Here is a 47,024-nt window from a genome sequence, read left to right on the forward strand (position 1 = left end):
CCCCACCACGCTGGAGCTGGGGGGTAAATCGCCCTGCATCGTTGCCAGTGATGCGGATCTGGAGCAGGCAGCGCTGCGCATTGCGCACGGCAAGCTGCTCAATGCGGGGCAGACCTGTATTGCTCCGGACTATCTGCTGCTGCCCAAGGGGCAGGAGCAGGCCTTTGGCGATGCCTATGCCAAGGCCGTGGCGCAGCTGTTCCCGTCTTTCATGGGCAACCCGGATTACGCCGCCATCATCAACCACAAGCACTACGCACGGCTGCGGGTGCTGGTGCAGCAGGCGGAAGCGCAGGGTGCCTATGTGCAGTGGCTCGATGATGGGCAGGGTGCACAGTTGGCCAGTGCTGCCACAGCGCCCAGCTGGGGTAAGGAAGCCGCACAGCGCCAGATGCCGCCTGCACTGGTGTGGAATGTGCACTCGGGCATGGACATCATGCGTGAAGAGATCTTTGGGCCGCTGCTGCCTGTGATCAGTTACGAGCATCTCGATGACGTGATTCATGCCATCAACGCCGGAGAGCGGCCGCTGGCGCTGTACTGGTTTGGCAATGACGAGAAGCTGCGAGACAGCGTGCTGCGCCGCACAGTCTCAGGCGGTGTGACGGTGAATGACACCCTCATGCATGTAGCACATGACAACCTGCCTTTTGGTGGTGTTGGTGCCAGCGGATGGGGGGCATATCACGGTGAGCATGGCTTTTTACGCTTTTCTCACCAAAAGTCGGTCTTTTTACAAGCAAAATGGAGCCCTGCATCCTGGCTCTATCCCCCTTACGGGGCGAAGTTTGAGCGCATCATGGCGCTCCTGCGACGCTTTTCCTAGACATGGAAACCGTCGATGGCTTCACTGCTGGCAATCAGCGGTGTGCGCCCCCTTTTGCTGAAAAAAGGGCTCTAGCACATCCTTTTTCTACGGGCAAGAGCCCGTAGACAGCCGTACTTTCCTAAATGGCTACAGCGACTAGGCATAAGCGAAATTCACGTTTTCACTGACAATTGCCGACTTTCGTTTCCAACACCTAGTTTTCGTTTCGGTTTTTCCATGTCTAACTACCAGGTTCGTCCTGCAACGCTTCGCGATGCGAAGGCGATTGCGCAAATCCACACTGCTTCTGCCTTGGAAGCCTACCGTGGCATCGTGCCTGACGACCAATTGAAAGCCATGTCTTCTGTCGAGAAGCGCCAAGCTTACTGGCGTGAGGCGATTGAATATTGTGAACCTCAAGTACAGGTCGCCATGGACGGTGACAAGATCGTCGGCTTCGTTGGCTTTGACCGTTCCCGCGACGAAAAATCCCGCCAGACCACCGGTGAGATCTGGGCTATCTACGCTGCCCCTTCGCACTGGAACAAGGGCGTGGGTGTGACGCTGTGGGATGCTGCCCGTGAGGGGCTGCTGGAAGAAGGCTGCACCAACGTGACCGTCTGGGTGCCTCTGCGCAATGAGCGCGCTCTGCGCTTCCATGAGCTGGCAGGCTTCAAACGTGAAATGTCAACGGCGAAGACCACGCCTGTGGGTAGTATCAAGATCGAGGAAATTCGCTTAAAGCGTTCCTTGAGCTAAACCGCTGCCTGCAACGGCCCACGCAAGTGGGCCGCTTTTTTTTGTGCGCAGCACAGGCATGAAGCACATGCAGAAAACCTGCTGCGCAGATGCCGCGATACTCGGCATTTACACCCACCGACTCTGAGAGGAATTTCTGCATGCTGCAATGGCAACACCAGGGCATCGATTACCAGGCTGCATGGCGCAGTGAAAACGGCCAGCAGGCCCCCAGGCGTGTGGAGGTGGTGGACGATACGGTGCCTGCCGACGCGGCCTATCGCATGGCATGTGAAGGCACAGGGCTGCTGTGGGTGGGAGACTTCCACAACGCGCGCCATCTGATGGAAGCGCTCAAGCGCCGTCTGGACAAGCCCGCGCGCAGCCACTCTGCCAAGGCACGCAAAGCCAAGGCGGCGGCCGCTGCACCAGTGACACCGGCACAGGCGTTTCACCTGCACCGCCAGGTCCAGGGCCAGCGTGCCCGTGTGCTCAGCAGTATTTTGATTGTCCTGCAGCCTGATTACGCCATCGCCCTGCGCCGTGCGCCGGACTGGCGCCAGGCCTGCGTGGAGGCCTGGGGTGAGCCTGCGGCGGATGCTGGTCTGCAGGTGGTGTCGCTGCGCGAGCTGCTGGGCGTGGTGGGTGCACATGAGTGGCGCAAGAAGGGCGTAGCCATGCCTGTGCTGGGCAAGGAAGCGCGCATTTATCCGCACTATGGGGTGTTTTCGCCCGTGCGTGGTGAGTATGTGCAGATGGTCAAAGATGCGCCTTTGCCTCAAGCAGGCAAGACGCTGGCCTTTGACATTGGCGTGGGCACTGGCGTGCTGTCTGCCGTGCTGGTCAAGCGCGGTGTGCAGCAAGTGATTGCCACCGACATGTCGCCACGTGCACTGGCCTGTGCGAAAGACAATCTGCAGCGCCTGGGCCTGCAGGAGCAGGTGCAGCTGCAGCAGACCGATCTGTTTCCAGAGGGGCAGGCCGGGCTGATTGTCTGCAACCCACCCTGGGTGCCTGCGCGTGCCGTGACCACGCTGGAGCAGGCGGTTTATGACGACAACAGTGCCATGCTGCGCGGTTTTCTGAATGGCTTGCGCGCGCATCTGCTGCCCGGAGGTGAAGGCTGGCTGATTCTGTCGGACCTGGCCGAGCACCTGGGACTGCGCAGCCGTGCAGAACTGGAAGCCTGGATTGCGGATGCAGGCCTGTATGTGGTCTATCGCATGGACACCAAACCTGTGCATGGCAAGGCGCAGGATGCGAGCGACCCCTTGCACGCTGCGCGTGCGGCGGAAGTGACTTCGCTGTGGCGACTGGCGGCAGCGCAATAGCACGGTAGCGCCGTCATTCAGGCATTGTCCAGGCTGCGCTCGGGCAGCATGTCTGCCAGTTGCCTGCGCAGCGCTTCGGCGCGCTCTACACCGGCATACAGCTGCACCGCACGCAGCAAATGTTCACGAGCCTGCAGCATGCTGTCGACATCGCGCGCCTCACGCAGCATGTGCCGCAGCTGCTCTGCCGTGTCATGCAGCCGATTGGCAAACATGCGCTCGCACAGATCAAACAGGTGCATGCGCACGCCTGCCAGGCTCATGGGGGCGGGGCTGGTTCTGGAAGGGGCAGAGGATGCGCCATCCATCGTCTGCAGATACCCATTGGCGAGCAGCTGCTCCACAAGAAGCCTGGCCTGGCCGTGATACATCTGCTCCAGCACCTGGCGTGGTGTTCCTTCGGCAAGCAGCAGCAGGGAGCGCTCGCGCAGGCTGAGCTGGCGCTGACCGGGCGTCAGTTCCAGCAGGGCTTTGGAAGTGCGTTGCAAGAACATGCACTGATTGCACCCCATTGCTGTGACAGGAAGATGAACACACCCGGCAGGAAAGCTGCGTGCTTGCGACAATACGCGGCTGCCTGCGAGGTAGATGGGCACTTTTTTGATAGCTGCCAGCGCTTGCTGCATCTGCCCTGGAACCATTTTTTCTTATAAATGTGCACTGCTGATAGCGGTGCAGACACCATCCCATGCGACTGTTTCTGGCCCCGATGGAGGGCTTGCTTGATTTTGTGCTGCGTGACGTGCTCACCCGTGTGGGGGGCGCGGACCGCTGCGTTTCGGAGTTCATTCGTGTCAGCGGCTCCATCCTGCCAGACCGCGTGTTTCTGAGCTTCATGCCCGAGCTGCTCAATGGCAGCAAGACTTTGGCCGGTGTGCCCGTGCGAGCACAGCTGCTGGGGTCTGATCCTGACTACATGGCCGTCAATGCCGCCAATCTGGCACGCCTGAATCCTGAAGGCATTGATCTGAATTTTGGTTGTCCGGCCAAGACGGTGAACCGCCACGGCGGTGGCGCCTCCATGCTGCAAGACCCTGAGTCGATCGCCAGGCTGGTGGCGGCGGTGCGCAAGGCTGTGCCTGCGCACATGCCCGTGTCGGCCAAGATGCGCATGGGTTTTAATGACAAAAGTCTGATGCGTGAATGTGCGCTGGCCATGGTGGAAAACGGGGCCTGTGAACTGGTGGTGCATGCACGCACCAAGGTCGAGGGCTACCGCCCACCCGCGTACTGGGAGCTGATTCCGGAAATCAGGGCCGTGGTGAACGTGCCCGTGATTGCCAATGGCGAAATATGGACGGTGCAGGATGCGCTGCGCTGTCGGGAGCAGTCGGGCTGCAGTGATCTGATGCTGGGTCGTGGCAGTGTGGCAGACCCCGGGCTGGCGCTGGCCGTGCGTGCGGCTGTGGCGGACGGAGTTCCCCACTCAGAGGCCGTGCCTGCCGAATTGCCCCCCGCAGTGAGCTGGGCCCAGCTGCTGCCGCACCTGCAGCGCTTCTGGTTGATGGTGTGCCGTGACCTGACACCCAACCAGCGTGGAGGGCGCCTGAAGCAATGGCTGAACCTGATGCGCCGTCGTTACCCCGAAGCGGAAAACGCCTTTCAGAGCGTGCGTGTGCTGACCAAGCAGCATCTGGTGGCAGAGTGGCTGGAACAGGAGTGCGAGCGCTATGGTGTGGAGTTCGTGCTTCAGAAACAGGAGCTTGCAGCGTACGAAAATCGGGCACCTGAAGCTGCTTTGATTCTGGATTCGGCGCTGGCTGGGCGCTACTAGCTCTCTCAATTGGAGCGCTAGAGCAGGTGGTCAGGGGCCAGCGGCCCGATGATGCGAATCATCATGCGCAGCGGCAGGCTGGCATCAGGCTCACGGGTCTGATCGCCCCAGTCGCTGTCTTCTGGCGCACGCCAGACCAGGCCTTCGGGTGTGTCTTCCAGCAGCCAGGCTGCTTCGCGCAGGCTGGCTTCGATGTTTTCCGTTGCCTCACCAGCCAGCTGGCGCGAGGCAACGAGCAGTGCAATTTCCGTGTTCTGCAGCTGTGAGCGCTGGTCCAGATTCATGGAGCCAATGACGGTGAGCTTGTGGTCCAGCACCAGCATCTTGGAGTGCAGCATGGCTCGCGAATGGCCTTGCGAGCCGGTGATTTTGCGTGTGGCCGTGCGCAGGTTGTCGACGCCGATCTTGCCGCCTTGCACGCTGCGCAGTTCATACAGTTGCACGCCCATCTGCAGCAGATCGCGCCGGTGGCGCGCGTAGCCTGCATGGGCCAGCGGCGCGTCGTTGGAAGCCAGTGAATTGGTCAGAATGCGCAGTCGCACGCCCCGCTCCAGCGCGCGCGCAAAGGCAGCTTTCATGTCTTTGCCCGGCACAAAGTAGGGCGAGACGATCAGCACATCGTGCTGCGCCTGGTCAATCAGAGCCAGCAGGCCGTTGATGACATTGTCCTGCTGCACCACAGGCTGCAGCACATTGCGCAGCGCCTGGCGGTTGGGGGAGCTGCTGTGCGTGCTCAGACTGTCTGGCAGGTGGGGAATCAACGCCTGCGTTGCTGTATCTGTGGTCTGTGCTTCGGCAGTGTCTTCAGGCGGTGCGGGAATCTTGCTGGGTGCATCGGCCAGCACCAGCGCAGGCGCCCAGATCCAGTCTACGGCTTGCAGATTCAGTGGCGGCAGGCTGGCAATACGGCGCTCGGCGGCGCTGGTGGCGCTGGTGCCAGGCGTGCTAGCTTCCTGCAGGCTCTGGAGGTGCAGCAGCTCTTTTTCTGTAATCAGGGCACTGACCGGGTAGGCGCGCGCATCATTCCAGTAGCGGTCAAAGCTGGCAGACAGCTGGCGCACGACCAAGCCTGCAGCCATGATGTCCAGATCAATGAAGTTGTCGCTGTCCAGCGCATCAAAGTAGGCATCACCCAGATTGCGTCCGCCCGCAATGCCAATGCTGTTGTCTGCAATAAACAGCTTGTTGTGCATGCGCTGCTGGGCACGCTGAAAGTCAGTAAGCGTGGTCAGCGTGCGGATGACGGTGGAGCCACGCGGCCCCGTCAGCGGGTTGAACATGCGCATCTCAATGCCGGGCACAAAGGCCATGCGCATGATCTGTGCGTTCTTGCCTGCGCTGTGAAAGTCATCCAGCAGTATGCGCACCCGTACCCCGCGCTGGGCCGCCTGCACAATGGCGTGCAGCAGGCGTGCCGTGCTGGGGTCGGCATGGATGGCGTAGTACTGCAGGTCCAGCGTCTGCGTGGCCGCTTCCACCAGGGCCAGGCGGCTGGCAAATGCAGCATCGGCCCCGCCCAGCAGCACAAAGCCGGAGCCGTAGGGCGTGTCTGCTGCTGTGCGCTGTGCCTGCACCATCTGGCCTAAAGGTGTGCTCTGCGGCTGGGGTAGCGCATGGCTGGCTGTGCGCGCAGGCATGGAGGGCAGACTGCCACAGGCGGACAGCAGCAACGCCAGCATGCACAGCAGGGCGCGCACGGCAGTACGCAGTCCAGCAGGGTAGGGGGTGGGTGCTGTGGATGGCATGGCAGAGGCAGGCAACAGATGGGCTGGGCGAAGTCGTCCTAAAACTGATCGCGCCCGGCAACCCGGGCCACGATGCGGACATCATCGCCAATGCGCTGCACATCATGCCATTGCAGCGGCAAGGCCTGCGTCAGCGCATCCAGCGGCCCGAAGTTGGCCATGCCCATGCCGCCTGTGCCGAGCAGTTTAGGGGCCATATACAGCAGCAGTTCATCGACCAGGCCTTCGCGGATCAGGGAGCCGTTGAGCTTAAAGCCTGCTTCTACATGCAGCTCATTCGTGCCGCGCGCTGCCAGATCGCGCAGCATGGCGGCCAGATCCACTTTGTCTGCAGCATTGGGCATTACAACAACTGTAGCGCCTAGCGCTTGCAAAGCCTGGGTTTTCGGTGCATTTTTGCTTGAAGTGTAGATAGTACAAGCGCCAGGTGCTTTTAAAACATGAGCATCCAGCGGCATGTCCAGCTTGCTGTCCACCACCACAATCCTGGGCTGGCGTGGTGTCTGCACCTCACGCACATTCAGGCGGGGGTTGTCTTCCAGCACGGTGCCAATCCCCGTCAGAATCGCGCAGGCCCGGGCACGCCAGGCATGACCATCCGCACGGGCTGCGGGCCCGGTGATCCACTGGCTCTGGCCATTGTGCAAAGCAGTCACCCCGTCCAGCGAGGTAGCGGCCTTCATGCGCACCCAGGGCGTGCCGCGCACCATGCGGCTGAAGAAGCCAATGTTCAGCTCGCGACAGGCTTGTCCCGCTGCATCATCCATTTCCACCTGTACACCTGCCGCGCGCAGCTTGGCAAAGCCCTGGCCTGCCACCTGCGGGTTGGGGTCTGTAATGGCGCACACCACTTTGGCAATACCCGCTTCGATCAGCGCATGGCAGCAAGGGCCGGTGCGCCCGGTGTGGGAGCAGGGCTCCAGCGTCACATAGGCCGTTGCCCCCCGGGTGTCATTGCCTTGTGCTGCAGCGTCGCGCAGCGCCATGACCTCGGCATGCGGACCGCCGGCCTGCTGGGTAAAGCCCTGGCCGATGACCTGCCCTTGCGCAGACACCAGTACGCAGCCCACGCGCGGATTGGGGTTGGATAGAAAAAGCGCTTGACGGGCCAGGTCAAGCGCTTGTTGCATATAGATGGAGCTTTGCGTTACTTCAGTCATGGCGGCTGGATGGTAACGCAGGCGGCTCTATTTGGGACAGCTTAGCGGTTCCAGCAGTCAGCGGCGGTCATGGTGCTGCCTGAGGGCTGGTCTTTTATGTCTCGTTGTCCCGTGTGAGTAAGAGTTAGCGTGCCACATTTGTCCTTGGTTTGAGGGCTGTTTGGCTTGGGCGTTGCCGTCAGCGTAAATGCGGCATTGGTGTTGTCGTTGGCAAAACTAATGACGTAGCGCTTGCTGCTGTCGTCCGCCCAGGTGAGCGAAGCTGGCAGGGTGGTGGGATAAAGCCCGGTTGCTGTTGCTGCACGCTCCAGCCATTGCTGTGCTTGCAGCAGCCCCATACGGGCATCTGTACGATGGCCGCGCATGACATATTCGGTATAGCTGGGATAAGCAATAGCGCCAAGGATGCCGATGACTGCGACAACAATCATGAGTTCTATCAGCGTAAAGCCTCTGGATGAGTGGTGTAGTTTGCTTTTCATCGTAGAACCATCTTATTGCAGCTGACGCCAGCTGGGACGCATGGATTGTTCAGGCATGCGTGCCAATTCAAGCGTCCCACCATTGGTAGTCTCACCATTGCCAATATCGGTAACTTTATTTTTTCCGGTGACTTGAATATGTCCTCCCTTTGCTACTTGTGCGCGAGATACATAGTTGTCTAAAGCTAAATCGTAAGATCCATCGCCATTTTGATCGAGAAGCTGAACGCTTGGGCGCTCTCCATCCATGATATTAATAAGGGTCAAATATTGACGCTCTTCATCAACAGCAGTCTGCTCGCAGCTCTCGGCATCACTTTTCGTGCGTGATCCTTTGGCAGGAACTTGTGAATAAATTGCCAAAATATTGCTGCCATCGTAGGGGGTGATGTTTTTGAGCAAACGTTCACCTGTTTGAGGAAGGTCCATATACCATCCTTTTTGAGTCGACCAATCAACTTTTGTTGTGTCAGCCATTTTCCAGAAAACAAAGTCTTTGCTTGAGCTTTCGCCTTTATATTCGGTTGAATTGATTTGTTTTTTTGCAAGTTTGCTGACGCCAATTCCTGCTGGTTCTGGAGCTGGAATGGATAAGGCGCTATTACCATTATGGCTGACTACATAATTTGTTTTGGTGCTTGCATCATGTTTGATGACATATCTTGTGTTGTCGAGCACTGAGTATATAGTCTGTACATCCGTATTCTCTGGGTCTACGGTGGTGATATTTTCCCCTGTTCCAAATGCGATCATCATGCCTCCCACCATCTTTGTGGTAGCTGAGGATCCACTCCCTACGATATAACTGCGATCGTTGGCCTTTACGCTGGGTGCTGCAGTAATCGGTTGACGGATTGTGCGAGTATCAGGAGATCCAGGAGTACCTCCTAAAGCGGTATAAAGAGGTTTTCCGTCAAAGGCAACCCCCCATTTGCTTGCATCTTTTTCACCTATTTCGAATTTCCAGATATTTCCTTTGAGGTCACCTGCATATACGAAATCAGGTTTGCCATCGCCATTAATGTCTACCAGTCGTGGTGCTGAAAGTCCATTTTCTGTGACGTTATGGCATGGATTTTCATGATTTTTCGCCTTTTCCTCTGCGGTACATGCGGTGAGAGTGGTATCAGTGGCAGGGATACGCAGAAGTTCCTTATTGCCGTCAAGATATTGAATTAATAAGACTGGGCGTTCATTTTTGCTATTGTATCCATTGCCCATAATTGCGGCCCATCTGCCATTATTCAAAAGGCTGATTTGTGTGGCTCGCAACGGGTTGGTGTCATCTAGAGTGGGTGTGGAAAAAATATGACCAATATCCGCTTTGTCAATATCCAGGCATGCTTTCCCTTGGCAGTTTATAGACTCGTTTGCATGCATGGATTTATCCATGACAACAATATCTTTAGAATTATTTTCCTTAAAGGAACTGGGATCTGTAACATCTAAAACGAAATACCCTTTCCCGCCTGCACCAAGTGTACCAAGCAGCATGGTACGCCAGTTGGGTGTCTCAGATGTTCCGATATTGATATCCCCCGTCATGGGGGAGCCATCAACGAAATATCGATGGTTATCGTCAAAGCTTGGCCATGTTAATCTGGCTAGATTGGGGTAAACAGCCCTTGGGACGTACGCAATTTTTTCCGTGCCATCATTTGCTGCGAAGCCGTGAAGCATGCCATCATTGCCTCCTACATAAATCATTGGAGGTCTTTGATCTACCGTATTTTCTCGCACAAATTTGGTGTATCCAGGCAGCGAGTAGTTGCTGACCGGTGTTCCCACATACCAGACATTGGAGTTAATGATGTCGCCCTGTCGGCTGGTTCGATTGCGGAAGCCGATAGTGCTGTTCTTGGATGCTTCCTTTGAACGATCACCTCGGATATAAAGTAGCCTATCGCTTCCTTGGCTATCTGTAGATCCGTTAGATTTTTTATTAAGGTCTGCTTGTTGTAAGGTTCCTATATCGCCCCATTGGAATGCACTGCCTTTTTGTGTGTCATCATTCCAAGTCAATATATTTCGGCTTTCATGCGATACAAGCTCATCTAGAAAATCTGCTGTAGTTTTTCCACCCCAAGCATCTTCATATGTATTGTCCTTTGTTAATTTTGAGCTCTTGATATAGCCTTTCCACATTTCTTTGGGATCGTAGAAAGTGCTGTAGGTGTTGACATCTTTGTCATAATTGGAGAAACCATTGGCTGCTAATGAACCTACGCTGGATTCATTTTCTGCATTGATGGCACCAATAATATCAACAAAAGCTTTTTCAAGATCTTCTGCCTTTTCCACCGCATAAAAGCGACCTCGGCCATTTAGGGCTGAGTGCCATAAATCTAGTGGATTTAAAATTGATTCTGTATATTTGTTTAACCACGGCCATGAAATATTTCCATTAATGAAGTCTGGCAAACTACCATTGTAGCCTGCATCATAACTAAATGGAACAATATGTGTATCTGGTGGTCTTTTAATGTTGGGTTCACCGGACCATGTGGTTGCAGCCTTGCTGAAACCAATCGTGTAAGTTGATAAATGCGGCCAATTTGCTGGGTCGTAACGAGGATTCCAGTATTTTTCTAAAATGGCATCTTTGCCAAAGTTTTCTTTTGGAGGTGCTTTTCGATATTCGCTGGTCAGAGAAATTTGTTTTGTTTTGTCATTTTTGTCATATAAGTCTGGCTGAAGATTGGTTGCCCAGCTCTTAAATGCCCAGTCAGCAACCATGTCGCTATGGTTGTCTGCATATGGTTTGACCTTGTTGTAGATTGTGCCATCTGGTAACTCAAAAGAGGCACCGCCATCTGCATTTCCTGGCTTTTGATTCTGTGCTGGATTGGTTTGCCAGCCACCATCAGACATTAAAATATGATAACTTCTGCGACATCCTAAAAATGGCTCCGCTTGTTCTCCTGGTCTATATGCCCAAGGACTGTATTTTTTATCGTTAAAATGTGCCGCACTTTTGCTCATGTAATGGTGAGCTTGTGCCATAACTTTATGCGTTGGTGTTCCACCATTAGCAGATAATTTATCAATAAAGTCTAAAAAATTTTCTCTATGTGCTTCATCTAAGTATCGCATCGAATTTTTTTTAAAATCGGTACGATCTACAGTATTGGCCCCATCAGATTTCCCATTATTATGCATTGCTTGCCATGCAAAACGAATTGATCTGCCCTCACCATGGTTGGGTAGTAAAGTTTTATTGTTAAATACCTTTTTTACAGTATATTTCAGCACACTAATACGTCTTGCGTTTGATTTCCATGTTCCATCGGGGTTTGGTTCTGTATATCCTGGGCCGGTTTTAAAGCTGCCGGGCCGAGGATTCCCATTTGTTGCCAATGCTATGGCATAATCCATGCTTCCGGAGTCATCAATAGTGATAATGACGTTGGGTGCAACATAGGGGTTTAATTTACCTGGTGGAGATTGGGCAAGATCAAGTGCTAATGCGCCGGTAGAGGTGAGCGCAGCGACGGCGGCTAAAGCGATGGAATGCTTGTGGAAAAGAGAGTGGGTGCTGTGCATAACAAGCTCCTTATACTAAATTATTGAATTCAGTAATAAAATAATGCAAGTAAATAGATCTAATCTTTAAGTCGATTTCGTGCGTAGGTCTGTTGCAGAACTACCTGTGTATTGGGTTTTATGCCATGTGCGACAGCTGTAATACGATAAACGATATTGATATCAAGCTGCAATGGAAGGTATTGGGTCGAAGACATTCCAGTTTCTGTGGCAATTAAATTGGATGAGCTTGCAGTCTGTGAGTCGTAACGCATGATCTCGATCCAGTACCAGCCTCCTCGTAAAGGGTCATCTCCACGATATGCCAATATGGGGTTGCTGGTGGCGCCGATAGTAGCTCCTGTGTATTGGCCATAACGTGCTCCAATCGGCGGCTTTGAAGCATCACTAGGAACACCGGCGTTTTCCATTTGCGCTAACGTAATGCCCTTGCTTTCATCTGTATTGTTCCAAAAATCCTGTTTTCCAACACGTTTTGCACAGACGGCATGACGGCATTGAGGGCCACTGCTAATGCTTTCCAAATTTGCGAGTAGGAGCGTAACATCTTGTTCCTCGCTGGGCATACCATATGGTGCAATTCCTTTTCTACATAAGTAAGGATTGCTGCCGTCGGAGGTGCAAATCGATCCATTGGAATTTTCACGACGAATATCTAGTTCTGCATCCTGCAATAATGCTTGTGCTGCTTCAAAGGCGCGTTGATAGTCAGCATCATTGCCTACTATCATTTCTCCAAATATAGATGTACGCGAAGCCCAAAGTGCCAGAAGCATCGATAACATCACCAATACAATCACCACATACAATGTGGCCCCATGTTGCTTGGGGAGGGTGGGTTGACTTGAGTGGTGTTTAAGCATATTTATGAAAAATGGCTTTATAGGGTACCAATTAATCCTTGGCTACGCAGTTGAAATACATTTCGAAAAACTTTATGCATCCTGCGTGCGCGATTGCCTGTCAATGTACTCATATCTACGTTTTGTCCCTGGCAGTTCGTGTAATTGCTGTCTTTGGGAAGGTTGATTATTTCATTGCCATATAAGACTATGCAAACTTCGACGGCATACACATTGTGCCAATTGCTTACACCGACATTATTTGCATTGGCATATTGAAGCTGTGGCGAACCGGCTGCTGCAGATGATTGAATCAGATAGAGTACTTCAAATTCAGCAACATTGTTTGCAATGGGTTGAGGGACGTTGTTGTTAACGCCAGCGCATACAAGATTGCTGTCTCTCAAGGTGAAACGATTTCTGATGACTGTATCTGTGCCATTTTCACCGAGGCAATCACGTTGTAAAGACTCTTTGTTATTGGAGCTGTAAATCAGCTCTCTGTAGTTGCTATAGGCGGTGGTTAATTTGAATTGATTGTCTTTAGGCTTTTCTATTCCACTGATAGTATCTGTTTTGGGGTTGAAGTCGGCGGTGGCTATTTCAAAAGCCACGGGATCATTGATGTCAGCATCGTCCTCATTTCCTTGTGTAGAAAGGCTGAGTTTGAGGGAGCCGGCTTGCCTTAATTGCTTTCCCATTACGCGAAAAATGTGCGAGGCTTGCTGTTGTAGTTGGCCGCTGTCATCAACGCTGCCAGTAATGCTGCGTGAGGCAACAATGGCGCCCAAAGCGACGGCAATGATTAATAAACTAATCGCTATGCCAACGAGAAGTTCAATAAGGGATAAGCCTCTTTGATTCTGTGGCGCAGGGTAGTTTTTTGATGTCTGATAAGTCATGAGCCTGGGCAAAAAACTTTAGTGGTATTGGATGCGTAATATGGAGCACATCTTGCAAGAAGAGGTATGTACTGCAAATGGCAGGTGTGATTATCTGGGCAGCTGACTGTGTTGCCACTACCAGTGGCGGCATTCAGTGGTTCAAGGTATTCTTGGCTATTATTGTTTTCATTCATTCGCCATGCGATCATTACGCCAAGTTGTCTTTTATTGTCTGCTACGCTGGCCTCGTCATCAGAGATAAAAGTTCTGGCATCTCCAAGTGGTAGGGAGTTTTTAACACTATTTCTCCATTGGAGTAAATCATATTTTGCGAGATTTTCATTGCTACATTTTTCGGTTTTGCAGTTTTGTGAGAATTCTTGGTTATTACCCCAGTTTGTAGTTATATATTTTTCTATATTTAATAATGCATTGGGGTTTGCTGCAATTCTTTCGCTTAAGTCGTCAATGAGTCTGATGGCTTGGGTTCGATACAAGCTATTTTGGGTGTTGTTCAGTGTACGCATTTGTATTCCTAAAATCCCAAGAACTCCTAATGCGATGACAATTATGGCAATAAGTGACTCTAGCAGAGTGATGCCTTGCTGATATAAGTTGCGAATTTTCATTTTTTGCAATCACTATAGTCTTTAATGATTCGAATTCTTCCCCCAGAACTCATGCAGAGAGTTTGTGCGTAGGAAGACTGAGTTCCTGTGCGCTCTGGGAGAAATTTAAATCCTTTGGCATTCAAACCGCTGGCCTTGCCATAGCGGTCAAATTTGATATTGACTCCGCCTGAGTTGTGGATTACGTTGACTGAGCCTGTCAGTCGCAACTCATGCAATATGCGGTCTTGGGTTTTATTCCATGACCCATTGCCATTCACGTCCTCATAGATAAACCACCCACACCCCCACTCTTGATTGGTGCCGGCGTTTTGACAGTCACCAGGTTCGTTACCGAACTTGCGCATGCCAATGCCGCCGCCACGTCTGATGGCTTCGGAGCGTGCGAGCATCAGTGAAGACTCCATCGCACGTACGGCTTGCGTGACCTGCCAGCGCTCATGGAGTTCGCGGAACTGGGGGAGGGCGATGGCCGCCAAGATGGAGAGAATGGCCAGGGCAGTGAGTGCTTCAACCAAAGTCAAGCCGCCCTGCTGGTGTGTGTAAGCAGTTGTCATGACTAAGAAAAGTTGCATGTCCAAGCCTCTTCTATAGCAAATGTGGTTACCGTTTTGTTCCGGAAATGGACTGGCGGTGGCGATCAGCAGCTTGAGGAGCCTTTGGTCTGTTGCAAACGGCCACCGGGGTAGATGCACAGCGTGCTGCCCTGGCTGATGTTCTTGCCTTTGGGCATGACCTGCAGGCTAAAGTTGGTGGATGTGTTGTTCAGTCTCAGAGCACCCCAGCGGTCCACTGCAATAAATCCTGCATTTTCGGAAGCTGTAGCTGTGGTGCTTCGCAGTGCTTCTACGATTTGCAGTGGCGCGGTGTTGGCGTCAGCGGTTCCGTCGGCATTGCTGTCCAGACTGACAGTCCAGCCACATTGCCATGCGTTGCTGGCCTGGCCGCCACAATCTTGCGTAGTGCTTCGAATGATGGAGATGCCTCCTCCGCGGCGAATGGCTTCCGAGCGTGCAAAAGCCAGGGTCGACTCAAAGGCTGAGATGGCCTGGCTGGTACGCCAGCGCTCAAACAGTGATGTAAAGCTGGGTGCTGCAATAGCGGCGAGCACAGCCAGTACGGCGAGGGTGGTCATGAGCTCAACCAAAGTCAGGCCTGTCTGGCGCAGGCGGTTCGTTTTCTTGATGGTTGGTAGGCAATGAGGCATGTAGGAGAAGTTAGCAAAGAGCAGTAGGTCTTTGTTGGTATGTCTGACCAGCGTGACCGTTGTAGGGGATGAGTGGCAAGCATGGCATGGTCATCTGGTGCGGGTATTGACCTTGCTCTAGGGCGTGTTCACATCAACATTGGGTTCGCTGCCCCTGATGATGGAGATCACAAATGGGGTTGAAGGCTTGGGGCGGTCTGCGTTGTTGCGGCGGCTTGCAAGGCGCTCGGCATTGCTGCGCCACCGCGCCTAGCATCCCATCCCCAAGCCTTCAACGCGAATTCCCAAGCTTTACGTGAACACGCCCTAGCCATCTGCAGACAGGGATGCGCCACAGTTTTCTGGTCAATAGGCGCATCAGGTACAATAGTCAGGTTTTGCATGGTGCAAGACGCACGCTGCGAGCCCTTCCAGCCCGTGGCGCAAGTAACCAAGGCTGGCTTGAAGAAGCCGGCTGCTAATGAAGGAAATCAAAATGATCGCTGCCGATAAGAAGGCTGAAGTTGTCAAGGCCAATGCTCGTTCCGAAAACGACACTGGTAGCCCAGAAGTGCAAGTGGCTCTGCTGACTGCTCGCATCAACGAACTGACTCCCCACTTCAAGCAACACGCCAAGGACCACCACGGTCGTCGTGGCCTGCTGCGTATGGTGAGCCGTCGTCGCAAGCTGCTGGACTACCTGAAGGCTAAGGACGCAGAGCGTTACACAGCGCTGATCGCCAAGCTGGGCCTGCGTAAGTAAGCACAGTGCAAGATCGGAACGCCTGAGTTAGATTGCCTAGCTCAGGCGTTTTTTACTTTGGAACAGGCAAACAGAGCGAAGCTGTGTCATTCCAATAACGTGTTGGCTCTTGTTTTGATAGCTGCTAGCGCGCTTCTGGAATGGCATCGTGTTCTGTTTTGCCTCCAAATCAAGGCTGGATGAGCGTATCCAGCTATATAAACAGGAGTAAACACATGACGATGTTCAACAAGGTCACCAAGACTTTCAAGTGGGGTCAGCACACGGTCACCATGGAAACGGGCGAAATTGCACGCCAGGCTTCCGGTGCTGTGCTGGTGAATATGGACGACACCGTGGTACTGGCTACCGTGGTGGGCTCCAAGCAGGCCAAGGCTGGTCAGGATTTCTTCCCTCTGACCGTGGACTATATCGAGAAGACCTACGCAGCCGGCAAGATCCCCGGCAGCTTCTTCAAGCGTGAAGCCAAGCCCTCGGAGCTGGAAACGCTGACTTCGCGTCTGATCGACCGTCCTATCCGTCCTCTGTTCCCCGAAGGTTTCTACAACGATGTGCACGTGGTGATCCACACCATCTCGTTGAACCCTGAAGTGGATGCCGACATCGCCGCCATGATTGCCACTTCCGCAGCGCTGGCTGTGTCTGGCATTCCTTTCAATGGTCCTATTGGTGCTGCCCGCGTGGGTTACATCAATGGCGAATACGTGCTGAACCCCGGTCAGACGCAGCGCAAGGATTCGCTGATGGATCTGGTGGTGGCAGGTACTGAAACCGCTGTGCTGATGGTGGAATCCGAAGCGCAGCAACTGCCTGAAGAAGTGATGCTGGGTGCTGTGGTCTATGGCCACGAGCAAGGCAAGATTGCAATTGACGCCATCCATGATCTGGTGCGTGAAGGCGGCAAGCCCGCTTGGGATTGGACGCCTCCAGCCAAGGATGAGGCGCTGATCGCCAAGGTGACCGAGCTGGGTGAAGAGCTGCTGCGCGCAGCCTATCAGCAGCGTAACAAGCAAGTGCGTACGCAAGCCTGCCGCGAGGCCTATGCCAAGGTCAAGGATGCGCTGACCGCGCAAGGCGTGGAGTTCGACGCTGTCAAGGTCGAAGGCATGCTGTTTGACATCGAAGCACGCATCGTGCGCTCGCAGATTCTGGCAGGTGAGCCCCGTATCGACGGCCGTGACACACGTACTGTGCGCCCCATCGAAATCCGTACTTCCGTGCTGCCTCGCACCCACGGTTCGGCCCTGTTTACACGCGGCGAAACCCAGGCGCTGGTTGTGACCACGCTGGGTACAGAGCGTGATGCACAGAAGATCGACGCGTTGGCGGGTGAGTTTGATGATTCCTTCATCTTCCACTACAACATGCCTCCTTTTGCAACCGGTGAAGTCGGTCGCATGGGTTCGACCAAGCGCCGCGAAATCGGTCACGGTCGTCTGGCCAAGCGCGCACTGGTGGCTTGTCTGCCTTCCAAGGACGAATTCCCTTACACCGTTCGCGTGGTGTCGGAAATCACGGAATCCAACGGTTCTTCGTCCATGGCTTCGGTGTGCGGCGGCTGCCTGTCGCTGATGGATGCTGGTGTACCCATGAAGGCGCACGTGGCGGGTATCGCCATGGGCCTGATCAAGGAAGACAACCGCTTTGCCGTGCTGACCGACATTCTGGGTGACGAGGATCACCTGGGCGACATGGACTTCAAGGTGGCCGGTACGACCAACGGTATTACCGCCCTGCAGATGGACATCAAGATCCAGGGTATCACCAAGGAAATCATGCAAGTGGCACTGGCTCAGGCCAAGGAAGCGCGCATGCACATCCTGGGCAAGATGCAGGAAGCCATGGGTGAAGCCAAGGCGGAAATCTCTTCCTTCGCGCCCAAGCTGTTCACCATGAAGATCAACCCCGAGAAGATCCGTGATGTGATCGGCAAGGGTGGTGCCACTATCCGTGCGCTGACCGAAGAAACCGGTACCCAGATCAACATCGAGGAAGACGGCACCATCACCATCGCTGCAACCGACGGCGACAAGGCGGAGGCTGCCAAGAAGCGCATCGAAGAGATCACGGCTGAAGTGGAAATCGGCAAGATCTATGAAGGCCCTATCGTCAAGATTCTGGACTTCGGCGCACTGGTGAACCTGCTGCCCGGCAAGGATGGTCTGCTGCACATCAGCCAGATCGCCCACGAGCGCGTAGAGAAGGTGACCGACTACCTGAAGGAGGGTCAGGTTGTGAAGGTCAAGGTGCTGGAAACTGACGACAAGGGTCGCGTGAAGCTGTCCATGAAGGCGCTGCTGGAGCGTCCTGCACCTGCAGAGCGTGCCGAGCGTCAGCCTCGTGGTGAACACCGCGCAGCACCTGAGGCTGGCGAGCAGCCTCAGCAGTAATAAAGCGTAAGCTTTGTGGCGGCACCACTGAATAGTGGTGCTGCTATCGAGATGTGAGCTTTTATCGCTTGCGACACAAGGGTTTAAGCCATATTTGGCTTAAATCCTTTTTGCGTAACTAGATAAGCCTGCTGCATCACGGTATGAGATCCATCTGTCTTGATGATGTTGTGACCCCATGAAGAAAAAACTGATTGTTGGCAACTGGAAGATGAATGGCAGCCTGCAAGCCAATGCAGAGTTGCTGTCTGCGCTGGTGCAGGGTATGCCTGCTGCGCTGACCTGCGGTGTCGGAGTAGCTGTTCCTTCACTGTATCTGTCGCAGGTGCAGGCGCTGGTGCAGGGTTCGTCCATTGCGCTGGCTGCACAGGATGTGTCGCAGCATGAAAAGGGTGCATACACCGGTGAAGTGTCTGCAGACATGCTCAAAGAGTTTGGTGTGCGTTACACCTTGGTCGGGCACTCCGAGCGACGTCAGTACCATGGTGAAACAGACGCTGTGGTGGCGGCCAAGGCGCAGGCTGCATTGGCCAAGGGCATCACTCCCATTGTTTGTGTGGGTGAGACTCTGGAAGAGCGCGAAGCTGGCAAGACTGAAGAAGTCGTCAAGCGCCAGCTGGCAGCTGTGATTCAGCAGCTGGGCCATTGCATCAGCGAAGTCGTTGTGGCCTATGAGCCTGTGTGGGCCATTGGTACCGGCAAGACGGCAACGCCTGAGCAGGCACAGGCTGTGCATGCAGTACTGCGTGCTCAGCTGGCGGCTGCAACAGAGCATGCGGCGCGCGTGCCGTTGCTCTATGGCGGCAGCATGAATGCGGCGAATGCTGCACAGCTGCTGGCGCAGCCTGATATCGATGGCGGTCTGGTGGGTGGCGCTTCGCTGAAGGCGGCAGACTTTTTGCAGATCATTGCGGCGGCCAACTGATGGCTGTTGCCTGAGTTTTAACGAAGGAGTAGGAATGAGCGCGTTTGCGACATTGATTTTGGCGGTGCAGATCCTGTCGGCACTGGCCATGATTGGTCTGATCTTGATGCAGCACGGTAAAGGTGCGGACATGGGCGCTGCGTTTGGCAGTGGCGCTTCGGGCAGCCTGTTTGGCGCCAGTGGCAGTGCCAACTTTTTGTCCCGCAGTACAGCGGTTTTGGCAACGGTATTTCTGGTGTCGACACTGGCGCTGGCATATCTGGGTAATCAGCGTCCAGCCAGCACGGGTAGTGTGCTCGAAAGCGTGCCAGTGACTGTGCCTGCAGCACCTGCTGCTGAGCCAGCGGTGGTGGATGACTCTGTGCCTGCAGCGCCTGTCAAGGGTGCGGATGCGATTCCCTCGAAATAATTGAATCAAACGCCTGAAAATTACTTTTGTACGGTGATTTTCAGGCTAGAATTCAGGGATTGCTCGGAGAGCTATAGCCCAGTTAGAGGGGGCGCCTCATGCGATCTGAGCATTTTGAGACTTCAAGCCGTCGTGGTGGAATTGGTAGACACGCTATCTTGAGGGGGTAGTGGCGAAAGCTGTGCGAGTTCGAGTCTCGCCGACGGCACCATCATAAATACAGCCTGCCCATGATCAGGCAGTGGTCGGGGCAAGGTCAACAAGCGGAAGACGCGACCTCACATGAACCTCGAGCAATATCTCCCGGTCCTGCTTTTCATCTTGGTGGGCATCGCTGTGGGAGTAGTTCCCCTCGTACTTGGCTATATCTTGGGTCCCAATCGCCCAGACGCTGCCAAGAATTCCCCTTACGAATGTGGCTTTGAAGCTTTCGAAGACGCTCGAATGAAGTTCGACGTTCGCTTCTATCTGATCGCCATTCTCTTCATCCTGTTTGACTTGGAAATCGCTTTCCTGCTGCCTTGGGCCGTTGCGCTGCAAGACGTAGGCATGACCGGTTTCGTCGCTGTTCTCATCTTTCTGACCGTCCTTGTCGTTGGCTTTGTCTACGAATGGAAAAAGGGCGCTCTGAACTGGGAATAAGTACACGCACTCCTCAAAAAAGGACACACGATGATTGAAGGCGTGATGAAGGAAGGCTTCGTCACTACGAGCTATGACGCCGTAGTGAACTGGGCCAAGACCGGCTCTATCTGGCCAATGACATTCGGTTTGGCGTGCTGCGCTGTGGAGATGATGCACGCTGCTGCTGCTCGCTATGACTTGGCGCGTTTCGGAGCGGAAGTGTTTCGTCCCTCGCCCCGTCAGTCAGACCTGATGATTGTGGCGGGTACGCTGTGCAACAAGATGGCGCCCGCTTTGCGCAAGGTGTATGACCAGATGTCAGAGCCTCGCTGGGTGCTCTCGATGGGCTCGTGCGCCAATGGTGGTGGCTACTACCACTACAGCTACTCGGTCGTGCGCGGCTGCGACCGTATTGTTCCAGTGGATGTTTATGTGCCGGGCTGCCCGCCCACAGCCGAAGCGCTGATCTACGGCATCATCCAGCTGCAGCAAAAAATTCGCCGCACGAACACCATCGCCCGCGTTTAAGGAGCCGAGAGGATGTCCGCTTTTGCTATTCAGCCCGAAGCACTTCGGGATCTGGTGGCTGCTGCATTGGGCGACCAAGTCCGCAGCGTTACCATTAAGCTCGGGGAAGTAACTGTCGAAGTTGCTTCCTCAAATTACCTTGAAGTCATGCGCAAGCTGCGCGACACACCAGGCTGTCAGTTTGAACAACTGATTGATCTGTGTGGTGTGGACTATTCGACTTACAAAGACATGGGAACCGAGGGTTCTCGCTTTGCAGTTGTGGTACACCTGCTGTCCGTCAGCTTGAATCAGCGTATCCGCGTGCGCACTTACTGCGCTGATGATGACTTCCCCATGGTTCCATCCGTGATGAACTTGTGGAGCAGCGCCAACTGGTTTGAGCGAGAAGCGTTTGACCTGTTTGGCATCGTGTTCGAAGGGCATACGGACCTGCGCCGCATCCTGACCGATTACGGCTTTATCGGTCATCCTTTCCGCAAGGACTTCCCGCTGTCTGGTCACGTCGAAATGGCGTACGACACCGAACAGCGTCGCGTGGTCTATCAACCTGTCACGATTGAGCCGCGCGAAAACACGCCACGCATCATCCGTGAAGAGAACTACGGAGGCCTGCACTGACAGGCACTTGAGCCTGCTGGTTGACGATCATGGCTGAAATCAAAAATTACTCTATCAACTTTGGTCCTCAGCACCCGGCAGCGCACGGTGTGCTGCGTCTGGTGCTGGAACTGGACGGTGAAGTGGTGCAGCGCGCTGACCCCCACGTGGGACTGCTGCACCGTGCTACAGAAAAGCTTGCTGAGCACAAGACCTATATCCAATCGCTGCCCTATATGGACCGCCTGGACTATGTGTCCATGATGTGCAATGAGCACGCTTACTGTCTGGCGATCGAAAAGCTGCTGGGCATTGAGGTGCCCAAGCGTGCGCAGTACATCCGTGTGATGTACAGCGAAATCACACGCCTGCTCAATCACCTGATGTGGCTGGGCTCCAACGGCATGGACTGTGGCGCATCGACCGTGCTGATGTACACCTTCCGTGAGCGTGAAGACCTGTTTGACATGTACGAAGCCGTTTCTGGCGCGCGCATGCACGCAGCTTACTTCCGTCCCGGTGGCGTCTATCGTGATCTGCCTGACACCATGCCCCAGTTCAAGGCCAGCAAGGTGCGCAATGCCAAGGGTATTGAAAAGCTCAATGCCAACCGTCAGGGCTCGCTGCTGGACTTCATCGAAGACTTCACCAACCGCTTCCCCAAGTGTGTGGACGAGTATGAACATCTGCTGACGGACAACCGTATCTGGAAGCAGCGTATGGTGGGTATTGGCGTGGTGACGCCTGAGCGTGCACTGAACATGGGTTTTACCGGCCCCATGCTGCGTGGCTCTGGCATCGCGTGGGACTTGCGCAAGAAGCAGCCCTATGAAGTCTACGACGAGCTGGATTTCGACATCCCCGTAGGCAAGACGGGCGACTGCTATGACCGCTACCTGGTGCGTGTGGCTGAAATGCGCCAGTCCAATGAACTCATCAAGCAGTGCGTGAAATGGTTGCGTGCCAACCCCGGCCCCGTCATCACGGAAAACCACAAGGTGGCGCCACCTTCCCGCGAGGACATGAAGTCCAACATGGAGTCGCTGATCCACCACTTCAAGCTGTTTACCGAAGGCTTCCGTGTACCGGAAGGCGAGGCTTATGCAGCGGTGGAGCACCCCAAGGGCGAGTTTGGTATCTACATGGTGAGTGATGGCGCCAACAAGCCATATCGCCTGAAGATTCGTGCACCAGGTTTTGCGCACTTGGCAATGATGGACGAAGTGGTCAGCGGCCACATGTTGTCCGACGTGGTGGCAGTGATCGGCACCATGGATATCGTGTTCGGAGAGATTGACCGATGATTACTGAAGCGACCAAAGCGCGTTTTGCGCGCGAAGTGGCCAAGTACCCGGAAGACCAGAAGCAATCTGCAGTGATGGCATGTCTGTCCATCGTGCAGCAGGAGCTGGGCTGGGTAAGTCCTGAGAGCGAGGCAGTCATCGCTGAAGTGCTGGGCATGCCTGAGATTGCTGTCCACGAAGTCACGACGTTCTACAACATGTACAACCAGAAGCCCGTGGGCAAGTACAAGTTGAACGTCTGCACCAACCTGCCTTGCAAGCTGCGCAATGGCTACGACGCACTGCACCATCTGGAAGCAAAGCTGGGCATCAAGATGGGGGAAACCACGCCTGATGGACTGTTTACACTGCAGCAGTCTGAGTGCCTGGGTGCTTGTGCGGATGCCCCAGTGATGCTGGTGAACGATCGCTGCATGTGCAGCTTCATGAGCAACGAAAAGCTGGACGCGCTCGTCGATGGCCTCAAGGCTGCGGAGGGTAAGGCATGAGCACGATTTTGAACAATCCTGCTGCCAATGCTGTGTTGGCTAAGTTCGTTGCTTCGGGCAACGAGACCTGCTTTCACGGTCGCCACATCAACCCTCAGATCTACGAAGGTCTGGATGGCAGCAACTGGTCCATTAAGGACTACGAAGCGCGTGGTGGTTATCAGGCGCTGAAGAAGCTGCTGGGCAAGGACGGCGGCAATGGCATGACGCAGGATGAAGTCATTGCCACCGTGAAGGAATCTGGCCTGCGTGGCCGTGGTGGTGCGGGCTTCCCCACTGGCCTGAAGTGGAGCTTCATGCCACGTCAGTTCCCCGGTCAGAAGTATCTGGTTTGCAACTCTGACGAGGGTGAACCAGGCACTTGCAAGGACCGTGAGATCCTGATGCACAACCCCCACATCGTGATCGAAGGCATGATCATTGCCGCGTACGCGATGGGTATCTCCGTGGGCTATAACTACATCCACGGCGAAATCTTCCAGGCCTACGAACGCTTTGAAGCTGCGCTGGAAGAGGCGCGTGCCGCAGGTTATCTGGGCAACAACATTCTGGGCTCTGACTTCAGCTTCCAGCTGCATGCCCACCATGGTTTTGGCGCCTACATCTGCGGTGAAGAAACCGCATTGCTGGAATCGCTGGAAGGCAAGAAGGGACAGCCCCGCTTCAAGCCGCCATTCCCCGCCAGCTTTGGTCTGTATGGCAAGCCCACGACCATCAACAACACCGAGACTTTCGCGGCAGTGCCATGGATCATCCGCAACGGTGGTCAGGCCTATCTGGAGTGCGGCAAGCCCAACAACGGCGGCACCAAGATTTTCTCTGTCAGCGGTGATGTGAACCTGCCCGGTAACTATGAAGTGCCACTGGGTACGCCTTTCAGCAAGCTGCTGGAGCTGGCTGGTGGTGTACGCACGGGTCGCAAGCTCAAGGCTGTGATTCCTGGTGGTTCGTCTTCCCCAGTGCTGCCTGCCGACATCATCATGGAATGCACGATGGACTATGACTCCATCTCCAAGGCAGGTTCCATGCTGGGTTCTGGCGCTGTGATTGTGATGGACGACTCGCGTGACATGGTGGAAAGCCTGCTGCGCCTGTCCTACTTCTATTCGCACGAGTCCTGTGGCCAGTGCACGCCATGCCGTGAAGGTACAGGCTGGTTGTGGCGTGTGGTCAAGCGCATCCACGAAGGTGAGGGCCGTCCGGAAGATATCGAGTTGCTGGACTCCGTGTCCGTCAACATCATGGGGCGCACCATTTGTGCGCTGGGCGATGCAGCGGCCATGCCGGTGCGCGCCATGATCAAGCATTTCCGCCACGAATTTGAAGCCAAGATTGCCGCGGCTGCCAAGTCTGGCTCCACTGCTGCCTGATCGCGAGAGGCGAGAGACATATGGTTGAAATTGAACTAGACGGCAAGAAGGTGGAGGTCGCTCCCGGCAGCATGGTCATGCATGCTGCTGAGAAGGCTGGCACCTACATTCCGCACTTTTGCTACCACAAGAAGCTGTCCATTGCTGCCAACTGCCGCATGTGCCTGGTTGATGTGGAAAAGGCGCCCAAGCCTTTGCCTGCATGCGCCACGCCTGTGACGCAAGGCATGATCGTTCGTACCAAGAGCGAGAAAGCCATCAAGGCGCAGCAATCGGTGATGGAGTTCCTGCTGATTAACCACCCCCTGGATTGCCCCATCTGCGATCAGGGCGGTGAGTGCCAGCTGCAAGACCTGGCCGTCGGTTACGGCGGTACAGGTTCGCGCTACGAAGAAGAAAAGCGTGTGGTGCCCCACAAGGACGTCGGTCCGCTGATCTCCATGGAAGAGATGAGCCGCTGCATCCATTGCACCCGCTGCGTGCGCTTCGGCCAGGAAATCGCTGGCGTCATGGAGCTGGGCATGGTAAACCGTGGTGAGCACTCTGAGATCACTACTGTGGCTGGCGATACCGTGGATTCGGAACTGTCCGGCAACATGATTGACCTGTGCCCCGTGGGTGCACTGACCAGCAAGCCTTTCCGTTACAGCGCCCGTACCTGGGAGCTGTCGCGTCGCAAGTCGGTATCACCCCATGACTCCACAGGTGCCAACCTGATCGTGCAGGTGAAGAACCACAAGGTGATGCGTGTCGTTCCTTTCGAGAACGAAGCTGTCAATGAATGCTGGATTGCCGACCGTGACCGTTTCTCTTATGAAGCGCTCAACGGCGAAGACCGTCTGACACAGCCCATGATCAAGCAGGGTGGCGCGTGGAAGGCTGTGGATTGGCAGACAGCGCTCGAATATGTAGCCAATGGTCTGAAACAGATCAAGGACCAGCACGGTGCTCAAAGCATTGGTGCGCTGGTCAGCCCGCACAGCACGCTGGAGGAGTTGTTCCTGACCGGCCAGCTGCTGCGTGGTATTGGCAGTGACAACATCGACTGGCGTCTGCGCCATGCTCAGTTCAATGCAGCCGAAGGCGTGCGCTGGCTAGGCACTTCGATCGCTGCACTGTCGGATCTGCAAGCGGCGCTGGTGGTAGGCTCTAACCTGCGCAAGGACCATCCGCTGTTCGCACAGCGCATTCGCCAGGCCACCAAGAAGGGTTGCCAGGTGTTTGCACTAAATGCCAAGGTCTATGACTGGGCCATGCCTGTGACAGCCTCGGTGGTTGCTGCACAGGACTGGGCGCAGGCACTGGCCGATGTGGCTGCTGCTGTGGCACAGGCCAAGGGCGTGCAGGCACCCGTGGCGGGTCAGGCCAATGTTGAAGCTGATGCGATTGCACAGGCGCTGATCGCTGGTGAGCGCAAGGCGATCTTGCTGGGCAATGCAGCAGCTCACCACGCCCATGCCGCTGAGCTGCTGGCACTGGCTAACTGGATTGGCGAGCAGACAGGCGCTACCGTGGGTTATCTGACGGAAGCTGCCAACACGGTGGGTGCACAGTGGGTCAAGGCGCAGCCTCAGGCCAATGGCTTGCATGCGGCGCAGATGATCGCAGGGGGTCTGAAGGCCACCATCTTGCTGAACAATGAACCAGCGCTGGATAGCGCTGCGGGTCAGCAGGCACTGCAGGGGCTGAACAAGTCCGAAATGGTGGTGACGCTCAGCCCATTCAAGACCAATCTGGACATCAGCGACGTGCTGCTGCCCATTGCTCCTTTCACGGAAACCTCTGGCAGCTTTGTGAATGCCGAAGGTCGCGTGCAGAGCTTTCACGCTGTGGTTAAGCCTCTGGGCGAAACCCGTCCTGCATGGAAGGTGCTACGTGTGCTGGCCAACCTGCTGGGTGTCCAGGGTGTGGACTATGAATCGTCGCAGGACGTGCTGCGTACCGCCATCGGTGCAGACACTACACAAGTGCCCGCACAGGTTCTGAGCAATGCCACAAAAACCGCCGTTCAGGTGCCAGCAGGCCCAGTGGCTGAGCCCGTGGTTGCAAGCATCTATCAACTGGACAGCATTGTCCGTCGTGCGCCATCGCTGCAACTGACAGCGGATGCACGCCAGGCACAAGTGGGAGGTGCCGCATGATTGACGAACTCAAGATTGCAGGCGCCGGCCTGGTGGATGCCACCTGGTGGACTGACGCAGCCTGGCCAGTTATCTGGATTTTGCTCGGCATTGTGGCGGTCGTTGTTCCGCTGATGCTGGCCATTGCCTATCTGACACTGTGGGAGCGCAAGTTCCTGGGCTGGATGCAGGTGCGTCCCGGCCCTAACCGTGTGGGTCCCTGGGGTCTGCTGCAGCCTATCGCTGACGGCTTGAAGCTGCTGACCAAAGAACTGATCATGCCCACCGTGGCCTCCAAGGGCCTGTTCTATGTAGGCCCTGTGATGTCCATCATGCCTGCGCTGGCTGCCTGGGCAGTGATTCCCTTTGGCCCAGACGTCGCGCTGGCCAATGTGAATGCAGGCCTGCTGCTGGTGATGGCCATTACCTCCATCGAGGTGTATGGTGTGATCATTGCGGGCTGGGCATCGAACTCCAAGTACGCCTTTCTGGGTGCGCTGCGTGCTTCGGCACAGATGGTGAGCTATGAAATCGCCATGGGCTTCTGTTTCCTGATCGTGATCATGGTGACAGGCAGCATGAACCTGTCGCAGATCGTGATGAGCCAAGGGCAGGGTACTTTTGCCGACATGGGCCTGAGCTTCCTGTCCTGGAACTGGCTGCCCCTGCTGCCAATCTTCTTCGTCTACATGATTTCCGGTGTGGCTGAAACCAACCGTCACCCCTTTGACGTGGTGGAAGGCGAGTCTGAAATTGTGGCTGGTCACATGGTCGAGTACTCGGGCATGGGCTTTGCGATCTTCTTCCTGGCGGAATATGCCTGCATGTGGCTGGTCTCCATCCTGACGGTGATCATGTTCCTGGGCGGCTGGCTGCCTCCTGTAGAAGCGTTGTCCTTCATCCCCGGCTGGATCTGGCTGGCGCTGAAGACGGCAATTGTGGTGAGTCTGTTTATCTGGATCCGCGCCACATTCCCTCGCTTCCGTTATGACCAGATCATGCGTCTGGGCTGGAAGATCTTTATCCCTGTCACGCTGGTGTGGCTGGTCATCGTGGGTGCATGGCTGCACTCGCCTTGGAATATTTGGAATTAAGCGGGGACACCAATGGCTGCTGTTGCTGCTACACCTTTCTCCATCAAGGATTTCTTCAAGAGCTTCATGCTCTGGGAACTGTTCAAGGGCATGGCTCTGACGGGCCGCAAGGCTTTGTCACCCCGTGTGACCATCCAGTTCCCTGAAGAGAAGACACCTCTGTCGCCACGCTTCCGTGGCCTGCACGCACTGCGTCGTTATGAAAACGGTGAAGAGCGCTGCATTGCCTGCAAGCTGTGCGAAGCCGTGTGCCCTGCCATGGCGATCACGATTGAGTCTGCGGTGCGTGACGACGGTTCGCGTCGCACCACGCGTTACGACATCGACCTGACCAAGTGCATCTTTTGCGGTTTCTGCGAAGAGAGCTGCCCGGTCGACTCGATCGTGGAAACGCAGATCTTTGAATACCACGGCGAAAAACGTGGCGACCTGTACTTCACCAAGGACATGTTGCTGGCTGTGGGTGACCGTTATGAAGCCGACATCGCTGCTGCCAAGGCAGCCGATGCCAAGTACCGCTAAAGCGGCTCCTGATCCAGAAAGATTCGAATCATGGACGCCAAAACTGGTTTCTTCTATCTCTTCTCGGCGGTGATGCTGTTTGCTGCCTTCCGAGTCATCACGGCGCGCAATCCTGTGCATGCCGTGCTGAATCTGATTCTTGCGTTCTCGCAGGCGGCAGGCATCTGGTTGTTGCTCAAGGCTGAATTCCTGGGCATTGCCCTGGTAGTGGTCTATCTGGGCGCGGTGATGGTGCTGTTTATGTTCGTGGTGATGATGCTGGACATCCGCATCGACCGCGTGCGTCAGGGCTTCTGGAAGCATTTCCCTGTGGCCGCCTTCATCGGCGCACTGGTTGCGCTGGAAATGGCACTGGTGCTGATGGCTGGCTTTGGCACCGTGGACGAGGCCAAGCCTGTTGCAGCACTGCTCAACAGCCAGGGTGATGTTCTGCCTTACTCCAACACACAGGCTCTGGGTCGTCTGCTGTACACCGAGTACCTGTACCCCGTCGAAATCGCAGCAGTCCTGCTGCTGGTTGCGATGATCACAGCCATTGCGCTGACGCTGCGCAAGCGCAACGACATCAATAAAGCCATCAACGCAGCCGTTCAGGTACGTGTGCGTGCAGAGGATCGTCTGACCATCGTGAAGATGGAAGCGACCAAGCCCGCGCCAGTTGCTGAGTCTGCGCCAGAGGCCGTGGAGGAGAAAAAATGACGCTCACACTCGGGCATTTTCTGACGCTGGGAGCGATGTTGTTCGCCATCTCGGTGATCGGGATCTTTCTGAACCGGAAGAACCTGATCGTCCTGCTGATGTGTATCGAACTCATGCTGCTGGCAGTCAACACCAACTTTGTGGCCTTCTCGCACTATCTGGGCGATATGCATGGCCAAGTGTTTGTGTTCTTCATCCTGACGGTTGCGGCTGCGGAATCGGCGATTGGCCTGGCCATCCTGGTGCTGCTGTTCCGTAACAAGTCCAGTATCAATGCGGAAGATCTCGACACCCTCAAGGGTTGAGTGGCCGGTATTAGCAAGGTTTTGAAGAATGAGTCAAACACTTTCTGCATCCATGCTCTTGGCAGTACCGCTGGCCCCGCTGGCGGGCTCTGTACTGGCAGGCATATTCGGTACCGCCTTTGGCGGTAACAAGTTCGGTCGTGGCGTCAGCCACTCGCTCACCATTTTGGGTGTGCTGCTTTCCTTCATCCTCTCGGCTCTGGTGTTCAAGGCTGTGGTGTTTGAAGGTGCCAGCTTCAACGCCACCATCTATGAGTGGATGACCGTGGGCGATCTGAAGATGGAAGTCGGTTTCATGATCGACTCCCTCACAGCCATGATGATGTGCGTGGTGACCTTTGTGTCGCTGATGGTGCACATCTACACCATGGGCTACATGGCTGAGGACGACGGCTACAACCGTTTCTTCTCCTACATCTCGCTCTTCACCTTCTCCATGCTGATGCTGGTGATGAGCAACAACCTGCTGCAGCTGTTCTTCGGCTGGGAAGCAGTGGGTCTGGTGTCCTACCTGCTGATCGGCTTCTACTACAAGAAGCCTACGGCGATTTTTGCCAACATGAAGGCCTTCCTGGTCAACCGTGTGGGTGACTTTGGCTTCATTCTGGGTATTGGCCTGATCGCGGCATACACCGGCAGCCTGAACTACAACGAGATCTTCGCCAAGCTGCCTGAGTTCTCGCTGCTGGCCATGCCTGGTACCGAGTGGTCGCTGGTGACCGTGACGGCGATCTGCCTGTTCATCGGTGCCATGGGCAAGTCGGCGCAGTTCCCGCTGCATGCCTGGCTGCCAGACTCCATGGAAGGTCCTACCCCCATCTCGGCGCTGATTCACGCTGCGACCATGGTGACGGCTGGTATCTTCATGGTCTCGCGCATGTCGCCGCTGTATGAGCTGTCGGATGTGGCACTGAACTTCATCCTGGTGATCGGTGCCATCACAGCCCTGTTCATGGGTATCCTGGGCATCATCCAGAACGACATCAAGCGCGTGATTGCGTACTCCACGCTGTCTCAGCTGGGCTACATGACTGTGGCGCTGGGCGCTTCTGCTTACTCCGTGGCTGTGTTCCACCTGATGACCCACGCCTTCTTCAAGGCACTGCTGTTCCTCGGGGCTGGTTCCGTGATCATGGGCATGCACCATAACCAGGACATCCGCTGGATGGGTGGCGTGCGCAAGTACATGCCTATCACCTGGATCACCTTCCTGCTGGGTAATCTGGCACTGATCGGTACACCGTTCTTCTCTGGCTTCTACTCCAAGGACGCCATCATTGAAGCGGTGCATGCCTCCAACCTGCCTGCCTCCGGCTTTGCAACTTTTGCCGTGCTGACTGGCGTGTTCATCACCGCGTTCTACTCCTTCCGTCTGTACTGGCTGGTATTCCACGGCAAGGAGCGCTATGACCAGAACCCCGATGCGCACCCCGACGACCATCACGCGCACGATGACCACGGCCATGGCCACGATGCCAAGCCCCATGAGTCTCCATGGGTGGTGACAGGTCCTCTGCTGCTGCTGGCGATCCCTTCGGTGGTGATCGGTGCAATGGCGCTGATGCCCATGCTGTTCGGTGACTTCTTCAAGGGCGTGATCTACGTCGATGCGGCCAAGCACCCTGCAATGGCCTACCTGGCAGAAAACATCCACGGCTGGCTGGCCATGGCTCTGCACGGCTTCCAGACAGCTCCTTTCTGGCTGGCTCTGGCTGGTGTGGCTGTGTCCTATGTGTGCTACATGGTCAAGCCTGAGATTCCTGCCGCCGTCATGGCCGTGAGCAAGAAGATTGGTCTGTACCAGGTGCTGGAAGGCAAGTACGGTGTGGACTGGGTCTACGAAAACGTGTTTGCACGCGGTGCGCGCTGCTTCGGTACGGTGTTCTGGAAGGTTGGCGACCAGGCACTGATTGACGGCGCTGTCGTGAATGGTTCGTGGAAGCTGGTGGGCAAGATCGCTTCGGTGATCCGCTGGCTCCAGTCTGGTTACATCTACCACTACGCGTTGGTCATGATTCTGGGCATCTTTGCGCTCATGACCTACTTCGTGTGGCTCAACAAGTAAGGAAGAACAAAAATGGGTTTGTTGAGTCTTGCCATTTGGACGCCAATTGTCTTTGGTGTTCTGTTGCTGGCCTTCGGCAAAGATTCCTGCGCACGTGCTGTGCGCTGGGTCGCGCTGATCGGCTCCATCCTGGGCTTGCTGGTCACGATCCCGCTGTACACGGGCTTTGATACCTCTTCGGCGAACATGCAGTTCGTCGAAAAGATGCTGTGGATTGAACGCTTCAATATCCACTACCACCTGGGTCTCGATGGTCTGTCGTTCTGGTTCGTGCCTCTGACTGCCTTTATCACCGTCATCGTGGTGCTGACCTCCTGGGAAAGCATCACAGAGCGTGTGAACCAGTACATGGGCGCCTTCCTGATCCTGTCGGGTCTGATGATTGGCGTGTTCGCAGCACTGGACGGCCTGCTGTTCTACGTGTTCTTCGAAGCCACGCTGATCCCCATGTACCTCATCATTGGTATCTGGGGGGGCCCCAACCGTATCTACGCCGCGTTCAAGTTCTTCCTGTACACCTTGATGGGCTCGCTGCTCACACTGGTGGCCGTGATCTACCTGTACAACGTGTCGGGCGGCAGCTTTGACATCCAGACCTGGCACAAGCTGCCTCTGGGTATGCTGCCTCAGACGCTGGTGTTCTTTGCCTTCTTCGCTGCCTTTGCGGTGAAGGTGCCCATGTTCCCCGTACACACCTGGCTGCCAGACGTGCACGTGGAAGCGCCTACAGGTGGTTCTGCCGTGCTGGCAGCCATCATGCTGAAGCTCGGTGCCTACGGTTTCCTGCGTTTCTCGCTGCCCATCGCTCCTGACGCATCGCGTGAATGGGCGGGCCTGATCATTGCGCTGTCCCTGATTGCCGTGATCTACGTGGGTATGGTGGCGCTGGTGCAAAAGGACATGAAGAAGCTGGTGGCTTATTCGTCCGTGGCACACATGGGCTTTGTGACACTGGGCTTTTTCATCTTCAACGAGATTGGCGTGGCCGGTGGCATCGTGCAGATGATTGCCCACGGCTTTGTGTCGGCTGCCATGTTCCTGTGTATCGGCGTGCTGTACGACCGTGTGCACTCGCGTGAAATCGCTTCCTACGGCGGTGTGGTCAACACCATGCCCAAGTTCGCTGCCTTTGCGCTGCTGTTTGCCATGGCCAACTGCGGTCTGCCAGCTACGGCCGGCTTCGTTGGTGAGTGGATGGTGATTCTGGGTGCTGTGCAGTATGACTTCTGGGTTGGTCTGATGGCAGCGACTGCGCTGATCTTCGGCGCTGCCTACACCCTGTGGATGTACAAGCGTGTGTACCTGGGTCCTGTGACCAACGACAACGTCAAGAATCTGCAGGACATCGGCTGCCGCGAGTTCCTGATCCTCGCGATCCTGGCTGTGGCCGTGCTGTACATGGGCTTGTATCCAAAGCCTTTCACTGATGTCATGGACCCCTCGGTGGCTGAGCTGCTCAAGCATGTCGCCCAATCCAAGCTTCCTTGACCAGACTGAACTGAGAGATTGAGATGATTGACAACATCAGCTGGCTTTCGATCTACCCCGAGATCGTGCTCTTCATCATGGGGTGCGTGATCACCTTGGTGGATCTGGGCGTAAAAAGCGCTCGCCGCACTGGCACCTACGCGCTGACCATGTTGACGCTGCTCGTAGTCGCCATCATGCAGGCCAACTACGCTTTGAGCGGCAACACCTTCTACGGCTGGGGCAACATGGTGGTCTCTGACGCCATGGGCAACTGGCTCAAGTGCTTTGCTACCGTCGCCATGATGGTGACCCTGGTCTACGCCCGTCCTTATTCCGCAGACCGCGGCATGCTGCGTGGCGGTGAACTGTTCAGCCTGTCGATTTTTGCGCTGCTGGGCATGTTCATCATGATCAGCGCCAACAACCTGCTGCTGATCTACCTGGGTCTGGAACTACTGACCCTGTCCAGCTACGCACTGGTGGCGCTGCGCCGTGATCACACTCTGGCTACCGAAGCGGCCATGAAGTACTTCGTGCTGGGTTCTCTGGCATCGGGCTTCCTGCTGTATGGCCTGTCCATGGTCTACGGTGCGACGGGTTCGCTGGACATCGGCGAAGTGTTCAAGGCCATCAGCTCCGGTGAACTCAAGCACCAGGTGCTGGTATTCGGTCTGGTCTTTGTGGTGGCAGGTCTGGCCTTCAAGCTGGGCGTGGCCCCCTTCCACATGTGGGTGCCTGATGTGTACCAGGGTGCGCCTACAGCCATCACTGCGCTGATTGGTGGCGCTCCCAAGCTGGCTGCATTTGCCATCGTGATCCGCCTGCTGGTGGATGGCATGCTGCCGCTGGCTGTGGACTGGCAGCAGATGCTGACCGTGCTGGCCATTGCTTCGCTGGTGGTGGGTAACGTGGCAGCGATTGCCCAGACCAACCTCAAGCGTATGCTGGCTTACTCCACGATCGCACAGATGGGCTTTGTGCTGCTGGGTCTGCTGTCGGGTGTGATCGGTACGGAAATCGATCCTACCCGTGCAGCCAATGCCTACAGCTCCTCCATGTTCTACGTGGTGACCTATGTGCTGACCACGCTGGCGACCTTCGGCGTGATCATGCTGCTGTCGCGCGAAGGCTTTGAGAGCGAAGAGATTGCCGACCTGGCTGGTCTGAACCAGCGCAGCCCCCTGTACGCAGGCATCATGGCGGTGTGCCTGTTCTCCATGGCCGGTATTCCTCCGCTGGTGGGCTTCTATGCCAAGCTGTCCGTGCTGCAGGCACTGGTGGCTTCGGGTGAGAGCTTCTACATCGGTCTGGCCGTGTTCGCCGTGATCATGTCGCTGATTGGTGCCTTCTACTACCTGCGCGTGATCAAGGTCATGTACTTTGACAAGCCGCTGACTGCTGTGGCCGTGTCCGCTCCTCTGGATGTGCGTGCCGTGCTGACGGTGAACGGTGCACTGGTTTTGATCCTGGGCATTGTTCCTGGTGGTTTGATGTCGCTGTGCGCGGATGCGATTGTCCGAGCGCTGGCATCCTGACCCATAATGTGAAGCGTGACTCAAACTGCTTCCATCTGGCTCGTAATTCTGGCGGCCCTCGTGGCCGCCAATTTGCCTTTTCTGAATGAGCGCTGGCTGATTGCCGGGCCTGTGGCCAAGCCTGTCAAGCCCCTGTGGGGGCGCCTGCTGGAGCTGGTGCTGCTGTATTTCCTGGTAGGTGCACTGGCTTTGCTGCTGGAGCGCCGTGCCGGGCAGATCTACCCGCAGGGCTGGGAGTTCTATGCCATCACAGCCACGCTGTTCCTGACACTGGCCTTTCCTGGCTTTGTCTGGCGCTACCTCACCAAGCGTCGCAGCCGCTAAACTTGCGGCTTCTGTACGCCAAGGCAGAGCACTGACTCTGCCTTTTTCTTTGTTGGTTTCAAGCTTACGGATCTGCTGCTGCCATGAAGGTGTTTGACCTCCATTGCCCCCTGGACCATGTATTTGAAGGCTGGTTTGCTTCGGAAGAGGATTTCCGCAGTCAGCTCGATCGCGGCCTGGTGGAATGCCCCATGTGTGGCAGCAAGGAATTGCGCAAGGGCCTGAGTGCCCCGCGCCTGAACCTTGGGGCGCAGCCTGCCGCAGCTGCGCCAGCTCCTGTGCCCGATGAGGCAGACCGTCGCAAGCTGCATGCCCTGCAGGCAGCATGGCTGGAAGTCTCGCGCAAAATTGCAACCAAGACCGAGGACGTGGGCGAGCGCTTTGCGGAAGAAGCTTTGCGCATGCACAAGGGCGAGGAGCCCGAGCGTCCCATCCGTGGCCAGGCCACGCCTCAGCAGGCCATGGAACTGCTGGAGGAGGGCGTGCCTGTCATGCCGCTGGCTCTGCCCAAGAGCAGCAAGGAAACGCTGCAGTAGCCCTGGAAACCTCTGCGTTGCATGCCGTTGATGCTGCCGTTGATCGGCTGTTGCAGGACATCCCAAAGCTGCAAATTCTAAAAAAGTGAGCTGCTTGCGCAGATGCTGTAAGGGATTGCGGGCAAATGTTTTCGCAAATCCTTATGAATCAAGCGCTGGCAGCTATTTTTTTAGCAAAAACCTGTAGAGCCAAGCGATTGCGGCTTCACATCCAGCCCGAGATACACCGTAAAAAAAGCCGTCCAAATTGGCTTTGGTTGACTCTTTGAATCTTGTGAATGTGTGCAATCACTCTTTGTTTTTGCATTGATATTTAAGGGAGTTGAAGGCTTTTTTTGTCGCTAGGGTAACTGCCTAAGTTGAAAAGCTTAGGCACAACTCCTAGTGCGTAGTCGGAAAGCTCGCCCATACGATGCGCTGCAACATTTGACACGGTGCATGCCAGCCACAGGGCCAGAAGCCCCGGCCTGCAGCACTGCCAACACGGAGCAGCCTGGCCGCCATGAGCGACGTCATTCTTCAAACCACCCATCTCACCAAAGCGTTCAAAGGCTTTACCGCCGTGAGCGATGTGAATCTTTCGGTGCAGCGCGGCAGCATCCATGCGCTGATTGGCCCCAACGGTGCGGGCAAGACCACGTGCTTCAACCTGCTGACCAAGTTTCTGGAGCCGACTTCGGGCGAGATCCGCTTCAACGGCATCGACATCACCCGCGAAGCACCTGCACAGATTGCGCGTCGCGGTGTGATTCGCTCGTTCCAGATCTCGGCCGTGTTTCCGCACCTGACCTTGCTGGAGAACGTGCGCATTGGTCTGCAGCGCCAGCTGGGTACGGCTTTTCACTTCTGGAAGAGCGAAAAAACGCTGAGCCAGCTCAATGACCGCGCCATGCAGCTGCTGGACGAAGTAGGCCTGGCAGACATGGCGGATGAAGTCACCGTCAACCTGCCTTACGGCCGCAAGCGTGCGCTGGAGATTGCCACCACGCTGGCCATGGAGCCTGAGCTCATGCTGCTGGACGAACCCACGCAGGGCATGGGCCACGAAGACGTAGACCGCGTCACCCAGCTCATCAAGAAAGTCTCGGCGGGTCGCACCATCCTCATGGTGGAGCACAACATGAAGGTGATCTCCACGATCGCCGACCGCATCACCGTGCTGCAGCGCGGCGCCGTGCTGGCTGAGGGCAACTACAGCGAAGTCTCCCGCAACCCCCAGGTGATGGAAGCCTATATGGGCAGCACCGAAGGACAACTGCAAGGAGCGCACTGAACCATGGCCGCGACAGCACACAACAACACCACACCTGCCCTCGAAATCCGCAACCTCGAAGCCTGGTATGGCGAATCCCATGTTCTGCATGGCGTGGACATGGTGGTCTACCCCGGCGAAGTCGTCACCCTGCTGGGGCGCAATGGGGCAGGGCGCACGTCCACCATGCGCGCCGTCATGGGGTTGACCGGCGCGCGCAAGGGCTCGGTCAAGATTAATGGGCATGAAACCATTGGCCTGCCCACGCACAAGATTGCGCACTACGGCGTGGGTTACTGCCCTGAAGAGCGGGGCATTTTTGCCAGCCTCTCGTGCGAAGAAAACCTGCTGCTGCCCCCACAGCTCAAGACCGGCCATGAAGGCATGAGCGTGGAGGAAATCTACGACATGTTCCCCAACCTCGCCGAGCGCCGCCACAGCCAGGGCACGCGCCTGTCCGGTGGTGAGCAGCAGATGCTGGCCGTGGCGCGCATTCTGCGCACGGGGGCACGGCTGCTGCTGCTCGATGAAATTTCCGAAGGCCTGGCTCCCGTGATCGTGCAGGCACTGGCACGCATGATCACCACGCTGCGGGCCAAGGGCTACACCATCGTCATGGTGGAGCAGAACTTCCGCTTTGCCGCACCGCTGGCCGATCGCTTCTACGTCATGGAGCATGGCCGCATCGTCGAGACCTTTGATGCGCCGCAGCTGCAAGCCAAGATGCCCGTGCTCAATGAATTGCTGGGTGTCTGACCCCATCTGCATTGCACCAACACAGAAACATACCTATATCAACAAGGAGACAAACATGCACGCACTGCGTACCCCTTTGACTGCGCTCGCCCTCTCTCTGGCCATGGCTGGCATGGCCCACGCGCAAGCACCAGACAAGGTCAAGATCGGCTTTATCACCGACATGTCCAGCAACTATGCAGACGTAGACGGCAAGAACGGTGCAGTTGCCATTCAGATGGCGATTGACGACTTCGGCGGCAAGGTGCTGGGCAAGCCCATCGAGCTGCTGACGCTGGATCACCAGCACAAGCCCGACATTGCCGCCACCAAGGCGCGCGAGTGGATTGACACACAAGACCTGAGCATGCTGCTGGGCGGCACCAACTCTGGCGTGGCCCTGGCGCTGGCCAAGGTGGCGCAGGAGAAAAAGCGCGTCTACATCAACAATGGCGCAGGCACTTCGGCCCTGACCAATGAGCAGTGCTCGCCCTACACCATTCACTACGCCTATGACACGGTGGCGCTGGCCAAGGGCACAGGCGGTGCCGTGGTCGATAACGGCGGCAAGGAATGGTTCTTCCTGACAGCGGACTACGCCTTTGGCCATTCGCTGGAGAACGACACGGCTAACGTGGTCAAGGCCAAGGGCGGTAACGTCAAGGGCAGCGTGCGCCATCCGCTGAACGCTTCGGACTTCTCCAGCTTCCTGCTGCAGGCACAGAACTCCAAGGCCCAGATTCTGGGACTGGCCAACGCCGGTGGTGACACCATCAACACCATCAAGGCAGCCAAGGAGTTCGGCATCAACAAGAACATGAAGCTTGCTGGCCTGCTGGTGTTCCTGACCGATGTGCACTCGCTGGGCCTGCGCAATACCGAAGGCCTGCTGCTGACCACCAGCTGGGACTGGAACCTGAACGACGAAACCCGCGCCTTTGGCAAGAAGTTCCAGGACAAGACCAAGCGCATGCCTACTGACGTGCAGGCCGCCAACTACTCGGCCACCATGAACTATCTGAAGGCTGTAGAAAAGGCCGGCACACTGGATGCGGACAAGGTGATGGAAGTGCTCAAGAGCGAGCCGCTCAAGGACTTCTATGCCGAAGGCATGATCCGCCCTGATGGCCGCTACGCACACGACATGTACCTGATGCAGGTGAAGTCGCCGGCCGAATCCAAAGGCCCATGGGACTACTACAAGGTCGTGACCAAGCTCACTCCTGATCAGGTCTGGACCACCAAGGAAGAAAGCAAGTGCGCTCTGTGGAAGTAAGCGCTGTGCGCGCCACTGCAGATCACCGATTTGCCGCGTGGTGCCAGCTACTTTGATGTGAGCCCCCGCTGCACGCCGTACCTGGCGTGCAGCGTTCCCGCCCATGCACAGACTTGTACGGCAGCAGGCCACCAGCGTGCTGCCGCGCTGTGCGGAAGGCCTTTTGTTTACCCAACCGCGTCTTTCTCATGGAAATCTTCGGTGTCTCATTGCCGGGCCTGCTGAGCCAGCTGCTGCTGGGGCTGGTCAATGGCTCGTTTTATGCGATCTTGAGCCTTGGGCTGGCCGTGATCTTTGGTCTGCTGAACGTCATCAACTTTGCGCACGGCGCACTGTTCATGATGGGGGCCATGGTCACCTGGATGGCCATGAACTACTTCGGCATCAACTACTGGGTGATGCTGATTCTGGCTCCCATCATCGTGGGGCTGTTTGGTGTGCTGATCGAGCGCTTTCTGCTGCGCTGGATCTACAAGCTCGACCACCTGTACGGCCTGCTGCTGACGCTGGGCCTGTCGCTGCTGATCGAAGGCGTGTTCCGCTCGGTCTACGGTGTCTCGGGCCTGGGCTATGACACGCCCGAGCTGCTCGAAGGGGCCTCCGACCTTGGCTTCATGATGCTGCCCAACTACCGCGTCTGGGTGGTGGTGGCATCCGTGGTCGTCTGTATGGCCACCTGGTATGTGATTGAGAAAACCCGCCTTGGTGCCTACCTGCGCGCTGGTACGGAAAACCCGCGTCTGGTGGAAGCCTTTGGCATCAACGTGCCCCTCATGGTCACGCTGACCTATGCCTTTGGCGTGGGACTGGCGGCCTTTGCCGGTGTGCTGGCTGCACCCGTCTACCAGGTCACGCCGCTGATGGGGCAGAACCTCATCATCGTGGTGTTCGCCGTGGTGGTGATCGGGGGCATGGGCTCCATCATGGGCTCCATCCTCACCGGGCTGGGCCTGGGTGTGGTGGAAGGCCTGACCAAGGTGTTCTACCCCGAAGCATCGTCCACCGTGGTGTTCGTCATCATGGTCATTGTTTTGCTGATTCGCCCCGCAGGCCTGTTTGGCAAAGAGAAATAAAGAGGGGCACACACCATGACTACCAAGAAACTTGCATTCCTTGGCTACGGCGTGCTGCTGCTGGCCCTGATTCTGGCTCCCTTCTTCGGCGCGTATCCCGTGTTTGTGATGAAGCTCATGTGCTTCGCGCTGTTTGCCTCGGCCTTTAACCTGCTGCTGGGCTACACGGGACTGCTGTCCTTCGGTCACGCTGCCTTTCTGGGTGGCGCAGCCTATATGGCAGGTCACACCATCAAGGTCTGGGGTGTGACGCCTGAGATTGGCATCATCCTCGGTACGCTGGGTGGTGCTGCCATTGGTCTGGTGGCTGGCTGGCTGGCCATTCGCCGTCAGGGCATCTACTTTTCCATGATCACGCTGGCGCTGGCGCAGATGCTGTTCTTCGTCTGCCTGCAGATGCCGTTTACCGGCGGTGAAGACGGCCTGCAGGGCGTGCCACGCGGCAAGCTGTTTGGCCTGATTGACCTGAGCAATGACCTGACCATGTACTACGTGGCGCTGGTCATCGTGGTGCTGGGCTTCTTGCTCATTGTGCGCACCGTGCATTCGCCCTTCGGGCAGGTGCTCAAGGCCATCAAGGAAAACGAGCCCCGTGCTATTTCACTGGGCTATGACGTGAACCGCTTCAAGCTGCTGGTGTTTGTACTCTCGGCTGGATTGACCGGTCTGGCTGGTGCGCTCAAGACCGTGGTGCTGGGCTTTGCCACGCTGTCGGATGTGCACTGGACCACCTCGGGCCATGTGATTCTGATGACGCTGATCGGCGGCCTGGGCACGCTGTCTGGCCCCATCGTGGGTTCGGCTATTGTGGTGGCGCTGGAAAACAAGATTGGCGACTTTGGCACCTGGCTGTCCAAGGCCACCGGGGTGGAATGGTTCAGCACTCTGGGCGAGTCCGTGACCATTGTCACTGGCTTGATCTTTGTGATCTGCGTGCTGGCCTTCCGCCGTGGCGTCATGGGCGAAATCATCGCCTGGCTGGCACGCCGCAGGGGCAGCGGCAAGCTGCTCTGAGTGGGCGCTGCACCAGCAAAAAACCGCCGGGGACTCCGGCGGTTTTTTTATGCTGCGCAGGCTTTAGCGCACGGTGTCGAACTGCTCGACAGGCACATCGTTAGGGTTGGCAATCATCTTCTTCAGCGTGTCACCCATGGGCAGGTTCAGATTCATGTGCTTGGGTGGAATCGGCTGGGTGTAGTACTTGTTGTAGAGCTTTTCCAGCTCGCCATTGGCCATCATCTGGCGGATCACATCGTCCACCGCCTGCTTGATGGCGGGGTCGTCCTTGCTGAACTGAATGGCAATGGGCTCAGCACCGATCACTTCACCCACGATCTTGAAACCCTCGGGGTGCTTGCTCTGTGCAATCACGCCAGCGAGCATGTTGTCGTCCAGCACAAAGGCATCCACACGGCCTGACTCCAGCAGCAGGAAGGCTTCGTACTGGTCCTTGGCCATGACGGTCTGGATCTTGATGTCATGCTCCGCAGCAAAGCGGCGCAGAATTTGCACAGCCGTGGTGCCGGTCAGTGCCACGGCTTTCTTGCCATCGAGCTGCTTGAAGCTGGTGATAGGCTGGTCCTTGGCCACAGCCATGCGCACTTCGCTCACATAGGTGGTCAGGCCAAAAGCGACCTGGTCCTGGCGCTTGAGGCTGTTGGTCATGCTGGCGCAGTTGAAGTCGGCCGTGCCGTTCTGGATCAGGGGCATGGTGTTCTGGGGTGTCAGCACCATGTATTTGAGCTGCGCCTTGGGCGCAATGGTCTGCACCACTTTTTCGCACAGTTCGGTGTGGTAGCCCACAAACTTTTCGTTGGCACCCAGCGCGTAGGACATGGGGGTGGCGCTCTCACGCACACCAATCACCACCGTGCCACCCTCCTGCCAGCGCTTGAGGGTGGGGGAATCCACCGCAGGCGCAGCTGCGCAGGCAATGTTCGAGAAAAAAGCTGCAGTCAATGCAGCAGAGGCCAGGGACAACTTCACAACAGACTTCATGGGGCACTTTGCAATTCAGGGTGCAGCAACCACGGTGGTGCTGCGATTGCAGGCATTGTCCCACTGGCTTAAGACAAGTTAGTGTTATGCAAATTATTGTCTAAGGCTTGGCCGCCAACGCCTTTGGCGATGGCGGAGTCAGCCGCACTGGCCAGTTGCAAGGCAGCCTGCAATTGCTGGTGCTCGCTGCTGTCCCACTGCACGGGCATCTGGTTCTTGGCCTGCAGATAGTGGTGGGTATAGACGGCCAGATACTGCTCCAGCACCTGTCCTGCACGCTGGTCCTGGGGCTGGGCACACAGCTCCAGGCACAGTGCGGCCACCTCGCTGGTGCAGAAGTGGTCGTCACGCTTGGAGCGGCGCAGCTGGTAGCGCGAGATCTGCTCGGGCTGCAGACCCAGTACCGGAAAGCTGTCCAGATACGGGCTCTTGCGGAACATCTTGCGCGCCTCGGCCCAGGTGGCATCCAGCAGGATGAACAACGGCCGCTTACCGCTGTGTGCCTGCCCGGCTGGCAGCGTGTGAATGGCGCGCTCGGGAGGCTCTACGTATTCGCTGGGAAAGACCACATAGGGCTGCCACTGCGGGTCCTGCAGCAGTGCGGTCAGGGCTGGGTCTACCTCGGTACGGCTCCAGCCAAAGGCAAAAGTGTCCTGCACCACATCGGCAATCAGCCAGCCCGTGTTGCTGGGCTTGAGTGGCTCGGCATCGTGCATCAGCAGGCAGATGCCTGCCTGCGTTGGCAGGTGTGGGCGCAGTGCACACATGCAGTGGGTGGGGCGCAGGCGGCAGCCCTCGCAGCGTTCCCCTTTGGGGCCACCACGGGCCAGAAACGGGCGCGTGCTGCGCAGCAGACGCTGGGCGCGCAGACGCGCGACGGCATGGGGGAAGGCGGGGGGCGTAGAGGCAGCAGACATGATGTAAGGCGACGATTGTCGTTGCCACGCAGCGTCAATACCCGCCGCCGGGGCATTCCAGCTCGAACACCGGCACCGGGCACTGGCGGCTCAGCCACAGGCCGCCGCCCAGCGCGCTGAAGTGCTGGCTCAGGCCCTGGCGGTACAGTGCCGCACGGTGGCGGAACAGGCGCGGGTCGGTCAGATCTTCGTCAATGATGTCGCGCTCATAGTCCTCGCGCGTCACGGCTTCCAGATACAGCGCACCGCGCGAGAGCTGGCCCAGATTACGCAGGGCTTTTTTCAGGTCGGCAGGGCTTAGATAGGGCAGTACACCCTGGCAGATCACCAGGTCAAACGGCGCACTGCTCTGGTAGTCCACCACCGAGCCTTGCGTCCAGCCAAAGCGCTCGCACAGATATTCGCTGAACTCCACGCCCTGGTAGCTGCAGCCGGGAAACTGCTGCTGCACCACATCCTTCCACAGACCGATGCCGCAGCCCACATCCAGCACCCTCGTTACGGGAACGCGCAGGTATTTCAGATAACTGCAGACAAATGTGCCCAGCCGCTCAATGTGTTCCTGGTCCACCACGCTGGTTTTCTTGTCGAAATAAAAGCGCTGGTAGTACGCCTCGTCAAACCATTGGTCGCTTGCTGATTGCACAGACTCTCCTTGATGCTGGGCATGGTTCATGCCGGGGAAAAGGCCAAGTATCGGCCACAGTGCTTTTCGGCGTCAGCCAGTGCGTTATCTAAAACCATAGCTTCCAGCGCTTGCTGGATGGGCGTTAGAGCCTGTTTTGCTTATTAATTAATCATGATAAGGCGCAATAATCGACCACACGTGAGGCCTATTGCCGCTATTTGCGCAATATTTTTGCGTGAAATGGGGCGCGACTGTTTCGCAGATCACAAGCACTAGGCTGCGCTTTTGCGAAGTTTTATTGAGTGTGTTTGTTTTCTGCGCATGAAACTGCAGTGCTATACGAATTGACAGCCCTGTGCAAACAAAAAAATTGCGTCTGCTTGGGTGTGTGTTTGGCTGTGAATGCTGCTGTGTGCTTCCTAGAATCTCCCACCATTGCTACCAGCGGCGCACCACAGAAGGGCAGGGAGGAGAGCGTGTACATCTCGGCCAGACGCTGACTGGAAAGCCCCTTTTGTCTGTTTTGTCGAGAAAGCCTTGATCCCCATGATCTCCCGCCGTCACTTTCTGGCTGCTTCGGCAGCCTCGCTTGCTGTATCTCCCATGGCTGCCTGGAGCAACCAGCCCATACGTCTGGTGGTGGGTTTTACCGCCGGCGGCTCCGCAGACTTTGTGGCACGCCAGCTGGCCCTGTATCTGGCTGAAGAACTGAACACCCCTGTGGTCGTGGACAACCGCCCCGGTGCAGGCGGCCGCATTGCCGTGGATGTGGTCAAAAACGCCAAACCCGATGGCAATACCCTGCTGGTGTCACCCGGCGCCATTCTGACCATCTACCCCCATGTCTATCGCCAGCTCAGCTACAACCCGCAGACTGATCTGATGCCCATTTCCTCGCTGTGCGCGCTGCAGTACAGCGCCAACATCGGCCCCATGGTGCCTGACAGCGTCACCAGCCTGGAGCAGCTGGTGCAGTGGTTCAAGGCCAATCCAGACAAAGCCTCGTTTGGCTCTGCCGGTGCAGGCACGGCCATGCACTTTCTGGGCGAAATGTTTGCCGCGCAAATGGGCCTCAACTATGTGCATGTGCCCTACAAGGGTGGTGCCATGGCGCTGCAGGACGTCATGGCCGGGCAGATTGCCTCCAGCTTCAACGTCATCAGCGAACCCATTGCACAGCTGAGCAGTGGCAAGGTGCGCATGCTGGGCGTGAGCAGCGCCGAGCGCCTGAGCCAGCTGCCCCAGGTTCCTACCTTTGCCGAGCAAGGCCTGCCTGCGTTGACTTCGCAGGAATGGATGGGCCTGCTGGCCCCCAAGGGCACCAGTCCTGAACTGGTGGCACGCCTGCACGCCGCAGCAGCCAAGAGCCTGTCTGGGGCCAAGGTGCAGGCCGCGCTGGCTGAGATGGCCTTCAGCATGACGCCCATGAGCCAGGCCGACTTTGCCCGCATGATGGAGCAGGACATTGCCAAGTGGGCACCTGTGGTGGAGCGCACCGGCTTCAAGGCTGATGCCTGAGCGTATGGAGGCTCTGCAGGCGTTTTATATAAGCGCTTGCATATTTGATAGCAATCTTTTATAATCAGCAGGTTGTTTGCGCAAACAATGCTGATCTCACGCCAGTACGTCGAGCACTTCGACGAGAAAAATACAAGTGACAGCTGCAGAGACGTTCTGCCGTAACACGGTGATCGCGTAAGAGTCGCCGTCCAATTCAAAAAAAGCCCACTGACAAGAACTGTCAGTGGGCTTTTTGCTTGGTGGCAGCTGCTTCAGGTCTTGAAGCGGCGCGCGTACATGTGCACCAGCGCGATCAGGAAACTGATCACCACAATCAGCATCACCAGCAGCACGGGCAGCGCCGTCAGCATACCCAGACTGTCGGATTCAGGCAGCGCTGTCACTGGCGTGGTGCAGACCACATCGGCCGCCGCCATGCCGGTGTAGTGCATGGCGCAGATCGCGCCGCCCATCAGCGCCGCAGCCAGCCAGCGTGCGGCGTTGGAAGACGTGGCAAACGCCAGCCACAGGCCTGCCGTGGCCGCCACAAAGGCAATCAGGCAGGACAGGGCTACCAGCGGCCAGTCCCACAGGAAAAAGCCATCAAACTCCATGCTGTACATGCCCAGGTAGTGCATGGCGCTCACACCCACACCCAGAATGGCTCCGGCACACACCAGCCGTGGCAGGCTGTACGGGTTGGCCGCCACAATGCCCAGACCGCAGATGGAAGCCAGCACCGCCGCCACCAGCGACAGCAGCGTGGTATCGAGCGAGTAATGCACGGCCACCGGCAGCTGCAGCGCCAGCGTGCCAATAAAGTGCATGCACCACACCCCCAGCCCACCAAAAGCCAGCCCCGCTACACACAGCGTGCCGTAATACATCTGCGAGCTGGGCAGCATGGATGTGCGTGGGCGCTTGCCCGTGAGCTTGTCCAGACTGTGGTTGATATGCGCCTTGCGATAGGCCAGCAGCTTGTAGACGCAGGTCAGGGCGCTGTAGGCCCCCATAAATGCACAGACAAAAGACAAGGCAACGTACAGGGGGTTATAGCTTGTCGTGATGACTTCATTCATGCATGTGTCTCCGTGTCATGGGGCGGGCTGATGACACCATCGTTGTTGTGAGTGTGGTTAAAACTCAAAACATTTTGCAATAAAAGCCACGTTCTGTAATTCGTAAATACTTACAAAAATAACGAAGGGATAGATGGAAGCATTTATTTATCCCTGTTTTACTTAATCCGCTGAATCATTATCTATTTCAAATAAATAATCAAAAATCTGGTGCCTTTGTAGGCGAAAAGCTTGTGATGTATCTGGTCGCCTGCAGCTGCTGCCGTTCATCCATATTCTGTATAGGTGATTAATATTTTTTCATAGCTGCAAGCGCTTTCTGTATAAGGCCTGGATGCGGTTTTTATGGTTATTTTTGGAAGCGGTGTGAGGTTATGACAAAGCGTCAGGGGGAAATTGGGGATTTTCTGCTTCTTGTGGTGGCGGTTTGCTTTGCTTGAAGGAGGGAGTCGGGTCTCGGCCCGACAGCCGCCTTACTTTCTTTTGCTTCGCCAAAAGAAAGTAAGCCAAGAAAAGGCGACCCTGCTACCTGCGTCCCTGCCTTTCGCTCCGGGCAGCCTGCGGTGCTCGCCTGTGGGGTGCGCCGCAGAACTCGCTACGCGCTTGGTAAGCGCTTCGCTCAGACAGCTGCGGCGAGTCAGATGGACGAAGCATGTGCGGCATGGGCCGCACATGCCACCCCACAGGCTGCGCGCCTCGGCGCAGGTAGAAGGGAGTTGGGGGTGCATCAGTCGCAGGATTTCTGAATGGAATATGCCTCCAGCGCCCATACAGCAAGCGCTGGAAGCTATGAATTTGCTACTCACTCCCTCTCCCGCTTGCGGGAGAGGGCTGGGGTGAGGGGGTAGTGAACTCCTTCCCCCGTTGGGGGAAGGCAGGGATGGGGGCCTTTGTTGTTGCCTGTTGGGGCGGTGTGCTTGTGGTGAGGAAGGAAGTCGGGTCTCGGCCCGACAGCCGACTTACTTTCTTTTGCTTCGCCAAAAGAAAGTAAGCCAAGAAAAGGCGACCCTGCTACCTGCGTCCCTGCCTTTCGCTCCGGGCAGCCTGCGGTGCTCGCCTGTGGGGTGCGCCGCAGAACTCGCTACGCGCTTGGTAAGCGCTTCGCTCAGACAGCTGCGGCGAGTCAGATGGACGAAGCATGTGCGGCATGGGCCGCACATGCCACCCCACAGGCTGCGCGCCTCGGCGCAGGTAGAAGGGAGTTGGGGGTGCATCAGTCGCAGGATTTCTGAATGGAATATGGCTCCAGTGCCCATACAGCAAGCGCTGGCAGCTATGAATTTGCTACTTACTCCCTCTCCCGCTTGCGGGAGAGGGCAGGGGTGAGGGGGTATTGAACTCCTTTCCCCGCTGGGGGAAGGCAGGGATGGGGG

General features: G+C 56.5%; 44 protein-coding genes and 1 tRNA gene (1 of these 45 cut by a window edge). 31 read left to right on the forward strand and 14 right to left on the reverse strand.

Features of this window, described 5'->3' with window-relative positions; all coding sequences use genetic code 11:
* The 3 genes from F7P80_RS08630 to F7P80_RS08640 form a co-directional block, all read left to right on the forward strand.
* Positions 1-826 carry the 3' portion of a coniferyl aldehyde dehydrogenase gene (locus tag F7P80_RS08630; protein ID WP_054066784.1) on the forward strand. 623 nt of this gene lie to the left of the window's left edge, so 826 of the gene's 1,449 nt are visible here — the last part of the coding sequence; its start codon lies off the left edge, out of view; it ends in the stop codon at positions 824-826.
* A gap of 219 nt (positions 827-1,045) precedes the next feature.
* The gene (locus F7P80_RS08635; RefSeq protein WP_077345190.1) at positions 1,046-1,567 is read left to right on the forward strand and encodes a GNAT family N-acetyltransferase; all 522 of its coding nucleotides are present in this window, start codon (positions 1,046-1,048) and stop codon (positions 1,565-1,567) included.
* Positions 1,568-1,707: 140 nt separating this feature from the next.
* Entirely contained in the window at positions 1,708-2,877 is a 1,170-nt protein-coding gene (locus F7P80_RS08640; RefSeq protein WP_151044033.1) for a methyltransferase, read from the forward strand.
* A 17-nt stretch (positions 2,878-2,894) separates the two neighbouring features.
* On the opposite strand, the gene F7P80_RS08645 is transcribed toward F7P80_RS08640, so the two are convergent.
* Positions 2,895-3,371 (reverse strand): hypothetical protein, encoded by a 477-nt coding sequence (locus F7P80_RS08645; RefSeq protein ID WP_054066816.1) that lies wholly within the window; start codon positions 3,369-3,371, stop codon positions 2,895-2,897.
* Positions 3,372-3,565: 194 nt separating this feature from the next.
* Between F7P80_RS08645 and F7P80_RS08650 the strand changes: the two genes are divergently transcribed.
* Complete coding sequence (locus F7P80_RS08650) at positions 3,566-4,651, forward strand: tRNA dihydrouridine synthase (RefSeq protein ID WP_151044036.1); 1,086 nt, start codon at positions 3,566-3,568, stop codon at positions 4,649-4,651.
* Between the two features lie 17 nt (positions 4,652-4,668).
* On the opposite strand, the gene F7P80_RS08655 is transcribed toward F7P80_RS08650, so the two are convergent.
* The 9 genes from F7P80_RS08655 to F7P80_RS08695 form a co-directional block, all read right to left on the reverse strand.
* Positions 4,669-6,396, reverse strand: a complete 1,728-nt coding sequence (locus F7P80_RS08655; RefSeq protein ID WP_170265353.1) for a phospholipase D-like domain-containing protein — start codon at positions 6,394-6,396, stop codon at positions 4,669-4,671.
* 38 nt (positions 6,397-6,434) lie between these two features.
* The gene (ribD, locus tag F7P80_RS08660) at positions 6,435-7,556 is read right to left on the reverse strand and encodes a bifunctional diaminohydroxyphosphoribosylaminopyrimidine deaminase/5-amino-6-(5-phosphoribosylamino)uracil reductase RibD (protein ID WP_151044039.1); all 1,122 of its coding nucleotides are present in this window, start codon (positions 7,554-7,556) and stop codon (positions 6,435-6,437) included.
* 41 nt (positions 7,557-7,597) lie between these two features.
* On the reverse strand, positions 7,598-8,038 hold the full coding sequence (locus tag F7P80_RS08665; RefSeq protein ID WP_151044042.1) for a type IV pilin protein: 441 nt from the start codon (positions 8,036-8,038) through the stop codon (positions 7,598-7,600).
* Positions 8,039-8,050: 12 nt separating this feature from the next.
* Entirely contained in the window at positions 8,051-11,581 is a 3,531-nt protein-coding gene (locus F7P80_RS08670; RefSeq protein ID WP_151044045.1) for a pilus assembly protein, read from the reverse strand.
* Positions 11,582-11,640: 59 nt separating this feature from the next.
* Positions 11,641-12,444: a pilus assembly PilX family protein gene (locus F7P80_RS08675; RefSeq protein ID WP_249041416.1), complete on the reverse strand. Its 804-nt coding sequence runs from the start codon at positions 12,442-12,444 to the stop codon at positions 11,641-11,643.
* 17 nt (positions 12,445-12,461) lie between these two features.
* Entirely contained in the window at positions 12,462-13,325 is an 864-nt protein-coding gene (locus F7P80_RS08680) for a PilW family protein (protein ID WP_151044048.1), read from the reverse strand.
* Entirely contained in the window at positions 13,322-13,936 is a 615-nt protein-coding gene (gene pilV / locus F7P80_RS08685; RefSeq protein ID WP_151044050.1) for a type IV pilus modification protein PilV, read from the reverse strand. Before pilV ends, F7P80_RS08680 begins: the two co-directional genes overlap by 4 nt.
* Entirely contained in the window at positions 13,933-14,511 is a 579-nt protein-coding gene (locus F7P80_RS08690) for a GspH/FimT family pseudopilin (RefSeq protein ID WP_151044053.1), read from the reverse strand. Before F7P80_RS08690 ends, pilV begins: the two co-directional genes overlap by 4 nt.
* A 65-nt stretch (positions 14,512-14,576) precedes the next feature.
* The gene (locus tag F7P80_RS08695; RefSeq protein WP_151044057.1) at positions 14,577-15,143 is read right to left on the reverse strand and encodes a GspH/FimT family pseudopilin; all 567 of its coding nucleotides are present in this window, start codon (positions 15,141-15,143) and stop codon (positions 14,577-14,579) included.
* Between the two features lie 475 nt (positions 15,144-15,618).
* Between F7P80_RS08695 and rpsO the strand changes: the two genes are divergently transcribed.
* The 26 genes from rpsO (at position 15,619) to F7P80_RS08825 (ending at position 40,543) form a co-directional block, all read left to right on the forward strand.
* Entirely contained in the window at positions 15,619-15,885 is a 267-nt protein-coding gene (gene rpsO, locus F7P80_RS08700; protein WP_054066814.1) for a 30S ribosomal protein S15, read from the forward strand.
* Between the two features lie 215 nt (positions 15,886-16,100).
* Positions 16,101-18,275 (forward strand): polyribonucleotide nucleotidyltransferase, encoded by a 2,175-nt coding sequence (gene pnp, locus F7P80_RS08705; protein ID WP_151044060.1) that lies wholly within the window; start codon positions 16,101-16,103, stop codon positions 18,273-18,275.
* A gap of 178 nt (positions 18,276-18,453) precedes the next feature.
* Positions 18,454-19,200, forward strand: coding sequence for a triose-phosphate isomerase (gene tpiA / locus F7P80_RS08710; protein WP_054066776.1), 747 nt, complete (start codon positions 18,454-18,456; stop codon positions 19,198-19,200).
* Between the two features lie 34 nt (positions 19,201-19,234).
* The gene (gene secG, locus F7P80_RS08715) at positions 19,235-19,609 is read left to right on the forward strand and encodes a preprotein translocase subunit SecG (protein ID WP_058880132.1); all 375 of its coding nucleotides are present in this window, start codon (positions 19,235-19,237) and stop codon (positions 19,607-19,609) included.
* A gap of 126 nt (positions 19,610-19,735) precedes the next feature.
* A tRNA-Leu gene (locus tag F7P80_RS08720) sits at positions 19,736-19,820 on the forward strand.
* A 71-nt stretch (positions 19,821-19,891) separates the two neighbouring features.
* Positions 19,892-20,251: an NADH-quinone oxidoreductase subunit A gene (locus tag F7P80_RS08725; RefSeq protein WP_077345199.1), complete on the forward strand. Its 360-nt coding sequence runs from the start codon at positions 19,892-19,894 to the stop codon at positions 20,249-20,251.
* Positions 20,252-20,281: 30 nt separating this feature from the next.
* Entirely contained in the window at positions 20,282-20,761 is a 480-nt protein-coding gene (locus F7P80_RS08730; protein ID WP_042418791.1) for a NuoB/complex I 20 kDa subunit family protein, read from the forward strand.
* Between the two features lie 12 nt (positions 20,762-20,773).
* The gene (locus F7P80_RS08735) at positions 20,774-21,382 is read left to right on the forward strand and encodes an NADH-quinone oxidoreductase subunit C (RefSeq protein WP_054066773.1); all 609 of its coding nucleotides are present in this window, start codon (positions 20,774-20,776) and stop codon (positions 21,380-21,382) included.
* Between the two features lie 29 nt (positions 21,383-21,411).
* Positions 21,412-22,665 carry an NADH-quinone oxidoreductase subunit D gene (locus F7P80_RS08740; RefSeq protein ID WP_054066772.1) on the forward strand — a complete coding sequence of 418 codons (1,254 nt, stop codon included), beginning with the start codon at positions 21,412-21,414 and terminating at the stop codon, positions 22,663-22,665.
* Positions 22,662-23,153 (forward strand): NADH-quinone oxidoreductase subunit NuoE, encoded by a 492-nt coding sequence (gene nuoE, locus F7P80_RS08745; protein ID WP_054066771.1) that lies wholly within the window; start codon positions 22,662-22,664, stop codon positions 23,151-23,153. The genes F7P80_RS08740 and nuoE overlap by 4 nt, the downstream gene beginning before the upstream one ends.
* Complete coding sequence (gene nuoF / locus F7P80_RS08750; RefSeq protein ID WP_054066770.1) at positions 23,150-24,523, forward strand: NADH-quinone oxidoreductase subunit NuoF; 1,374 nt, start codon at positions 23,150-23,152, stop codon at positions 24,521-24,523. Before nuoE ends, nuoF begins: the two co-directional genes overlap by 4 nt.
* 20 nt (positions 24,524-24,543) lie before the next feature.
* On the forward strand, positions 24,544-26,664 hold the full coding sequence (gene nuoG / locus F7P80_RS08755) for an NADH-quinone oxidoreductase subunit NuoG (protein ID WP_151044063.1): 2,121 nt from the start codon (positions 24,544-24,546) through the stop codon (positions 26,662-26,664).
* Positions 26,661-27,737 carry an NADH-quinone oxidoreductase subunit NuoH gene (gene nuoH, locus F7P80_RS08760; protein ID WP_058880134.1) on the forward strand — a complete coding sequence of 359 codons (1,077 nt, stop codon included), beginning with the start codon at positions 26,661-26,663 and terminating at the stop codon, positions 27,735-27,737. The genes nuoG and nuoH overlap by 4 nt, the downstream gene beginning before the upstream one ends.
* A gap of 12 nt (positions 27,738-27,749) precedes the next feature.
* Positions 27,750-28,259, forward strand: coding sequence for an NADH-quinone oxidoreductase subunit NuoI (gene nuoI, locus F7P80_RS08765; protein ID WP_054066767.1), 510 nt, complete (start codon positions 27,750-27,752; stop codon positions 28,257-28,259).
* A 30-nt stretch (positions 28,260-28,289) separates the two neighbouring features.
* Complete coding sequence (locus tag F7P80_RS08770; protein ID WP_054066766.1) at positions 28,290-28,958, forward strand: NADH-quinone oxidoreductase subunit J; 669 nt, start codon at positions 28,290-28,292, stop codon at positions 28,956-28,958.
* Positions 28,955-29,263, forward strand: a complete 309-nt coding sequence (gene nuoK / locus F7P80_RS08775; protein ID WP_042418761.1) for an NADH-quinone oxidoreductase subunit NuoK — start codon at positions 28,955-28,957, stop codon at positions 29,261-29,263. The genes F7P80_RS08770 and nuoK overlap by 4 nt, the downstream gene beginning before the upstream one ends.
* 52 nt (positions 29,264-29,315) lie before the next feature.
* Positions 29,316-31,328 carry an NADH-quinone oxidoreductase subunit L gene (nuoL, locus tag F7P80_RS08780; protein ID WP_151044066.1) on the forward strand — a complete coding sequence of 671 codons (2,013 nt, stop codon included), beginning with the start codon at positions 29,316-29,318 and terminating at the stop codon, positions 31,326-31,328.
* Positions 31,329-31,340: 12 nt separating this feature from the next.
* Complete coding sequence (locus F7P80_RS08785) at positions 31,341-32,816, forward strand: NADH-quinone oxidoreductase subunit M (protein ID WP_151044069.1); 1,476 nt, start codon at positions 31,341-31,343, stop codon at positions 32,814-32,816.
* A 23-nt stretch (positions 32,817-32,839) separates the two neighbouring features.
* On the forward strand, positions 32,840-34,333 hold the full coding sequence (nuoN, locus tag F7P80_RS08790) for an NADH-quinone oxidoreductase subunit NuoN (RefSeq protein WP_054066763.1): 1,494 nt from the start codon (positions 32,840-32,842) through the stop codon (positions 34,331-34,333).
* Positions 34,334-34,348: 15 nt separating this feature from the next.
* Entirely contained in the window at positions 34,349-34,657 is a 309-nt protein-coding gene (locus tag F7P80_RS08795; protein ID WP_054066762.1) for a DUF2818 family protein, read from the forward strand.
* A gap of 83 nt (positions 34,658-34,740) precedes the next feature.
* A complete protein-coding gene (locus tag F7P80_RS08800) occupies positions 34,741-35,193 on the forward strand; it encodes a DUF1178 family protein (protein WP_151044071.1) in 453 nt (150 codons plus the stop codon).
* A 502-nt stretch (positions 35,194-35,695) separates the two neighbouring features.
* Entirely contained in the window at positions 35,696-36,466 is a 771-nt protein-coding gene (locus tag F7P80_RS08805) for an ABC transporter ATP-binding protein (RefSeq protein ID WP_054066760.1), read from the forward strand.
* A gap of 3 nt (positions 36,467-36,469) precedes the next feature.
* Positions 36,470-37,201: an ABC transporter ATP-binding protein gene (locus tag F7P80_RS08810; RefSeq protein ID WP_058880137.1), complete on the forward strand. Its 732-nt coding sequence runs from the start codon at positions 36,470-36,472 to the stop codon at positions 37,199-37,201.
* A gap of 55 nt (positions 37,202-37,256) precedes the next feature.
* Positions 37,257-38,456, forward strand: a complete 1,200-nt coding sequence (locus tag F7P80_RS08815) for an ABC transporter substrate-binding protein (RefSeq protein WP_077345226.1) — start codon at positions 37,257-37,259, stop codon at positions 38,454-38,456.
* A 188-nt stretch (positions 38,457-38,644) separates the two neighbouring features.
* Positions 38,645-39,529, forward strand: coding sequence for a branched-chain amino acid ABC transporter permease (locus tag F7P80_RS08820; RefSeq protein WP_054066758.1), 885 nt, complete (start codon positions 38,645-38,647; stop codon positions 39,527-39,529).
* A 15-nt stretch (positions 39,530-39,544) separates the two neighbouring features.
* The gene (locus tag F7P80_RS08825) at positions 39,545-40,543 is read left to right on the forward strand and encodes a branched-chain amino acid ABC transporter permease (protein WP_054066757.1); all 999 of its coding nucleotides are present in this window, start codon (positions 39,545-39,547) and stop codon (positions 40,541-40,543) included.
* A 63-nt stretch (positions 40,544-40,606) separates the two neighbouring features.
* Here F7P80_RS08825 and F7P80_RS08830 read toward each other — a convergent pair whose 3' ends face one another.
* The 3 genes from F7P80_RS08830 to F7P80_RS08840 all read right to left on the reverse strand — a co-directional run bounded on the left by F7P80_RS08830 (position 40,607) and on the right by F7P80_RS08840 (position 43,090).
* Entirely contained in the window at positions 40,607-41,527 is a 921-nt protein-coding gene (locus F7P80_RS08830) for a transporter substrate-binding domain-containing protein (protein ID WP_080025139.1), read from the reverse strand.
* A 68-nt stretch (positions 41,528-41,595) separates the two neighbouring features.
* On the reverse strand, positions 41,596-42,444 hold the full coding sequence (locus F7P80_RS08835) for a tRNA-uridine aminocarboxypropyltransferase (RefSeq protein ID WP_080025138.1): 849 nt from the start codon (positions 42,442-42,444) through the stop codon (positions 41,596-41,598).
* A gap of 34 nt (positions 42,445-42,478) precedes the next feature.
* Entirely contained in the window at positions 42,479-43,090 is a 612-nt protein-coding gene (locus tag F7P80_RS08840; protein ID WP_151044074.1) for a class I SAM-dependent methyltransferase, read from the reverse strand.
* A 528-nt stretch (positions 43,091-43,618) separates the two neighbouring features.
* On the opposite strand from F7P80_RS08840, the gene F7P80_RS08845 reads away from it, so the two are divergent.
* Complete coding sequence (locus F7P80_RS08845; RefSeq protein ID WP_151044077.1) at positions 43,619-44,590, forward strand: Bug family tripartite tricarboxylate transporter substrate binding protein; 972 nt, start codon at positions 43,619-43,621, stop codon at positions 44,588-44,590.
* Positions 44,591-44,844: 254 nt separating this feature from the next.
* Here F7P80_RS08845 and F7P80_RS08850 read toward each other — a convergent pair whose 3' ends face one another.
* Positions 44,845-45,651 (reverse strand): MHYT domain-containing protein, encoded by an 807-nt coding sequence (locus F7P80_RS08850; RefSeq protein WP_151044081.1) that lies wholly within the window; start codon positions 45,649-45,651, stop codon positions 44,845-44,847.
* Positions 45,652-47,024: the final 1,373 nt, after the last annotated feature.

Source organism: Comamonas kerstersii (assembly GCF_008801935.1).
Classification (GTDB): Bacteria; Pseudomonadota; Gammaproteobacteria; order Burkholderiales; family Burkholderiaceae_C; genus Comamonas; species Comamonas kerstersii.

Bases quoted from the DNA above. Each gene is read 5' to 3' on its own strand.
- F7P80_RS08635 (WP_077345190.1), top strand. From the start codon at position 1,046: ATGTCTAACTACCAGGTTCGTCCTGCAACGCTTCGCGATGCGAAGGCG.
- F7P80_RS08640 (WP_151044033.1), top strand. From the start codon at position 1,708: ATGCTGCAATGGCAACACCAGGGCATCGATTACCAGGCTGCATGGCGC.
- F7P80_RS08645 (WP_054066816.1), bottom strand. From the start codon at position 3,371: ATGTTCTTGCAACGCACTTCCAAAGCCCTGCTGGAACTGACGCCCGGT.
- F7P80_RS08650 (WP_151044036.1), top strand. From the start codon at position 3,566: ATGCGACTGTTTCTGGCCCCGATGGAGGGCTTGCTTGATTTTGTGCTG.
- F7P80_RS08655 (WP_170265353.1), bottom strand. From the start codon at position 6,396: ATGCCATCCACAGCACCCACCCCCTACCCTGCTGGACTGCGTACTGCC.
- ribD (WP_151044039.1), bottom strand. From the start codon at position 7,556: ATGACTGAAGTAACGCAAAGCTCCATCTATATGCAACAAGCGCTTGAC.
- F7P80_RS08665 (WP_151044042.1), bottom strand. From the start codon at position 8,038: ATGAAAAGCAAACTACACCACTCATCCAGAGGCTTTACGCTGATAGAA.
- F7P80_RS08670 (WP_151044045.1), bottom strand. From the start codon at position 11,581: ATGCACAGCACCCACTCTCTTTTCCACAAGCATTCCATCGCTTTAGCC.
- F7P80_RS08675 (WP_249041416.1), bottom strand. From the start codon at position 12,444: ATGCTTAAACACCACTCAAGTCAACCCACCCTCCCCAAGCAACATGGG.
- F7P80_RS08680 (WP_151044048.1), bottom strand. From the start codon at position 13,325: ATGACTTATCAGACATCAAAAAACTACCCTGCGCCACAGAATCAAAGA.
- pilV (WP_151044050.1), bottom strand. From the start codon at position 13,936: ATGAAAATTCGCAACTTATATCAGCAAGGCATCACTCTGCTAGAGTCA.
- F7P80_RS08690 (WP_151044053.1), bottom strand. From the start codon at position 14,511: ATGCAACTTTTCTTAGTCATGACAACTGCTTACACACACCAGCAGGGC.
- F7P80_RS08695 (WP_151044057.1), bottom strand. From the start codon at position 15,143: ATGCCTCATTGCCTACCAACCATCAAGAAAACGAACCGCCTGCGCCAG.
- rpsO (WP_054066814.1), top strand. From the start codon at position 15,619: ATGATCGCTGCCGATAAGAAGGCTGAAGTTGTCAAGGCCAATGCTCGT.
- pnp (WP_151044060.1), top strand. From the start codon at position 16,101: ATGACGATGTTCAACAAGGTCACCAAGACTTTCAAGTGGGGTCAGCAC.
- tpiA (WP_054066776.1), top strand. From the start codon at position 18,454: ATGAAGAAAAAACTGATTGTTGGCAACTGGAAGATGAATGGCAGCCTG.
- secG (WP_058880132.1), top strand. From the start codon at position 19,235: ATGAGCGCGTTTGCGACATTGATTTTGGCGGTGCAGATCCTGTCGGCA.
- F7P80_RS08725 (WP_077345199.1), top strand. From the start codon at position 19,892: ATGAACCTCGAGCAATATCTCCCGGTCCTGCTTTTCATCTTGGTGGGC.
- F7P80_RS08730 (WP_042418791.1), top strand. From the start codon at position 20,282: ATGATTGAAGGCGTGATGAAGGAAGGCTTCGTCACTACGAGCTATGAC.
- F7P80_RS08735 (WP_054066773.1), top strand. From the start codon at position 20,774: ATGTCCGCTTTTGCTATTCAGCCCGAAGCACTTCGGGATCTGGTGGCT.
- F7P80_RS08740 (WP_054066772.1), top strand. From the start codon at position 21,412: ATGGCTGAAATCAAAAATTACTCTATCAACTTTGGTCCTCAGCACCCG.
- nuoE (WP_054066771.1), top strand. From the start codon at position 22,662: ATGATTACTGAAGCGACCAAAGCGCGTTTTGCGCGCGAAGTGGCCAAG.
- nuoF (WP_054066770.1), top strand. From the start codon at position 23,150: ATGAGCACGATTTTGAACAATCCTGCTGCCAATGCTGTGTTGGCTAAG.
- nuoG (WP_151044063.1), top strand. From the start codon at position 24,544: ATGGTTGAAATTGAACTAGACGGCAAGAAGGTGGAGGTCGCTCCCGGC.
- nuoH (WP_058880134.1), top strand. From the start codon at position 26,661: ATGATTGACGAACTCAAGATTGCAGGCGCCGGCCTGGTGGATGCCACC.
- nuoI (WP_054066767.1), top strand. From the start codon at position 27,750: ATGGCTGCTGTTGCTGCTACACCTTTCTCCATCAAGGATTTCTTCAAG.
- F7P80_RS08770 (WP_054066766.1), top strand. From the start codon at position 28,290: ATGGACGCCAAAACTGGTTTCTTCTATCTCTTCTCGGCGGTGATGCTG.
- nuoK (WP_042418761.1), top strand. From the start codon at position 28,955: ATGACGCTCACACTCGGGCATTTTCTGACGCTGGGAGCGATGTTGTTC.
- nuoL (WP_151044066.1), top strand. From the start codon at position 29,316: ATGCTCTTGGCAGTACCGCTGGCCCCGCTGGCGGGCTCTGTACTGGCA.
- F7P80_RS08785 (WP_151044069.1), top strand. From the start codon at position 31,341: ATGGGTTTGTTGAGTCTTGCCATTTGGACGCCAATTGTCTTTGGTGTT.
- nuoN (WP_054066763.1), top strand. From the start codon at position 32,840: ATGATTGACAACATCAGCTGGCTTTCGATCTACCCCGAGATCGTGCTC.
- F7P80_RS08800 (WP_151044071.1), top strand. From the start codon at position 34,741: ATGAAGGTGTTTGACCTCCATTGCCCCCTGGACCATGTATTTGAAGGC.
- F7P80_RS08805 (WP_054066760.1), top strand. From the start codon at position 35,696: ATGAGCGACGTCATTCTTCAAACCACCCATCTCACCAAAGCGTTCAAA.
- F7P80_RS08810 (WP_058880137.1), top strand. From the start codon at position 36,470: ATGGCCGCGACAGCACACAACAACACCACACCTGCCCTCGAAATCCGC.
- F7P80_RS08815 (WP_077345226.1), top strand. From the start codon at position 37,257: ATGCACGCACTGCGTACCCCTTTGACTGCGCTCGCCCTCTCTCTGGCC.
- F7P80_RS08820 (WP_054066758.1), top strand. From the start codon at position 38,645: ATGGAAATCTTCGGTGTCTCATTGCCGGGCCTGCTGAGCCAGCTGCTG.
- F7P80_RS08825 (WP_054066757.1), top strand. From the start codon at position 39,545: ATGACTACCAAGAAACTTGCATTCCTTGGCTACGGCGTGCTGCTGCTG.
- F7P80_RS08830 (WP_080025139.1), bottom strand. From the start codon at position 41,527: ATGAAGTCTGTTGTGAAGTTGTCCCTGGCCTCTGCTGCATTGACTGCA.
- F7P80_RS08835 (WP_080025138.1), bottom strand. From the start codon at position 42,444: ATGTCTGCTGCCTCTACGCCCCCCGCCTTCCCCCATGCCGTCGCGCGT.
- F7P80_RS08845 (WP_151044077.1), top strand. From the start codon at position 43,619: ATGATCTCCCGCCGTCACTTTCTGGCTGCTTCGGCAGCCTCGCTTGCT.
- F7P80_RS08850 (WP_151044081.1), bottom strand. From the start codon at position 45,651: ATGAATGAAGTCATCACGACAAGCTATAACCCCCTGTACGTTGCCTTG.